Below are 57,671 nucleotides of genomic sequence, written 5' to 3'. Positions count from 1 at the left end.
TCATCAGACCGCGTACAGAATTGTACGTGTAGCTCAGCAGGGGTTGTGATGAATTTTTCCACTGATGCGGATATAAGGCAAAAATAGTGCCGGCTTGCGTGCCTTCCTTCGCTGTTGTTGTAACGGTAAAGGTGGTCGTTACCTCGGAAGAGGCTTCGTTATAGCTGTACTGCGCTTTGGAGTTTGTAACGAAAGAATAGGCGTATTGCTGAAATTTGTCCAATGTCGCCGCTGATTTGTCAGGCAAAGCCGCCACTGTAAAATAGTTTTTCCCGTTCAATTGATTGATCAGTGTATTCGTTCCCAAGCCGGACCAAGTGCTGCCGGAAGGACCAAACAGACCATAGTGTGAGCCATTGATCGTAATACCAAGCACAGGGGAGGTGGCTGACCCGGACCAGACCTCTGGCACCTCATTGAACGAAAGCTTAGGATTGCCGCCGCCAAACTCAAAATAAATATATGGGGAGCCGTGCCCATAGGTAGCGCTCATTTTATTGCTTTCGCTTTGAAATAATGATTTAACAAACCAGTCGCTGAAGCCGTCCACCTTGGCGTCTGGAAATGAAGCGCTTACAGAATGGCCGATGGTAAAATCGTTCTCATTATCCATCCAGCCTGCGATGTATCCCGGATTTGCAGTGATTTTCCCGCTCGGGTTAAAGATGCGCAGGCCGTTTTGCTGATTTTTCAAGGCAAGGGGATGCGGATATTGGGCCTCGGAGTAGGGTACCCAGGCCAGACTGCTCCACCAGTCATTAGTGGGCATAGGGCTGGTTACATTCGCTGTTTTGTAAATTTCGTTTTGCGGAGTAGCTGCTCCGGCAGGTAGTGTGGTTGAATATGAGCCAGCGCCTTGCGTGACCTCACCCGAAAAGGCTTTAGTAGAAGCCGGTGCAGCTAAAAATATCAGACTGGCACTTAACAAGCATAACAACATTTTTTTCACAACCTACATCCTCCTTTGAATTCTCTAATTCCTTTCACTGCAAGGCTTTTCCCTTCTCTTCCAAGTTGAATTCAACTTCATTGTGCTTGATCTCCATTTCCAGGTCAATCCTTTAATTTCTATATTCTAACTAAACAAGGCGAAAGTCTCTAAAAAATACATCAGAAACCAGGACGAAAAACCCAAGTATGCGTAATTATGTTATCTGAGCTTCACCCCATTAGACATTCACCCTATGAGTTATTCATCCCATTAACCATTCACCCTAATAAACGTTTAGTATATAAAAAAAGAATCCTTCCAGGCCCTTTTAGCCCTTCAGATTCTCTGTCTTTTGAGTATATAGATTTTTGAGTTTTTGAGTTTTTGAGTTTTTGAGTCTTTGAGTAATTTCGCCCTTCCCCCATGCTCCACACCATTTCGGAAAAATGAGTTGTTGGTGGCGGGTAGTAGCGGAGCGGAGGGGTTGAATCTGGAGAAGCGTTAGCGTTCGCCTTTGCAGTGGGATTCTCTACCTTTAAATGTCTTATACAATCCGAAGAATCCCACTGCAACAGCGATCGGAAGATCAACCCCTCCGCGAAGCGCCTTCTCCACCCACAATAGGCACTCATTTTTCCCGCTCAAAATACCCTTCTACTTTCCAGTCCACGCCAACCTGCGTTACGCTCAAATCCTGCAATGCTACCGCATCGCTCATCGCGGACACGCCCTCTCCCCCCAAAAAGCCTGGGGCTGCGCTCCCTCCAACCAGCTTCGGCGCAATATACAGCACAAGCTTGTCTGCCAGTCCTTGCTGCACGAACGAAGCGTTCACCTCGGCTCCGCCTTCCACGAACACCGATGACACCTCGGCTGCCCCCAGAATATCCAGCATTTGCGGCAAGTTGACCCGGTCACTGCTCTCATCCGCTGTCGGATAGACTTTCACACCAAGCTGTTCCAACTGGCTTCGCTTGCCTTCATCATAAGCGCGTCCTGTGAATATCCAGGTCGGCGCCTCCCCATCTGAAATGACACGAGCATCCAATGGAATACGAAGCTTGCTATCCAGAATGATACGAATCGGATTCCGTCCTTCCGGCAGACGAGTCGTAAGCTGAGGATTATCGTGAATCACGGTCTGTACACCGACCAGGATTCCCACATGCTCATTACGAAGACGATGCACATCCTCCCGTGCAGCCTCGGATGTGACCCACTTGCTTTCCGAGGTCCGGGTTGCAATTTTACCGTCCAGCGTTACAGCCGATTTAATCGTAATAAAAGGACGCTTGCTCACGATATATTGGTTAAACACTTCATTCATGCGGATGGATTCCTGCTCACATACTCCGACAATGACCTCAATGCCCGCATCCTTCAAAATCTGTACCCCTCTGCCGGAAACCAGCGGGTTCGGGTCCAGCGCTGCAATCACCACCCGACGAATGCCAGCCTTCACAATCGCTTCCGCGCAGGGGCCTGTCCGTCCGTGATGGGAACACGGCTCCAGTGTTACATAAATCGTCGCTCCCTGAGCATGTTCACCCGCCATACGCAACGCATGAATCTCGGCATGTGGCTCGCCGGGCTTCAAATGAGCGCCGATCCCCACGATGCGACCGTTGTTGACAATGACTGATCCGACGAGCGGATTCGGTTCTGTTTGCCCTTTCGCACTTCTGGCATTTTCCAGTGCCAGGCGCATATATTTTTCGTGAGTGGTCATAGAACCTCCCTGAGATCGGAATCCCGCAAATGTCCGGATCGTTCCACTTTTGTATTCAAATACCGTTCATTATATTGCGACACATCTCCCCAGATCGGCATACGACCCGCCACATTCATACCCGATTTCTTCAAGGCATCCAGCTTTTTAGGATTATTTGTAATCAAAGTTACCGGTTTTTGTCTCAGGTGACGGAGCACACTAATGGCATCCGCATAATTGCGTGTATCATCTTCAAAACCTAATTGGTGGTTGGCTTCAACGGTATCCATGCCTTCTTCCTGCAGAATATATGCCATTGCTTTACTAAACAAACCGATCCCACGACCTTCATGATTAGCCAGATAGAACAATGCACCCGTTCCATGCTCCACAATCATTTTCATGGACTGGTGGAGTTGAAATCCGCAATCACAACGCTTGCTACCAAAAATATCTCCAGTATGGCAAATACTATGCATGCGAACTAATGCATTTTCCGACTGTTGAAGATCGCCGTACACCAATACGCTTGATTGTTGTCCCTCCGCCAAATTCAGTGTGGACAATCGCTTCACAATCGTCTCAGCGGTGGCGTTCAGTAAGTCCTGACGATCTTCCTCATCCCGTACAGGCAACCAGCAGTACCATTGAAAAACAACCGTTTCCCCTTCCAAATTAACTGGCAGCTTGATCGGTCCTACCAAAATCGTCGAAGATTGCTCTCCACGAATGGTTTGAATTTTATCGTTAAGTAGCGTAGCTACATCTTTTGGGTTCATCTCTCTGCACCATCCTTTATATAAGCTCTATATAGGAAATTCCTATTATTTCAAAGGCTAATCGTTGTTGTACAGCGCAGCTATGCTGCTGATTTTATACCTGCTCGTGCTATTTGAACAGCACGAGGATTTTATATCAATAAATTATTTGTAAGAAATGTTCATGAAATGTGGATTCCATCGTCAGTTGCCGTTCCTGAAGCTCCGTTACAGCCAGCCGTCGTCCGTCTTCGAACGCCTTTAGGTCTCCTGCGGTATATCCCTTCTGGCGTAAACGCAGAAGCTCACTGGCCAGCACATCGGCATCCTTCAAAGCTGCGTTCAAGCCAAAAGCTCCGGTAGGTGTCATGGTATGCGCCGCATCTCCAATAAGGATCAGTCCGTTCTGCGCCCATGTGTCACTGCGGCTGCTGAAAATATCCAACGGTACAAAGTCCTTCCATGAACGAATGTGATCATGCACACTATGTTTCAAATCCGGAAAAGTCTCTGTAAACCGTTGTATAAATGGTTCAAAAGATTGCTTAAACAGGGTTGGAAAGCTGCCTTCCTCCACATTCCAGCCAATTTGAATATAGCCCTCAGCCTGCGAGAATAAAGCCAACTGCCCTCCGTTGACCAGTGCCAGACGAGTGACGGGTTCCCACCCGGCAGGTGCCGTGATTTTCGCCCATAGCAGATCATAGCCGTGTCGAATGTTCGTCACAGGCATCTGCGCCAGCTTGCGCACAGTTGAATAGCGACCGTCTGCCCCCACAATCAAAGAACTGTGAATCGTAATCTCATGGCCGTTCTTGTTGCGGGCAGTCAAGCCCGTGTACCCCTGCTCGCCGTCACCTTCCAACGCAGTCACTGTTGTACCCGCCAGGTAACGGAAGGACTCATAGGTTGACGCCTGCTTCAGCACAGCCTCCAAAAATCGAGGCTGTGGAATATGAACCCCCACATTACCATTTACTGAAGCTGGTTTGACCGTCTTCACCTGCTGCTGATGCTCCCAATATTCGATTCTTGTGGAGGCGAGAACATAGTCCTTATGAATTTGTTCGAGCAGCTTATGCTTTTGGATCACTTCCTGACCCTCATCATTTAAAATTTCACCACGGAAAGCTTTTCCGGCTACGCTCTGCCGCTCAACCAATATCGTTGAAACACCCTGCTTCGCCAGTAGACAGGACAACAAAGTCCCTGCGGGTCCCCCTCCAACTACGCACACTTCGCATTCCAACTTCATCTGACTTCCCCCTACGCCCGAACCATGGCCTCAACTGTTAGACCGTACCTGCCAAATTAATTTTTATCGCAGTCATACATATTCATTTTGTTAAACCTTCATATACAAATCTCCGTATCGAATCCAATGAGTTACTTTATGTAACAAAGTATATTTATATCATTCAATTTCGTCAAGTAATAAATTTATGTAAAGTAAAATCATTTACTTTTAACAGTGGATCGTTAATAATAGGAGCATGAGGTGATCACATGAACATTCCGCAGATGTGCCCACGGTTTGAAAAAGCTATGGAGCTACTTAGCAAGCGTTGGACGGTGTTGATCGTATTTCAACTAACTAATGGTCCGCAACGTTTCGTCGCTATTGAGAATTCAATTCCTAATTTAAGCGGGAAGGTCCTTTCAGACCGCTTGAAAGAGCTGGAGGAAGAAGGAATCATACGACGTATGGTTTATCCTGAGAAGCCGGTGCGGATTGAATACTCCCTTACGGATAAGGGACACGATTTAGCTCCATTGTTTGACCATATCGGCACTTGGGCTACACGCTGGATTGAAGTTCTGCCAGCAGTTGAACAGCAATGATCCGTATTGAAACAACACACGGCTACAGCTATTTTTCCTAAACTAACATGAAAAAAACACAAACTGCTAACATGCCAAAGAACGCCTTTGCCCTAAGTACAATTCGTACTCGTAGTGCAAGGCGTTCTATTTTCTTATAAAGGATCTCTAATAATTCACCCATATATCACTTCCATTATTTAAACGTCTTCCTCACCGCTGCGATGCATTTCCTCACGAATGGATTGCACTCGTTTTTTCCCCCAGTCATACATCATCTCCACAATGGGTAAAATCGTCATCCCCAGCTCGGTCATCGAATACTCCACCTTTGGGGGCACCTCGGGATACACTTCCCGATGTACAATACCGTCCTCCATCAATTCACGCAGCTGATTAGTCAGCACTTTATGCGATAGCTTCGGAAACAGCCTTTGCAGGTCACTGAAGCGGTGCGGTCCTTCTACACCCAGGTGCCATAAAATGACGATCTTCCACTTTCCGCTTAACACCGACAAGGTTAGTTCCTTTTCGCAGTTATAGTCTCCGTTGACGATCTTCTCCCGTATTTCTTCTCTTAGCGTATCAGACATATATCAATTAACTCCTTCTAAATCATCATGGTCTTGCACTCTAATAGTAACCTACAGGTAACCTCCGTACTTGAAAGTGCATTCTTCACAGCCTGACGAAGCCATCCTACAATAGTAGATATCGTTACACATTAGTAGATATCGTTACACATTAGTAGATATCGTTACACATTCAAGGAGGAATGAAGTATGAGTAAAAAAGCTCTTTTTATTATACCCCCCGAGCGTTTTAATGAGGATGAATTGTTTAAACCGAAGGAAGCGCTTGAGCAAGCAGGCGTTACTGTGACGCTAGCTAGTACAAAAACAGGTGAAATCATGGGTGACTACAACGGTAAAGCAACCGCTGATCTTATTTTTACAGACGCTGTGCTGGCTGATTATAATGTGGTATCTGTGATCGGTGGATCAGGAACAAATGACCATCTGTGGAATAACGCGGATCTCCAATCTCTGTTGAAACAAACTCATGAGCAAAAGACTCTCTTGGCCGGCATTTGCGCAGGCTCTGTAGCCGTGGCTCAAACCGGACTGCTCTCTGGTAGAACGGCTACATGCTATCCAGTGGATGTACAAAAAGATCAGCTCCAATCGCATCAAGCCGAATATGTGGCGCAGCATGTCGTTGCGCATAGCGACATTATTACGGCCGACGGTCCAGATGGCGCACAGGCATTTGGCGAAGCGCTCGTTCAAGCCCTGCGATAAGCACCCTTTAAAGTCCCGTGTGGGGACTAAAAACGAGCATCCCCAAAGAAGCCGCTTCACGTCCTTTTCATTTACATGGGACTTGATGCGGCTTCTTTGTGCCATTTTCATACTGAAGTGACTAATTTAATTGTACGGTTCTGGATTGACGTGCTAACTTGAAAGGATCGACGTTTTAGCATAGGAGGCTTATGCCGTGATTATGAAAGGCAAAATCCATTTACATCAGGTAACGTCCGAATCGTTACGACTGGGCGCCATACTATCATTAGTAGGGGGCTTTTTGGACACATATACCTTTGTTGGAAGAGACGGTGTTTTCGCCAACGCACAGACAGGCAATATCGTGCTGCTGGCTATCAAAATCATTCAGGGGAACTGGATTCAGGCGTTAGCCTATATCCCGCCCCTAATCGCCTTTTCGCTGGGCGTTTTTATTGCTGAAGGGATTAAACGAAAATCAACCCACCGTTTAACTCCGGACTGGGCCCGCGCTATTATTTTACTGGAAATTGCGATTTTTTTCATCGTGGGACTGATTCCGCAAGGAGTTCCCAATACGGTAGTGGTGGTGATCGTCTCGTTCGTCGCTTCCGTACAAATGACTTCCTTCCGCAAGCTCATTGATGTGCCGTACACCTCTACTGTCAGCACCGGCAACCTCCGATCAGCTATAGAGGCTGTGTATATCGCCATAACGACCAAGGACACGAACGCTGCCATTCGAGCGATGCGTTATGGTGTCATCTTGGCAGCCTTCTTGGTCGGGGCTTTGCTGGGGGGATTTCTGACTTTGACGATTGGAGATAAAGCCATTTGGGGCGCTGTTGTTGCACTTATTTTTTCTTTTATTTTATTTACAGAAAAGGAAAAGTGGAAGCTTCCCCTACGCCACTAATCCTCCATTACATCCTGAATGAACTGCCGCTGGGCCGTTTCAAAGAAATTCAAAAGGTCTTCGCGGGACGAGAATGCTGCCTGAGCAGATTGGTTGCTACCGCCCCCCTTACCGTGAAACGCGCCCAGATTCTCTTTCAAAAATGCTCCGCAGGCAACAGACTGGGTGCCGTTATGTGCCAGAATGATTTTGTTTTCTGCTGTTGTGGCAAATAAAACAAGCACATCTTGCTCAGCTGTCAGCTTGGTAGCCAATTGCTGCATGTCCTGAAGGGATTTTTGTTCGAATACATGAGCAAGAACATGCCCCTGCACAGCAGATAGCAACTCTTTCGCCTGGTACGAAGCATTTTCCTCTTGTAGGAGCTCCACTTGCGCCTTAAGCTGCTTATGCTCCTGCTCCCACTTTTCGAATCGGGTCAAAATATCTTTTCGCCCGGTATTGAACTTCGTAGATAACACGTCCAATATCTGAACACTATCGTTAAAATCCTGGAGTGCACGAACGCCACATTTGAAATGGATTCTCGCCATCCCCTTCTGCTTCTCCCATTTCAAACATTTGATCATTCCAATTTCCCCGGTCTGAGCCACATGTGTACCGCCGCAAGCATTATATTCAATGCCTTCGATCTCAACAATGCGAATATTTTCCGTCACTTTGGGCGTTTTCACAAGCGGGATATCCTTCAATTGTTCATTGGTTACAAAATAGCTTTTTATGCTGCGATTACTGTAGATTTGCCGATTTACTTCCTGCTCGATTGCCGATAGCTGCGTAGGTGTTACATCCGAACAGTTTACATCAATCGTGGCGTACTCTTGTCCAAGATGAAAGCTTTCTGTACGCGCACCCAACAACTCCAGACAAACCGCTGACAGCAAATGCTGTCCGCTATGCTGCTGCATATGATCAAATCTGCGCTCCCAATCCAATTGGCAGGTCACCTTCACATCTTCCGGCAAACGTTCTACCTGATGCCAAATATCCTCATCTTCCAGAACAACATCTAATACACGGATTCCCTGAATCGTTCCTGTATCACACGGCTGACCTCCTCCATGCGGATAAAAAGCCGTTTCCTCCAACATAACCAAATATTTTCCGTCTCTTTCCATGCTCTGTGTAATATGAGTGTCCCACTCCGTAAGATTTGGAGCAGTGTAGTATAATTTTGTCGTCATTCCAGGTTCCTCACTTTTGAGTATCATATCTACTGCGATATCCACTTTATTATCAAGCACTTCATTGTAAATATCAATGTAGGGAATAACTTGAACTTTTGCACGAAGAACCTCTATGTGGTGAAGAATCAGCATGACGATTAACAAAATTTAGCTTGAAATTTAAATTTGGATAGATTAAGATTAGTCGGCTAACTAATTTGTCGATTGGAACATACTGTAAGAAGAAAGGAGAACCCTATGGATTTTGATTTACGGGACTTGCCCACTCGTGAGGCGCTACAAGAATTTTCTAAGCGTATCCCTGAGATTGATGTAAGAGCGACGGAAGCTATGCTATTTTTTATGCGAGTATCATCCAGTGTTTTCAAAGTCAGCTTTGAGGGCTTTGAGAAATTCGGTATATCTCATGGTAAATTTTCGATATTAATTCACCTGTATCGCAACATCAATACAGGGTTTCTGGCTACAGAGCTTGCGGAGAAAGTAGGGGTTAGCAAGCCTACCGTTACCGGTCTGCTGGACCGCCTGGAACGCGATGGGCTAATTATTCGATCCATTCATCCTTCCGATCGCCGTATGAGCATTGTTAAACTGACCGATCAAGGAACAGAAATGATGGAAAGATTACTGCCTATACATTTCACATGCACTTCCACACTTATGAGCCACCTATCCACCGATGAAAAAGAGCTGCTACTAACATTACTGCAAAAAGTAGAAAGCGGCATCCCTCAAGCACAAGAGATATATAAAGCAGCAAAGCCAGAATAAGTTTTAATTTTATATTTTAGTTAGTCGGCTAACTTTTCAATTATTAAATAAAAGAATAAATAAAATGTACATATCAGGATATTTATTCGAGTCTATGTTTAACCCATTTTATGAATTTAAGGAGCGCATTTACCCATGAATCGCACACAAGTCACCAGCCTCATCATTCCTCTCATTTCTATTGCCTGTCTTATCGGCGGGGGTTTCCTGCTTCAGACCAACGGACAAGATCAAGTCAATGCTTCTCGATCCGTTAAAGGCACAACACTAAATTCGGATAGCATTCATGTATCTTTTGAACAAGTAAGCGGCAAGGTCCTGACCATCCCTGTTATAGAAGAAACTAAGGTAAAAAAAGGAACTGTCCTTATGACCCTGGATTCCAAAGATGTAGATTTGCAAATTGAGCAACTGCGAACACAAATCGCCCAGTTCAATACGCAGATCAGCCAACAACAACAATCAATCAACTTAGGGTATACACGGGCTGCAACTCAGGAAAAGCAGGCACAGCTGGATATCGCGCAAGCTCAAGTCACTCAGAGCAAAAGTCAGGCGGCATTGCAGCGGGCACAAGCGGCTGAGCGTCAAGCCACCGCTGCGGAACAACAGGTCAATAATGGTGCTCGGGATGAAGATGTTCAGCAGCAACGAATTGCCGTAGCTTCTGCTACCAAAAACTTTCAGACGGCTCAGACCAACTACAAGCGTAATAAAGCACTCTATGATGCAGGAAGTGTATCCAAAGCGGCGTTGGATGATGCCGAATCCTCATTGACTTTAGCAACCAATCAGTTGAGCCAGCAAAAAGAGTCTCTTCAAAAGCTACTCCATGGCGCCACCCCCGAAGAACGAATGCAGGCCAGCGAGCAGACGACACAAGCAGCCGTTTCGGTAAAACAAGCCGAGGAAGAAATTCGTGGTGCCCAATTATCCGTCGATCGTTCCAAAACCCAACTGGAAACCATTCAGCAGAGCCGTCAACAGTTAGCGGATCAGAAGCTGGCAATTGACCTTTTAAAGCAACAAAAAGATACACAGGAAGTTCAGCTTAAAACATTGCTACTCAAAAAAGAACGCCTGGTGTTAAAAGCACCGCAGGATGGCAAGGTTACTTCGATTAGTACAAAAGTCGGCGAAAATGTGGCGCAAGGAGCTCCTGTAGTCACCCTGGAAACCAACGATTTATATTACGATCTCTATGTGAACGAAGAACAAGCGGGGAAATTCAAGGCTAATCAAGAAATTAAAACTCATGTATCTACTCTCAATAAGGACTTGAAAGGTACTGTACGCTATGTTACTGCTGCGCCACAATTCGCTAATGTAAAGATGTCCCGTGAAAAAGGTGAGGCAGATACCGCTACATTCCAAGTACGTGTATATGTAACAAGAGAAGCATCTTTGCTACCAGGCATGACAGTTGAGGTGAATACTAATGAAATCTCTTCGTGATGAATGGACGTATCTGGTTCACTCCAAGTATCCGATTATAGCCATCATTTTCCCGTTGATTGCAGTACTGGGGTATTCACTGTTGCTCCCAAGCAGCCAAATTAACGATGCTAACGTGGTAGTGGTGGATCAAGATAACACAGCTTACAGCCGTGAGTTCATTCAGAAAATAGATGCTTCTCCGTATATGAACGTAGCTGAGATTGTTTCGTATACTGACAACCCTGAACAGTATTTTTATCACGAGCAATATTTGGCTGTTATTTCCTTGCCGCATGGTTTAGAGGACAATCACAATCGTTCCCTTTCCAGCCGCGTGGGCCTAATTCTCGATAATACCAATGTTCAATCTATTACTTCGATTCGTACAGCCATGCAGGAAATTAGCGTTTCCGAGAATATGGAGCTGTCTGTTCCAGCTATGTTGAAAACCGGGATGAACGCAGAACAGGCCCAGGGAGCCCTTAATGGTATCGCCTTGGAAGTGCGTTCCCTGTTTAATCCAACGAATGATTATCAGAATACTACGATACTTGCATTCACTTGTATGTTCTCTTTTATGATACTCAATATTAATAGCCTACCTCTGATCGCCAGACTCCGGGTTTCCAAGAGGCTGGCTGCCGAGCTGCAAAATCCGTTCAACATCCTGCTGCGTATGCTTCCTTATACGCTGTTTTCGACGGCTGGCTTAATCTTCTCTCTCGGGATGCTCAAAGTGTTTGGGGGAGGCCGTTTCGAGGCCAATCCGATTCTCTTTATGATTCCGGTTGTCCTGTATGTATTCGGTACCGTTTGTATCAATGTCCTGGTTGCATGGGGCGCTGCACATCCAGGAGTAGCCATCGGCAGAATGGTTATTATACTCATGCCTGCTTTTGTTCTCTCGGGAGCCGTTCTATCAAGGTCACTGTTTCCGCCTTTAGCGATCCAAATCGGTGATTTCTTCCCCTTTGTATGGATGTACAAATTCCTGCGTACCATGGGGCTGCGTGGGGCGCCTTTGCAGGAGATGCTTCCCGAACTCGGTTCTCTGTTACTATATGTCGGTGTACTCTCCATGCTGGTTATTGCCAGAGCGCTGTGGGAAAAACAGAAGCTGGCCAAGCTCACCACGGGTACTGCTCCTGAAATGGGGGCAACACATCCCGTTGTCCCAGCAAGCACACCTAGCGGCGGATTACCTGTGCAAGGGGCACCGTCAGTACGTATGCATGAGCCTATAAAAGGATAGAGTCTCGTCTATAAAATAAAAAAGGGTTAAGTGCCGTCTAACGAGCCTTAACCCTTTTTCAATAATCAGGATTTTGCAAAGTCCTCAATAATATTAAATCCTCATTGTTATCAGAATAAAATTCACTTATATGCCCGACCTAATTGATAAGCGTGCTCCAGTAAACCTTCAATGTATTCTTTCGATTCGGACAAAGTATCATAGAAGAACTCCACCTTGGACTCTCTTACTCTTGCGTAACCAGCAATGGCTTTATTCAAATATTGAGTAACCAAATCGTGATATTCATACTTGATCAGATGTTCTTTAGTCCCTCCCGCCAAGCATATCCACAAAACCTGCTTCGTCGTAAATTCCTGAAGTAAACCTTTGTTCCAGACTTTATCCAGGTACCCTTTTAGCATGGAAGGGACACTGTACCACCATAGTGGAAACACAAAGACCAGAGCATCCGCAGCTGCAATTCTATCCATCTCTTTCCGCGTTTCAGGAGCATATTGTTTATGGGTCGTATTCCAATCCAGCTCATCTGCAGCGCTGTACACCGGATTGTATCCATCCCGATCCAAGTCCAAAATATCTATCTCGTGCTTATTCTCTTTCAATCCCTCTACAAAACGATTCATGACCGCAAGGGTAAGTGAATCTTCTCTAGGATGCGTGACGACCAATAGAACTTTCATGTATCCGTAACCTTCTTTCTCCTCATAATTGGTGAACCCTGTCTACAGATGCTATTATGGATGTTATACATTAAAGTGTGAAGTACGCACTTCAATGTACTGTAGGTACTTTAAGGTTCCTTAGTGCCTTTTGTACTACAGATCGGAGAGGGGGAAAGTCTATGGAAGACAAAGCCAAAACCTATATGCTCGGGATCGAGGCAACTTTGGAGGTCATCAGTGGAAAGTGGAAAGGCATCATCCTACACCATTTAACCAGCGGCAGAAAACGTACATACGAACTTCGTCAACTCATTCCGAAAATCACCCAAAAAGTGCTCACCCAACAGCTTAGAGAGCTTGAAAAGGATGGAATCATCCACCGCATCATTTATAACCAAGTTCCCCCCAAAGTGGAATATGAGCTTAGTGAATATGGATGGGATTTTAAAGATCTGCTTGATCGTTTTTGCTTATGGGGAGAAGATCATTTGGATAGGGTCTATGGAGATAAAACAAAGGTGCTGGAAGAGTATTCCGTGAAGGAAAAAAACGCCAAACAAGCACCACCTCTTTAAGGAGGCGTGCTTGTTTGAAATGCTGTACTACATGCTCGTTGCTTGTACCTTTATAACGCTCCTGATTACCGTTAAATGCTTCTTTCAGTATAATTTTTATCCGTTCACCAATTGCATAATCCAATCTTTTATATCAACGATTCGCAGTGTTCTGGGCCGTGTATTCGTTCCGGAAATAATTAATGGGACAAGGGAATCTTTTTCATGCAGCGAACCATGAGCTCCCCCTCCGATGTGGGTAGGAGAACTTTCACCGACGAGTTCATATCCGGGTTGGACCGTGACGACAACGTATTTTCCTTCATGAGAATTCATTGCCCCGTATAACCTCGCCAAAACGTCAGGATATTTTCCGTACTTGATCCGGTTGTTATTTATCGTAATATCCACAAGGTCCTTTTCGCCCGATAATGTCCATGATTGTCCATATTCATCGGTGAATTTTCCACCGGGACGATAATAAAACAGGGTACCCTTTTTCCCTCCTGTAACACGAATATTATTTTTATCGTCTTTCATTGCGATGATATCGAGTTTTTCCTCTTTTTGTAAATTCTTCACTACATCGGATAACTCGACGTTATCATTAATCGCATAAACATAAGCCATTCGTTCATTCGTGGAAATGACAATTTGATCTTCTTTTTTTACTGATTGATTTAACTGTGCTATGCGGTAATGGTTCAACAGCGGCTTTAGCTCTACCGTTGCTGCCTGTCGATCATCATAAACAGCGCTTTGCGCACTGTCCCCCATGACAATCCATATAGCATTTTTTACAGCCTGTTCCCACGAACCGTATGCGTTAAGCACGCCTTGCAGCGCTTGATCCGCTTTTTCAATTCCCTCCAGCTGAGTCGGACCTTTTTTATGCACCGAACTATCATTCTCTGGAAAGTATGCGATGGTTACGCTTGGAAGTTTTTTTTGATTGATTAAAAAAGCGATATCTTTTGCGGAAAACTCGTCGTTCATCCCGAATTTTTTCCACGGAGGAGTATTCCAGCTATTCTTTGGATCCAGTTGTGCAAAAGTTGCATAGGAAAACCATTTAGGTCCTGTTATTCTCAATTGTTCTGGAACACGGTTGCTGTTCGCTATGAAGCGAGGTACTTTTAAGTCATGTTCCGTTCTTCCTCTAAAAACAATAGCGTTGATTGATGCCGATTCTTTTCCTTTGTCGGCCAGCTCTTCGTGAATTGTTTTCGTTTTTTTGTTCAAATGAACTTGATTTAACTGATAAATAGCATCCATAAATACTTGCATTTGATCTATCTTTAAGGCTTCTTTGGCACCATTTCCGTAGAAAATCATTCGTTTCCTCGGGTCGCTGTACCACACAAGTCCGGGTACATGATGTTGATCTGCATACGTCCCCGTTAAAAAAGTACTGTCGATCGTCACGGACATCGTGGGAAATGAACTCACCACCTGCGGGAAGTATTGCCCTTTTTTAATAAGATACTGCATTGCGGGTGCATGGCCTTGTTGAATCGCATCTTGCAATGGCTTATTCATTAAAGAATCAATCATGATGAATATGACAGGTTTGGCCTTATTATTCACTGGGATATGGGACTTGATGCTTTGTTGATTTAGCTGTTGACTGGAGTCCGCCCTGCAACCGACGATTAGTAAACTTAAACTTAGCAGTAGTAGAATCGTGATTTTATACTTTATTCCCATTTGTGTATCCCCTTCTTTGAAAAACACAATTCCCTTGATTTTTTTATTTTTGCTTACACTAAAAAAAATTATTCCGAAATGAATTTTTTTGATCTAATAGGCCAAATTATCTTTAGTGACTCGAATAATTAGAAAGATGGTGAATTCCCATTAACATTCCGTTCTCACCTAGACTTTATCATTGGTTTGTCCGTCCGAAATGGTTTACTAAAAAATATATCCATGATCATGTACATTCCCATTTTTCTTTTGATGGCCAAACTGTACTGGATTTTGGCTGCGGTACTGGGGCAAATTGCTCCATGTTTCACCCGTTGTATTATGTTGGGATTGATCCTGACGCCCAACGAATTGATTATGCAAAGCGATTATATAGCCACCATACATTTCAAGTATTAAATAGTAAGAAGTTCTCATTTGATAATGAGTCGTTCGACTACATACTTATTATCGCTGTATTACACCACATTTCTTCGGATGAAATATCAAGTTACATGAAGGAATTTCAAAGAATTCTAAAGCCTAACGGAACCATTGTCGTTATGGAACCCTGTTTATCCAAGAAAAAACCGCTATGTAACTGGTTTATGAAATGGTACGACAACGGGGAGTATATTCGTAATGAAAAAGAATATATTCGATTGTTTAGAGATCAGAATTATGATTGTAGGGTCATAAAACGATTCCGAAAATGTTTTTTATATCACGAGTTATTTTTTTCAGTAAAACCAAAATCTTCAATGGGAGAGGAATATAACAATGACTACTACAAACATAAACGGATACTCGATGCACTATATTGATTCCGGAAAAGGGTTCGCCATCCTCTTCATTCACCCTCCGGTACTCACAAGCTTAAATTTCACATACCAAATCCAAGGGCTATCGCCTCATTTTCGAACGATTGCTTTTGACATCAGAGGACACGGTAAGAGTCAGCCTTCCAAACAGACCGTTACTTACCCTCTAATCGCCCAGGATATCAAACAGTTGATGGACCGGATGAGCATAGATAAAGTTTTTTTGTGTGGATATTCTACCGGAGGCTCGATAGTGCTTGAATTTCTCTTGACCTATCCGGATCGGGCATGGGGAGGCATCGTGATCAGTGGAATGTCGGAAGTAAACGAATGGCGACTAAAAAACAAAATTTCTGTGGGCATTGCTCTCTCCAAAATCGGAGCAGTCGGCACGATTGCGATTTCTAATGCTTGGTCACAAACGAAACAGTTATCTTTGTTCCGTAAGTTATTCAATGATGCGAAACAGGGAAATCCCAGAAATGTCGAACAATATTACCGGTACAGCTTGAAGTACAACTGTACCTCACGGCTCGGGGAAATCCATCTTCCTGTCCTGCTCGTTTATGGTGAAGAGGATAAACACTTTCATCCTTATGCCAAAATATTAAATAAACAATTGCCGAAGAGTGAACTTGTTTTCATAAAAAAAGTTGATCACCGCCTTCCTACGAAGGCCGCCGGACCATTGAACGAACTGATCAAGCAGTTCGTAGACCGCTTCAGCCTTTAAGGCAAACCCTACAGGATAATTCCACTACACATCTACACCCCACTCCTGATACCGTATCTTTGCCTGTATATGACCTCGCATATGACCTGCTCATCAAAGGAAAAAATAATATATAATATTTTATACAATGTAAATATACAAATTATGCTAAAGTCATATATAGTTTAGATAGGATGGATATGTTTCTGCTTCTAAAACTGAAGGGGTGTAAAAATGAAATGCTAAAGCGTATTCAAAATCTTTTCGTTATCCCTAACTACCCATTATTTATGATCTGTATGTTATTGCAAGGCATGGCTATATCGATCAGCGCACCTTTTTTGGCTGTATATTTCACAACTACACTGGGCGTATCTGTTGGAACCTTTGGTGTTTTTACAGCTGTGACTTTGATTTGTGGTATATGGATAAGCTCTCTGATTGCCAAACGTTCTGATACTGGATTAGATCGCAAACAAATTTTGGTTATTTGTACGTTATTTAATGCGATAGCATTTGCAGGATATCTTGTAATCCAAAATTTTTATGTACTTTTTGTTTATATGACTATCTTTACGGCCATTGGTGCTCCTGGGATGCCGCAGTTATTTGCCAGTGCACGTGAAGCAGTAGATCGCAGTAAATCTGCGGATCACGCCTTTGCTAATTCAACGCTTCGGTCTATGTTTTCTCTTGGCTTTATTACCGGGCCGCTTTTTGGTTCCTTTTTGATTGCACATACCGGCTTTAAAGGTATCTTTATGGGAACGACCTGTATTTTTGTTCTCATTGCTGTTCTTCTATTCTTTTTTATCAAGCAGCCTCCCGCTCAGCATAAACATAAGAATCAACTTTCACTTCATAACATTACATTACATAAAAATATTGAGATTCTGATCCCCTTTTCAGTTCTTACTCTGCTCTATACGTCTCACTGGATGAATAATTTGAATATATCCTTGTTCATCATTCACAATTTAAAAGGGGACACGAGTGACGTTGCTCTAGTATCCAGCATTTGCGCAATATTAGAAATACCCTTGATGCTCATGTTGGGCGTACTTGCTGCTAAATACTCCAACCGTCTGCTTGTATTTTTAGGGGCATTAACAGGGGTGATCTATTATCTCCTCGTCCTTATGTCTACGGAGATGTGGCAGCTATTCGTGGGGCAGCTTCTTCTAGCCTTCTTTGTTGCAGTGATTTCGGCCATTGGCATCAGCTACATGCAGGATTTGTTGCCATCTCTTCCTGGGTACGCCTCGACGCTGTATTCCAATGCGACAACCATCGGAAGACTGGCGGGGAGCTTGATGGGCGGATTAACCGCTCAATGGATGGGGTATCGAAACTCCTATTGGGTATGCTTGGCCCTGATCCTCTGCTCCCTTGGTCTTCTGGCGATTTCAAAAAAATTAGAGTTTAAAAAATCGGCTGCTCTACAAGAAAGGAATCACAGTCTATAGTCTAGCAATTATTTTTCTATTGTGGAGAAATGGCTCATAATGGTATCCGCCGCATGTCTATACCCGCCAGCCTGCCGTAATGATTCGCCGATCACATGTGCCTGCTGTTTATAGGCTGGATGACTCAATACTTCTAATAAGGCAGCTCTCAAACTAGCGGGTGTAAGCTCATTTTTATCCACAACAACACCCGCTCCCAGTTCCTGCACCCGACTGGCTACGATCGGCTGATCCGATGTTAAAGGAATCATGACCTGCGGCACATTGTAATATAGGGCTTCACTTGTACTGTTCATCCCCGCATGTGTAACAAAAGCGTCCACATGCTGAAGCATTTCCAATTGCGGAATATAAGGCTTGATTATAAAATTGTCAGGGATACACGGGGCCAATGGCTCCATATCTGTATAATTGCCTGAAGACAGCACAAACTGCACAGGCAAATCGTGAAATGCTGCAAAACAAAGCTTATAAAATTCCAAGTCTTTATTCAAAATAGTACCCATTGAAATGTAAACCGCCTGTGGATGCAGAACACGAAGTTGTTCGAACGGGAAAGATGGAGCATCTTTACGTGGTACAATAGAAGGACCTGTAAAAATAAAACTGTGATCCAGATTTTCGGCTTGCGGTTGAAAGTAGCGGCTTGTGTAAACTATTTTTAAGCGCCCGCCATGAGGAGCAATCTCTTCTATAGCCGGAGCGTCAACCTGAAGCTCATTAGCTAGTTGATGCGTTATTTGCATCGTAGCCGTGTACAACTTTTTTACCTCCGGATCATTGTCATTCATGCCTTGCCCCGATCCCAATGGCTCTACGAAAGCAAAAGAAGCGATAGAGCACACAGCAGGGATTCCTAGCTTCTCAGCAATAATCGTGCCTCCCCAGCCCATCAAAGAATCATAGATTAAATAATCATAGGTTCTGTTTTCAATAACTCTCAAAACCTCTGGAATAATCGGAAGAATCATACCTTTTACCATCATGTACACAAATTGATAATGATGTTTGTATTCTGCTGGCTTTAAATCAGAGTCTTGGGAAAAAGCATCATCAACAAAAGGGTAGGTTATCATTTGGGCTCCTGTCTGTTGTATTCTCGTGCGATATTCTTCCGTACACACATAGTCAACTTTCTCCCCACTGTCTACCAACCTCTTAACTAATCCTAGTGTCGGATTAACATGACCTTCAGCAGGCGTGATCACTACTAACACACGTGCCATACTTTACACCTCCGAAATCAATAATAAATTTCAATTCGCAATAAATGTAAGATTGCTTCTTGTAAAAAATATCACCTACTATATGAAGAGAAAAGTAAATATGGATCATACACTTAACATAGCGAACATTTACCATATAAACAAGTATTTTTAAATATTGAGAATTAAGTATGTATCCTACTCAACACACAAATAAGCGAGGCTGAACGCTAGAAGCGTATGCCCCGCTTAACCATTGAACATCAAATTTAAAGGCGCCAATTCCAATGATCTGTCCCGCTCAGGACAGCTTCTACGGTGTACTGGCTTGCTTCTTCGGCAGTAAGCTGTTTGGCCCACGGTACACGCCCGGTACTTACTGCACCTGGTCCATAGTTGTCGAACTCTCCAAATCTTGCGGTCTGCTCATTGGACTCCTTACCCCAATTGTTCCAGCCGCCCGGCTTGATATGGTCATCCATATACGTCTTCAGAAAAGTAACATGAGCGTAAGGGCGCCATGGCCGCCCAAGATCCACCTTGCCTGTCAATCCATCTTCCGTTGTCAGACGACATTGAGTAAATACAAAACCCGGCTTGTTCTCTTCGGTTGAAGCTGCTGTCACATATCCGGCACGCAGGCTGTGTATAATCGAATTATCAAACACGGCAGGTGAATTGCCAAATATAAAATCAACGCTGCCACTGATGTAACTGTCCTTAAAATACTGTCTACCACGGTTCACAAGCAACGTATCCTGTAGACCGGTAATTTTGACATTGTGATACTTACCACGATCACCTTCGGCATATAACGCTACAGCCTGCACCTGCCCAGTCCCTTCTGTATTGGCAATCGTCACATTCTCTAACACAAAATCAGGACTTTGCACACGCATTGTATAACTGTTGCTTGTTCCTAATTCTTTTCCGTCCACCACCGTTTTGGCCGTATCATCAAAAGAAATGATCGTTTTTTCCCGATCTTCTCCGATAATGCTCAGATTTTTTTTGGAGGAATTCACCTTTATTTTTTCACGATACGTACCGTTTTTGAGATGGATAACTGTCCTTGTGTTGCTGTTGTCAGGGGTCGCGTCAATAGCTGTCTGGAGAGATGTAAAGTCAGCAGGTCCATAGGTCGATACAACCACGCTAGTGGAAGGAGTTCCTCCTGACTCTGTCAGCTTGCGGATCGTGACATTGCTGAATTCCGACGTATTGTAATTCCACACATCGTTTTGTGGTTTGGATGCATCGGTAGCTAATCCGAACAGTAATGGTTGATTATCCGGTAAGTCCATGACCGTTTCACCTACTTTCTCCCAGTTCGTCAGACCATCTGCGGATACCCATCCGGTGAGCTTTTGCCCTTGTCGCACAAGACGGACCGAATATGGTGTTGGAATAAATGTTTTCATAGATGCACGATTGGTTTTACCATCCGTTTGATCACGACTGATAAGAGTACCCTGTTTACCATATTTAACAAATGCTAAAGCCATAAAAGCCATTTTTGATCCAGGCTTCAGTGATTCACGAATCATTACACCCGCTTCGGCATTATCATCCACAGGGGTAATTTTCTCCACACGCGCTGTAATTTCAGCGTCTCCCTCCCATTTCTGATAAGCATAATGGAAAAAGTCGGCCTTATCGTCAACGTCTCCTGCTGATTTCAATCGTATGCTGCTGCCACTTCCGTCTTCTTTTAATACCTGAGTATGCCCTTTTATATATCCGTTGAGGCCCTCTGAGCCAATCTCTTCACTGAGCCAGCTTCCCGAAGGTGTGGTCGTGTTGACGTGAATGGTAACAGGATTGGAAAAGGTAGCCGTCCCTTTGCGGTCGGTCACCCGTGCAACAATATAATGGGTACCGTCCGTTACATGGTTCCAATCGAGATGATAAGGCGTAGTCTCTACTTTACCAGCAAGTTCACCGTCAATAATAAACTCAACGTGAGCAATACCATCTTTGTCCTTGGCCGTTGCTGTTATTCTGGCATTATGTCCTGCTTCCAAAATATCGTTATGCTTCAGTGAACGTCCGCTTGCATCAGACACCTGAACGGCGGCCTCCGGATTATCTACCTCTTTTCCATCCGACAGCTTCTCGATTAGATCATTTAAATAGACCTCCAGATTCGTATAGCCCTTGGTAAAATGAGCATACGCCCCTGTGCCAGCAAGCTCCTGACTGTTACGGTCGTCTGCATTATTGGGGTCCAGCCCATTGGCACGTTCCCATTCATCCGGCATTCCATCATGATCACTGTCAGAAAGCTCCGTCGTGGTTACGTTATAATCATCGTAAATCCCCCCTGCTTCACGCGGAGAGTTAATAAACGCACCCGTTCCATTCTTCACATCATTCATAATTCGGGCGTCCACCGCATCTCTTCTTGGCAGCGTGGCTCCCGAGCTGGAAAGCACCTCAGCGTATGCGGTCTGTGCATCTGTCGCTTGGTATGGACCATACGCATCCGGTGAAATTCCGTTGTCGTATTCCCCTCTGACTTCAATCGGCTCCGCCAGGCGGGTGGAAGGGTCAATAATCGACCCAATGGATGTTCCAAGCTGCCAGTTGTCTTTAGTAACCGATTCGTTGCCGTACATGTAATTACCACCAATAAACATGCGTGTTTTATATTTTTCACTACCTACGTCCACAAAGATTTGACTACGAACGTCCTGATATGTGTTGGGGCCATACTTATAATAGTTATTCAGCACATTGTACGATCCTTCACCCCCACCGTATGAAGAGAAAAATCCCCAGTTATAAATGACATTATTGGTCATTTCCACAGCGTCAATTTCTTTTTTATCAGTCGGAAAACGCGGGTTACGGCTTGCATTGTGAGCTAACAAGTTATGATGATAGGTAGAATTCCGCCCGCCCCATATACCGCCATAGCCATGGCGGCCTTTCTGGTGCGTGGTCATTAGCATACTTTCGGACGCTATGGACCATTGTACAGTCGTATTTACGTTGTCATACAGGCTCAGTATCTCATCCACCGACCAGCTAAAGGAGCAGTGATCAATCATAATGTTTTTATGGTATCTGGCTCCCAACGCGTCATCCTCACTGGGGTAACGATCGGTCAATCGGAAACGCAGGTAACGGAGAATGACATTATCTGCATCAATCCCTGTCGTGTAATCGCTTACAGTTATGCCGTCGCCAGGAGCTGTCTGACCAGCAACCGTCAGGTTGTTTCCCATGATTTTAAGTGGCTCCTTGAGATGAATAGTTCCACCCACCCGGAATACTACCGTCCGATTATCGGAACTGACCGCTGCACGAAGAGATCCCGGTATCATCTGCTCCCCTTTGCCGTAGTCTGCCAGCGTGGTAACTTCGTATACTTCACCTCCGCGTCCACCGGTAACATATTTACCGCCCCCCTCAGCCCCCGGAAACGCCGGAATATCCGTCGTCACTTTTGACACCTTAGCTATCTCTGTCCCAACCGCCGCCTGACTCCCGGCACCATCCTCCGCTTGGATCAGTGGCGGGCATAAGGTCAACAACAATGAACCCACTACTACATTACATAACACCTTTTTCCATGTACGCTGCTTGCTCATATCCTGTTTCCTCCCTAAGATTTTCTTTCACACCAGCGCATATTTAAAAAAGCATACTATCCGAGACGTACAGAAGTGTCTTCACCTCCTTTCATTGCGATTCAGAGGAGTCCACCGACTTTCTTGTTGCAACAAAATGTGTTCACAGTACTTTATTGTATCGATTTCATCAATCTTTTCTGCTTTTACCGTTGGCAGGTGTCATATATACTGTTGATATATGAATGCGCTTACTTATCTTAATTTGCAAAGGAAGAAGCACATGAATGAAACGAAAGACGACAAATATGTCATTGGAGAACAACAATTCTCCATTCATCACATCTACCGTACCGGTTTCACAGTTATGCCAAGACCTCATGTTCACGAGAGCTACGAGCTGTATTTTTTGCTGCGGGGCGAACGCATCTATTTTATGAACGGCAAGATATACATCGCTCGCAAGGGCGATCTGATATTCATCCTTCCTCATGACTTGCACTCTACCGCCAGTACGCAATTGGAGGAAACGGAGCGCATTTTGATTCATTTTTCTCCAACGTTTCTCCCACAACAGGATCATGACATTCTTGATCTGCCGCCGTATCAGCAATCCGCATTGCTTCGCCTATCGGCTAGAGAGCAAGTGGAAGTTGAACGTCTATTCCTGCAAATGAATACCGAATGCAGGAATAAGCAGTCTCTGCATGACCGTTGCGTACAGCATTTGCTGCTGGAAATGCTTATCCTGGTGCACAGATCGGAAGCGGTCGAGCGTAGTGAACCTGTTTCTTCTCATCCCATGCATCAGAAAATCACAGAAATTTCTTCTTTCATTCAGGACCATTACAATGAACCGTTAACCCTCGAACAAGTGGCCGCCTGCTTCTTCATTAGTCCAGCTTACCTAAGCCGCATCTTTCTCAAATTGACTGGCTTTCATTTCAGCGAATACATCCGCGTAGTGAGGGTCAGGGCGGCCCAAACAAGACTGCGAACCACCAATGACAAAATCCAGCATATTGCAGAGCATGTCGGGTTCGGTCATGCTTCCCACTTTAATAAAATCTTTAAAAAAATAACCGGGCTCTCCCCTCTTCAGTACCGCAAGCAGGTTCGGTAGATATTCAGTGTAAAGAATCAGACGCCGATTTTATACATCCGCTCTTGTCTTGTTTTTCCATTTTTATATCCACTTGCTCTTTCATGGAACTAAAGACAAGCCGCTTTGGATTAAGTAAAATACACAACAAAAAAACCATACTTCGCTGCAATGCAGGCAACGAAGTATGGCCTATTACATAGTCATTCTACATCTTTAAGATTGTATAAATCGTTTTTTCTTCCATTACCTTTATCGCAATGCTTTAATATCCTGAATCAGCATTTCAACATTTTCTTTCTTCGTAGCCCAACTGGTACAGAATCGAACAGCACTATGTGTATCATCAACCTTTTCCCAAAAGGAGTAAGTATATTTTTCTCTCAATGCCTTTAATATACGATCTGGTAAAATCGGAAACTGCTGATTGGTTGTAGAGTGGTATTGAAAAGAAAAGCCTTGCCCAGACAATCCGTTTTGAAGCAACATCGCCATCTCTATAGCGTGTTTGGAAATTTCAAAGTATAAACCATCTTCAAACAAAGTTTCAAACTGAATGCCCAACATTCGTCCCTTAGCCAGCAGCCCCCCTTTTTGCTTGATCATGTATCGGAAATCCTTTTTCAATGTATCATTTAGAATGACTACTGCTTCTCCCATCAAGGCTCCAATTTTGGTCCCACCAATATAAAATACATCGCAAAGCTTCGCTATATCTGCTAAAGATACATCGCTATCTTCGGCCACCAAGCCATAGCCTAATCGGGCTCCATCTATAAACAGTGGTAAACCACACTCTTGACAGACTCTACTTAATGCTTCCAGCTCTGATTTACTATAGATCGTTCCATTCTCAGTAGGTTGGGAAATATAAACCATACCAGGCTGTACACTATGCTCAGGAGCGGCATCATTCCAGTGAGCGTCATACAAATCTTGTACCTGCTCGGCCCGGATCTTCCCATCCCCGCTTGGCAAAGTAAGTATTTTATGTCCAGTAGCTTCAATCGCTCCGGTTTCATGAACCGCAACATGTCCAGAAACTGCAGCAACGACGCCTTGATGCGGACGCAAAATAGAAGAAATGACGGTTGTATTGGTCTGTGTACCTCCAACTAAAAAGTGTACATCCGCATTTTCGGAGTCACATGCTTTTTTAATATAATCTCTGGCCTTTTCACAATGCTCGTCCACACCATAACCTGGGGTTTGTTCATCATTAGTCTCCAATAGTCGCTTTAATATGAGCTCATGGGCACCTTCGGTATAGTCGCATTCAAATCGAATCATTCTGTATCCTCTCCAAATTATCCAATTTCTTCTGAATTAACAACATAGAAGCATGTAATTCTTTAATCTCTTCTTCTGAAAGTCCTTGAACTAATTTTAGGATTTGTTCATCAGACCTTTCATTCAGTTGGTTATAGAACGCTTTTCCTTTAGGTGTCAAATGAATCAGATTTGTTCTATTATCCAACTTAGAATTTTCCTTAACAAGAAAGCCCTCTTTGCAAAATTTAGCAATGATCCTACTCATATAGCTGCGATCAATTTTTAGAGATTCGACTAGAGTATTCGCAATACATGGCTCGATCATGCCGATCTCTATAATGACACGTGCCTCGGTAAAGGAATATCCGCTATCCAGCACATGTTTATCTAAAACACCAAGTATATTAGTATAGAACCGATTAAAACGCCTCATATCCGCTATGATGTTAGCATCTATATTGATCATAACTCCCCCTATTTAGTGGACTTTTGCAACAAATATAGTAATGATTTTAGTGGACTATGTCAATGAAATAATAATTTTTTGTCAATTACGTCGACTAACAAAAAAATCGTACAAAGGGGCAAGCACCTTATGTACGACTGGGCAATTAAATAACATATTTTCAGTTATTATCTTCTAAAGCTGTAAAATACCACGTTCCAACGAAATGGCAACTGCTTCGGATCTGGAATCAACACCAAGCTTGTTATAAATATTCGTTAAATGTGCCTTTACGGTACGCTCGGAAATCCCCATATCAAACGCAATTTCCTTGCTTCTAAAACCATGTGCAACAGACTTTAATATGTGTCTTTCCTTATCAGTCAGAACTAAGTTTTTTTCGTGTGACTCTATCTTGGCTTCTTTCTTATTAGTTGCAGCGAACACCCTTGCTGTTATTTCTGGCTGAAGCAGCGTTTCGCCCCTTAGCGCTGACTCAATAGTTTGAAATAAGTTTTCCCGACTGGTATCTTTTAACAAATATCCTTTTGCCCCCAAAGAGAGTCCTTTAATCATTAAATCATCCTCGTTATAGGTAGTAAGGATAATGACTGGCGTTTCATTTTGTTTCTCTCTGAGGGCTTTCATGGTTTCCAAACCACTCATTAGTGGCATATATAAATCCAACAATATGATATCTGGCTGAAGTTCTTCGATCAATTTAAGAGCCGTTGCACCTTCCCCGGCTTCACCAATAACTTCATAACTGTCATTGGTCTCCAGCACCAGCTTTAATCCTTCTCTAACTACCCAATGATCGTCTACAATTAAAATCTTGTATTTCATGATAGGTCTCCTTTAGTAAGAGGCGCCTCTATTTTTATAGTTGTACCTTCTTGAAATATACTGTTAATATTAATTTTTCCGCCCAGCATCCGTACACGTTCATGCATACCTATTATTCCGTAATGTCCTGTTTGCTTGGCAATAATATCTGTATTAAATCCTTTTCCATCATCGCGGATTTCGATTTCAATCGTACCTTCGTTATCTAAAATATTAATCCATACGTTATTAGCATGTGAGTGCTTAGCTACGTTGGTTAAACACTCGCTTATAATAAACAGCCCATGTTCAAACAACAGTCTGGGGACTGAAGCTTTAATTTTGATGTTTCGTATTACACGAATGCTCGTAGCCATTGTAAATCGCTGTATTTCTTCCTGCACTGCTTCTGCAAAATCAACTTCCGAGATGGTTTTCGAACGCAGATTGTCTATAGCTCGCCTTGAATCAGACAATGTCCTTCGCACTTGTGACATAGATTGTTGGACAATCTCCTGAGCTCTTTGCGTACTTCCTTTTGTCAGATGGGCATCAATTGCCTCAAGTTGCATGATTAGCCCAGCAAGCCCTTGAGCCAGCGTATCATGAAGATCACGGGCCATACGTTGTCGTTCATTAGCAAGTGTAAGTTCTTCGACCTTTTGATGTGCGATTTCAAGTTCTTTAAGAAAGTTTTGCGTTCGGATTCGTGCTTTGACTTGTTTGATAAAAAGAATGGCATAAGCCACTATAACAACTGCAATTAGAAAAAATAGCGGGATGAACAACACAAATTGATTGCCATCATTATGCCAAACAACAGCTACACAAAAAAGTACATAGGAGACCAAAAATACAAGAATGACCTTAAGCGGCTTATAATAAATACCTATACTCTGTCCCACCAAAATGGGCATTAATCCAACAAGTACAATGGAGAAGCTGTCAGGTAGAAGAAATGCACTTAAAAAGATCAATCCCCCTTGTAAAACAAAATAAGCCCATGAAAAATATTTTGCAACTCTATGAGCATGCAAGTATAAGAGGATGTGCAATATGATGATTAGAGTGAATAAGACACTTTGTAGCGGATAAAAGCCGGACAAATTTTGAAAAATTACAGACTCACTATAAATTATAAAAATCCATATTATAGTTAATATTTTTGAAATATCTATTTTCTCAATTTCATCTTCACCTTCACTTATTTCCGGATCTAAATTTTGAACCTGTACATTGGATTCATCGTTCATAATTCCCTCCTAAATTCTGAATTCAGCTTTTCAACTTTTTAGAGACAATGCCACTATGACGGTTTGGTCCATTTAGTTTGGACAGAAATCATTTATATATTATTTTACAAAAAAACAAAAAGGAAAAAAACGTACACATGGGCAACCTCATTTGTACGTTTGGGCAATTAATATTAGTTGCTCTTTAAAAATCGTCTTCATCGGTATAAAAGCTTAATGCTTACGCTCCTCTGCACGCTACCTGGTTCATTGTCTTCCTCAATCACCTGCCACTGCCTGCCAATGAGTCCGCGCAAGGTATCGATTTCGCTTGGATCAAGATGCAGATTCTTCAACGTGATTCCATCCTGCTCATAATCCCGATCTATGATTCGGTTAAAGCGGAAATGAAGCAGCCTTTTCAGTCCATTGATGTGTAAAAACTTAAATTCATAACCGCTGCGAATCGCTTCTTCCCATTCGTCCCCTATGTCTTCTGCCGTTTGACAACGTTCTTTGAAATCCATTGTTTTTTCTTTAACCTTGCCAAGCAAAGGAGAAAAATCCTGTTTTTTGATACACTCAATAATGACGTCCTTCGGCTCACCACTCGTACGTAAGTTCTCGATCAGAAAGGCCACTGGCATCGACAATTGTACTTTACTCATTGGAGTACACTCCTTTACTCAAATAGGAGTTAAACCAAGCCACTACTTGTTCAAAGTGATCTACACGAAGGGACGGTTTACCGCTCTTCAGCAAAGAATGATTGGACCCGGGATAACGAATGAGGCGAGCTGTTTTACCCAACCGTTTAAGGGCTGTAAACAACTCATCCCCTTGTCCAACAGGGCAGCGCAGGTCCTCCTCACCGTGTAAAATCAGTAGCGGGGTTTCGATGTTATTTACATGTGCCAGTGGGGACTTGGACCAGAGCAGATCAGAATCTTCCCACGGGTTAGCCCCAACGATTCCCTCCGTGTAGGAAATCCCAATATCGCTCAAACCATAGAAGGAGAGCCAGTTGGAGATGCAGCGCTGCGTAACAGCGGCGCGGAACCGGTTTGTGTGAGAAATGATCCAATTGGTCATCAGGCCTCCATAGCTGCCGCCAGCCACGCCGAGCCGGGTTTCATCTATAAAATCAAACTGGTTCAGCGCAAAGTCCAAGGCGTCCAGCAGATCACGATAATCTCCTCCTCCAAAGTCCCCCCGACAGGCTTGGGCAAAATCCTGACCATAACCGAAGCTGCCGCGCGGATTGGTCATCAGCACGGCATATCTTTGTGCGAGGAGCGTCTGCATCTCATGGCTATACGTTCCAGTGTACATCGCATGGGGTCCCCCGTGAATTTGTAAAATCAAAGGAACCTGATCCCCAGGAGCCAGCCCAGCCGGTTTGAAAATCCATCCTTGTACCTTGAATCCATCCGAAGCCTCAAACCAAAACGTCTCTGGTGAACTCACTTGTAAGGAAGCCATATGATCGTCGTTATGGTGCGTAAGCCGTTTCTCTTCCCCTGTCTCCAGATTCATTTGATACAGTTCGCCAGGCCGGTCCACATCAAGTGCAGCAAAAACCAAATAGCGGCCGTCAGCAGATAGCGTGTACTGATAGACATCTCTATCACTTCCGGCAGTTACTGCTTGAACACCGCCTTCCATTGTGAAGCGGTATATATGAACAGCACCCTGCAACGTCCCGAGCACATACATTTCTTGCTTCAACCTCGCAGGAGCATATACCGGAGATGGAGACGGACCAAATGACTTCATATCGCTTAAGGCGAAGTTGCCGATTTGCATGTCCAATTCAGGAAACAATAGTTCCGGGGCTCCCCCCGTAACAGGCACGGTATAAAGTCGATTCTGGCTACCACTGCCATAGATACGATCGCTGGCGATCAGAGTTAATGATTTGCCGTCCGGGGCATACGAAAATTGGCTAATCGCCAAGCTGGAATCCGTAACTTTCACCAAATTACTGCCGTCGCAATCGATCGTATACACATCCGAAAACGAAATCAGGTCTGCGTCCAGCTTGTCGTCTTCTACACGTTTGGACAAAAATGAAATCCGCTTGCTATCCATGGACCATACAGGGTAAGAAGCATTCCAAGGTCCCGAGGTTATTGGAGTTAGTCGGCCGTTTTCAAGCTGCAGGACAAATAAGTGACTAAATAGACCGTTCCACCAGCCCGAACCTTCAGCTTTGGGAGTGGTACGATCCACGATACGCCCCCGCTCACCAGATTGTTTGCTATATTCATCAAGTGCCATGGCTTCCCGTTCGGCGTTTATACTAACCATACTTGTGAATACAATATACTTCCCGTCTGGTGACCAGACGAATGCACCCACTCCCCGCTTCACCTCCGTCAGCCGCTGTCCCTCTCCACCTTCAGCCGGAACTGTCCATAGTTGTTTGCTTCCATCCGCTATACGTAAAAAAGCAAGCTGCAATCCATCGGGTGACCAAGCAGGAGCTGAATCCTTATTGCCATGGGTCAACGGCTTATCGTTGTTCCCAAGAAGCGATACGACACGGATGTGCGTATGGTAGTCATTCTTTGAACGATCTATGCTTTTGTTGACGTAGGCAATCGTTCCATCGGAGCTTATTGCCGGATCACTGATCCACTGATATCCGTATAAATCCTCCGGTACAATTGATCGTTTATTCATAAGTAGCCTCCTTTTTCGGTTAACTCCTACTTCCAAAGGTTTATCTATTCGTGAGCCATCTGCTTATGCAGGGGAAAGTGACAGGCCGCAATATGACCTGGAGTATGTTCTTCGAGCAATGGGCCCTGTTGGCGGCATATCTCTTGTGCGTATGGGCAACGCGTGTGAAAAGTACAGCCCGAAGGCGGATTTGCGGGATTGGGGATTTCACCCGTCAATGTTATCCGTTCTTTACGTAGCCTCGGATCTGGAACGGGCACTGCCTCAAGCAGCGCTTTTGTATATGGATGCTGCGGTCTTGCAAACAACTCATCACGATCTGCAAGCTCCACGATTTTTCCCAAGTACATCACCGCGATGCGATCACTAATATGCTTGACGGAGGGTAGCCCGTGAGCAATAAAAATGTAGGTAAGCTGGAACTGCTGCTGAAGCTCTTTTAACAAATTCAAAATCTGAGCCTGAATCGATACATCCAACGCGGATACAGGTTCATCGCAAACTATGAGCTTCGGCTTCATGGCAAGTGCTCTCGCTATGCCAATCCGCTGCCGCTGCCCGCCACTGAATTCATGAGGATGTCGATCTGCTAAATGAGCACCTAACCCTACTGTCTGCAACAGTCGAAAAACTTCAGCTTTAAGCTCTTTCCCTTTAGCAATCCCGTGTACCTGCAGCGGTTCGGCGACGATATCAAAGACCTTCATTCTCGGATTCAAAGAAGAGTACGGATCTTGAAATACAAATTGTAAATCTCGTCTGACTTTGCGGACTTCTTCGTCCGTTAAATCAGACAGGCTTTGCCCCTGAAAACGAATTTCGCCTGCCGTGGGTTCCAGCAGTTGTGTAATCATTTGTCCTGTTGTTGATTTGCCGCACCCCGATTCACCTACAATACCTAAGGTTTCACCAGGCATCACTTTAAAGCTCAAATCATCTACCGCCCGCACATAACCACTATTTTTGGAAAACCAGCCCTTTTTCATTGGATAATACTTTTTAAGCCCATTCACTTCGAGAAGTGGTGTTTCCTGTGTTGTCCCACTCATACCGACACCTCCTCCATCCGCAAACATCTGACATAGTGTCCTTGATCCTTGGCTTGTATTTCAGGATGCACCTTTGTGCACTGTTCTTGGGCATAAGGACAGCGGGGATGAAATGGACAACCGCTCGGCATCTGCATCATATTAGGAACGGTACCGGGAATGGAATCCAGCCATTCTCTCTGTTCCGTAAGCTTAGGGAGTGATCCTAGCAGCCCGATCGTATAAGGATGGCCCGGCTTTTCGAACAAATCAAATACGTCCGCTTCCTCGACCACTTCCCCGGCATACATCACGACCACCCGGTCAGCCATTTCCGCTACAACACCTAAATCGTGGGTAATCAGAATAATGCCTGTGTTCTCTTCCTTGCTTAGCTTGTGGATTAAATTCAAAATTTGAGCCTGTATCGTTACATCCAGTGCCGTCGTCGGCTCATCGGCGATGAGCAGTTTCGGCTGGCAGGCCAAGGCCATGGCGATCATCACCCGCTGACGCATTCCTCCGGACAACTGATGCGGAAAATAACTCACCACTTTCGACGCACCGGGTATGCCTACCCTCTCCAGCATCTCTATACTTTTCTGTCGTGCTTCCGGTTTGCTCAGCTTCTGGTGCTGCCGGATGACCTCACTGATTTGGTTACCAATTGTAAATACCGGATTCAGCGAACTCATCGGCTCCTGAAAAATCATGGATATCTCGTTCCCCCGATATTTGCGCATTTCCCCCTTGGACAGTTTGAGCAAGTCTTGTCCTTCAAGCAGAATCTCCCCACCCACGACTTTACCCGGTGCAGCCACTAAACCCATAATAGACAAAGAGGTTACACTTTTACCGGAACCGGACTCTCCAACAATAGCTACGGTTTCGCCTGGATTCACAGTGAAGCTGACACCGTTGACCGAAGGAACGATGCCATCCTCCGTTTTAAAGTAGGTTTTCAAATGATTCACTTCAAGCAATTTCGTGGTCATCTTTTCCGATCCCCCGCTTTCTGTTATTCTTTCGCCTTCATGTGGGGATCTAACACGTCGCGAAGCCAGTCACCGAGGAAAATGACGCCCAGGACCGTGATGGTAATCGCCAGACCGGGAAACGTTGCCACCCACCAGCTCGTGGCTACATACTGTCTCCCATCGCTCAGCATGCCACCCCAGGACACTGCCGGCGGTGTGATCCCTAATCCGAGAAAACTAAGAGAAGCTTCCATAATAATCGTCGTTGCTACATTCATACCGGAAATGACGATAAACGAAGACAAGACATTCGGTAATATGTGTTTCAACAAAATTCTACTATTTTTAGAGCCTATCGCCTTGGCTGCTTTGACGAAGTCTCGTTCCTTGATACTCAATACCTCGCCTCGGACAACTCTCGTATAAGAAACCCAATTCGTAACGCCAATGACGAAAATAAGCGTAGTCATTCCAGGACCCACCACCGCCAATACGACTAGCATCAGCAGAATGGCCGGAATGGCCAAAAAGGCGTCGGCAACTCTCATAATGAGGGCATCTACCCATTTACCATAAAACCCTGCGAGGAGTCCGAGAATTGCGCCAATGGTGCCTGAGACCAGAACTGCACCGACACCGACGATAAGCGAAACTCTCGCTCCGTATACGATACGACTCCACATATCGCGTCCCAGGTTATCTGTACCAAGCCAATATTCCGGCAACCCACCACCCAGCCACATGGGCGGCTTCAGACGGTTAATCGGGTCAATTTCCGCAGGACTGTGACTGGCCAGCAGAGGGGCAAATAATGCCGTTAAACAAACGAGCAGTAAGATGACTGCACCGACCGTTCCGGTTTTACTTCGTAATAGTTGCTTCCATACGCGTCCGATACTGGACGGTTGTGTCTGCTTTTTGCCATCCATGTCTAGGTCTGGATCAAGGGCTTGTACATCATGAATGCCTGCCACACTTCCTCCTCCCCTCTCTAGTTGTATTTAATTCTTGGATCAAGCAGTCGGTAAATGACATCGGTTAAAATATTGCTGATGACCACAATAAAGGCAATCACAAATACAGCGGCCTGGACGATAGCCATGTCGTGCGTATTCACAGCGACGACAAGTAACTGCCCCAAACCCGGCCATGCAAATACCGTCTCCGTAATCAGTGTGCCGCCGATCAAGCTCGTAAATTGCAAGCTCATAATCGTGACGACCGGAATCAATCCATTGCGGAAAGCATGTTTTCCGATAACCACGATTTCAAGAATCCCTTTACTTCGGGCTGTTCGAATATAGTCCTGATTCAAAATGTCCAGCATACTGGAGCGAATGAGTCGGGTCATCTGTGCAGAAAGGCCGACACCCAGTGTAAAGGCCGGAAGTATTAAATGATCCATCCCGCCCCGGCCGGACACCGGAAGCATCCCCAACATAACGGAGAATAATAAAATGAGCATAATCCCCATCCAAAAGTTAGGCATGGCCTTTCCGACTACGGATAAACTGGAAATGATTAAATCGGTAAAGGTATTACGCTTGACTGCAGAGATGACGCCCAACGGCACAGCAATGATGACCGCAAAAATCATGGCGGCTACTGCCAATTCAAAACTGGCAGGCAGCCGTTCCAACACTAATGGCAAAGCCGATTCACCATAGCGAAACGAAGTACCAAAATCTCCTTGTAAGGCACTGCCAATAAATTTAATGTATTGCGTATATAAGGGCTGATCTAGCCCAAGCGCCTGCGTTAATACTGCACGATCCTCAGCTGTAGCAGTCTCCGGCAGCATAAGGGCTACAGGGTCCCCGGTTACCCTCACCAGGATGAATACAATAAGAGAGACAATCAGCAGTACAGGAATCACCTGCAGCAGCGATTTGGCGATATAAGTTTTCAATCTGTCACCTCCATAACCAGCAGGCTTTTTTTAAAAGGACGGGCAGGAACCTTCATTGAGGTCCCCGCCCGTTCACTTCTCTTCTTTATTTTGCCGGTGTAATATCCTCTGCGTAGAACATCTCATCGCTTCTCGGTTGGAAATTCACACCGTTACCGGTGCCATAAATCCCTTCCATTTGGAAAATATATACAGCCGGACGATCTTCAGCCAATATCTGTTGCACTTGCTGATACTCTTTTTCACGCGAGGCTGTATCCAGATTCGTCAGTGCATGCTGCAACAGCTTCTCTACCTTCGGATTGTTATAATCCGTTTCGCCTTTAGCCTCTTCTAACAGGTAGCGGTTATAGTTGTTGGAAGCGTCAAACAGAGAATTGCCAATCCCGATCATAAACATTTCTTTGAAGGATTTGGAACTGTAACGCTCACTGAAAGCACTTGGCTCCAGCACGTCTAATTTAATGTTGAATCCTTCTTTATTTAACATGGCGGCTACGACCTCGGCATACTCTTTGTATATTGAGGATACTGAAAGGGTCAATGTCGGGCCTGCGCCAGCATAACCGGCCTGCTTCAGCAATTCCTTGGCTTTAGCCGGATCATATAATGTTTTCTCATATAAGGAAGAATCGGCACCAAAGTTACCTGGTGTAACGGAAGTACGGGTTACAATCCCAGCACCGCCTGCGATGCTGTCCACGATTCCTTTTTTATCAATCGCGAGATCTATCGCTTCTCTCACTTTGGAGTCAGCCGTAACACTGCCCTGACTTTGACGCAAAATCAATTGCAGCACGCGTTGAATCGGTGCCTTGACGATTTTTTTACCGGCTTCGCCTTGAATACGTTCTACATCGGTGGATGGGATTCCAGAAGCAATGTCAATCGAGCCTGCAAGCAGCTCAGATACACGCGTAGAGGCTTCTGGGATAGAGCGAAAAACAACTTGATCCCATTTCGGCTGACCTTCATAATACTTATCGTTTTTAACCAGTACTACACGATCATCCTTAATCCATTGACTAAATTTATAAGGGCCTGTACCTATCGGATTTTTAAGGAATGCCTCTATCCCATTTTTCTCAATATACTTGGAAGGTAAGATTCCAGCTCCCATTTTGGACAAACGATTCAGCAGCAGCGGATCTGGTCCGTCTGTTATAATGTCTGCTGTATGTTCATCTATCACCTTCACTTGTGTAATATTTTTAAAGTAGGAATTTTGTTTGAGTGTGTTATCCTTCGCCACTCTTTCTATTGTGTACTTCACATCTTCCGCCGTGAATGGGTCACCGTTATGGAAGGTTACCCCTTCGCGCAGATGAAAACGCCAAGTTGTATCATCTACCTTTTCCCAGGAAGTAGCGAGTCCAGGTACTTTCTTCTGCTGACTATCATTTTTCAATAAGTAGTCAAATACGTTAACCAGAACAGCTTCACTCGCCGTATTGTTATTGTTATGTGGATCAAAACTCTCAATATCCGTAGCATTAGCAATTGTCAGTACTTTACTGTCGGTCGATGTTGCGCTGTCTTTACTACCGCCTGTGGATTGGGTACCGCAGCCTGCCAGGATCATCGCAGCAATCAGTAACGTAATGCCGCCTCTAAACCACTTGTGCCTATTCATCTTGTCCACTCCACTCCATTAAGGTTGTATATTGCCACACAGCTGCATCTGAGCGTCTTAATCCCGATTTTTATTTCGTCTTCAAAAAATTCAGCGCGATGGCCGCCATCATGGCTACCCCATAAGGCAGTACCGATTCATCCAAATCAAACTTGGGATGATGCAATGGATAGCTTGTATCTTCATCTTCTCTCCCAGATCCCAGCCGGAAAAACACGCCGGGTACCTGCTCACAATAAAAAGCGAAATCTTCCCCGCCTGTTGACGGTTTGATATAGTTCCACTCCTTGGAGCCAAACAGTTGCTCACTCGTTTCCGTCATCAAATCGACCATATCCGGGGCGTTCTGCACAACCGGGTAGCCATGCTGATAATTCAGTTCATATCCGGCCCCGAACGACTCGCACACCCCACGGACCACTTGTTCGATCAGCTCAGGCATCCGGTTGCGCAGCTCCGCAGATAGGGTGCGTACGGTACCGATCATCTCTACTTCCGGTGCAATGGCCGCTGCCATATAACCGCCACTAATTTTTCCAATCGTAATGACAATGGTTTCAAGTGGATCAACCAGACGGCTTGGAATGTTTTGCAGTGCAGAAATAACCTGCGCGGACACGGCAATCGCGTCTATTCCCTCATGCGGCCGAGCGGCATGGCCTCCTTTGCCTATAATTTTAATCGTTAAGCTGTCTGCGGATGCAAAAGCAACCCCTTTGCTGACCCCAAGTGTTCCTGTCTTTAAACCAGGGAACATATGTAGTCCTGCCATCGCATCCACTTTTGGATTCTCCAATACACCGTCATCGATCATAGCCTTGGCCCCGGCCAAACCTTCTTCAGCCGGTTGAAAGACAAACTTGATATTTCCTCTTTCAGGTCGCTCGAAATTAGCAAGTAACTGTGCAGTTCCCATCAGTATGGCTGTATGAGCATCATGACCACATAAATGTGCCTTTCCTGGAATCTGCGAACGATAGGGAACCGTTTTTTGATCCTGAATCGGTAATGCATCCATATCTGCCCTTAGACCAATGGTAGACCCTGGGCTTTTCCCCCGTAACAGACCCACAACCCCGGTTTTCCCTACCTGGGTTGTTACCTCCAACCCGAGGCTACGTAAGTGCTCAGCTACAATGCCCGATGTACGAATCTCTTCATAACCTGTTTCCGGATGGCGATGAAAATCCCTTCGCCATGTGATCAACTGCTCTTGAAGCGGTCTAGATAAAGCCAAAAGCTCATGTATATTCATGCTTTCACCGTCCCCGCTCGAATCGTATTCTTTTTCTGTATGGTACCGTTAGCCTTTTGCAACCACTCTTGCATAAATGGCGTCTGCGGAATGTCCGATATGGTGCTTCATCACTTCCCGCGACTTCTCAGCATCTCGTGCCCGAAGTGCACTCAGAATTTCTGTATGGACGTCGTAATTCACCGTCCGAATCTGATCATCATAGGGCATGAGATCAAGTGCCGGGTTAATCTTGGTACGAATCCGCCTAACAGCATCTTCACAGAATGGATTGCCGGATGCTTTGGCAATGGCCAAATGGAACTTGACATCCAAGGCCCGAAACCATTCTCGGGTACAGTCCGCTTCAATGCTCTGGTCCAGGTAATGCTGAAGTAGGTCTAGTTCATCCGTGGTGATCCGCTTAGCCGCCAAAAAAGCACCCTCCGGCTCCACAATCATCCGATATTCAAAGACCTTCAGCATATGCTCCCAATCTTTCGCAATTTCTTCCCGGGTACGTTTATGAGAGTTTGCTGTCACGGGAAGAACAAAGGTCCCTCCCTTGGCACCTACTCTCTTCTCAATGAGTCCCTTGGACTCCAATTGAGATAACGCCTCACGGACTGTAATTCGGCTGGCATTAAATATTTCTGCGAGTTCTCGCTCTGTCGGTAATTGCTCCTCGCTAAGCAATTCCTTTAAAATAATTGCCTCTTCCAACTGCTCTCTAATAAAATCACTCACTTTTTTAGCTGATACTTTTTCAAAGCGCAGAGGAGTCTGGATTAACATATCAACACTCCGATCCATAAATCTTTAAGGTCTAAACCTTATACCTTTATAAAAAACAAAAATATATAAATCTGTTGTTATCATAATACCTAGTAAACCTATATGCAATACTTTTTTTTAATATTAATGATGCTTTCGAAACAATAAAAAGAAGCAGCCCTTACAGAGCTGCTTAATCTTTGGTTATCCTTTATGCTTCATAAAAAAGCACGCAGCAGGATATCCTGTGCGCGCTTAGTCATTCTCTATTTTTCCTCTAACTCATCCGGTACATCGTATTTATTGATATGTGAGGTCATAGCGGCAACTGCTTCGCTGGCATCCGTCGTGGCAGGCACTTCCCTTACCACATCATCAGTACGATCATGAAAATTCAAACGGTCGGCCTCGGCCACTTTCTGTTTATTTTCTTTCATTCTCAATATCCCTCCTGTCTTATTCCAGTGCCTGATCCCGTTCTGTTAACGCGTACAAAGGTACTTCCCGTTCCTCTTCCGGCTTGTTCAGCGCATAAATGCGTGCCGTCTCACTCTGCTCATTCACATGCTGAATATAAATTGGCAACCCATCACACAACACATTCGCCATGATGGGAGAGGACGCTATTTCTTGTGCTCTTTGGACATTCATTTAGAAAGACCTCCCTTGCTGAGTAGAGTCGTCTTTACTATGCACGAAGGATATATCTGTTATACAAATTTCTTACCAACATGTCCTCTGTACAAAACTCTCTCAGATTAACTTAGAAACTTGAGATAGGTTACAGAAAGGATATCATTTGAAAAAATAAATATATTTGTTATTATGGATTAAGAGATTCAGTGAACACTGCGATCTTCGATGAAGGGAAAAGGAGTGATGATGGATGTTACGAGTTTTAATGGTTAATTTTCCAGCAGAAGGACATGTGAACCCTACGATCGGGATTACACAAGCCCTTGCAGCACGAGGAGACCAAGTACATTACATTACAACTGAGAAATACAAGGACAGACTCGAAGCAGTTGGAGCAACGGTTCACTTGCATCCCGATCTGGTCAGGAATGCTTCTATCAACGCATCTTCTCCGGCCGGATTGAACACATTTTTGAACATTCAAATTCAAACTTCGCTAGACATATTGGAAGTTACCCAGAAGTTATCAGAAAGCATTAATTTTGATTTTGTGTTCTATGATAGATTCGGAGCTGGTGAATTAGTTAGAGATTATTTGAATATCCCCGGTATTTCTTCGTCTCCATCCTTTCTTATTTCAAACAATCAGATGGCTATCAATCCCTTTCGCTCTGACGCAAAAGCGCCGTTTCAGCTTGATGAACATGCCACAACCTCACTGCAGCATATGAAAGAAAGATTCGGTGTTGCTCCCAAGCATGTATTTCAATTTATGAATAATTCAGGAGCTCTGAACGTTGTATATACCAGCAGATATTTCCAACCGGACGGTGAACTGTATCGTGATGAGCATCTTTTTATTGGTCCCAGCTTCCCAGAGCGCAAAGGGGAAATTTCATTTTCCCTGGATGCATTACAAGATAAAAAAGTTTTGTATATTTCAATGGGAACCGTTTTGGATCATGTTGAAGACTTTTTTAACACCTGTATTGAAGCTTTTTCCGATTTTGAAGGCATCGTCGTGATTGCAGCCGGCGAGAAAGCTGACTTTACGAAAATCAATCCGGCCCCCGAGCACTTTATCATCTCGCCCTATGTTCCTCAATTAGAGGTATTACGTCATTCAGATGTGTTTATTACTCATGGTGGAATGAACAGTGTGAATGAGGGGATTCACTTCAATGTACCCTTGGTCGTACTGCCTCAGGACAAGGATCAGCCGATGGTCGCGCAGCGGTTAACGGAACTTCAAGCTGGCTATCGAATAACCAAAGACCAAATCAATGTGCAATCATTAAGAGAGGCCGTACATGAAGTGGTGTCGAACGCAGCGTATAAAGAGGGCGTACAAAAAATAAAAGATAGCTTCCAGCAATCCGGCGGTACAGAAGAAGCCCTCACAAAAATTGATGCTTATCTTCAAAAAGAGCTCGCGTAAATCGCGAGCTTTTTATTTTTTCTTTGCTCTGACTTTAAATTACCTCACTAAAAATGCAACACATAAACTATTGTAATTAACAACAATAAACTAAAAAAAGACTATCTCCATATAGGAAATAGCCTTTGCATCTAGTAACACTCCCGGCTGGACGTTCTATTATTCGCCGGTTTCCGCAAATTGTTTAATGCGTTCTCCCACCTGATTACGAACCCGCTGGAAGACGGCCCACTTTTCTTCTTCCGTTCCCTCTGCTTTGGCCGGATCATCAAATCCCCAATGCTCACGGCGAACTTGTGGAGGTGTGATGGGACATTTATCGGCAGCATCCCCGCACAGGGTCACAACCAAATCGGCGCTGTTCAGCAAGACAGGATCAATGATATCCGAAGTTTGACCTGAAATATCGATGCCTACTTCATTCATCGCTTGCACCGCTTTAGGATTAAGGCCATGCGCTTCAATGCCTGCACTGTACACATTCCAACGGTCTCCCAAATATTTCTTGGCCCAGCCTTCTGCCATTTGACTGCGGCAAGAATTGCCCGTGCACAAAAAATAAATTGTCTTTTTTTCCATGATAAACGTCTCCTTTAATGTTTAATTATGAAATAACTAGCCACAGATATAGCCCCAGTAGGGTAATAAAAAGTGTAGGAATGGTTAAGACGATGCCCGTTTTAAAATAAGTTCCCCAGGAAATTTTCACGCCTTTCGAGCTGAGCACGTGCAGCCACAACAATGTGGCCAATGAACCGATCGGGGTTATTTTCGGTCCCAAATCCGATCCAATCACATTAGCGTAAATCAGCGCCTCTTTAATCATGCCGGTTGTATGGGTGGCATCAATGGCAAGCGCATCAATCATAACCGTAGGCATGTTATTCATCACCGATGAGATGACTGCCGCGATAAAACCCATGCCCATGGTGGCTACAAACATACCTTGATCGGCAGCCGTTTGAATCACATGCGCGAGCAGGTCCGTCAAACCTGCATTACGCAGGCCATACACGACAACATACATCCCGATGGAAAAAAATACGATGGCCCATGGAGCGCCCTTTATGACTTCTTTCATCGGTACCGCAGGGCTTTTTCTCGCCATCAGCAAGAAGAAGACGGCAATGATACCGGCTACCACCGAAACGGGAATGTTAAAAAATTCGCATGCAAAGTAGCCAACCAACAGAACTGCGAGAACGATCCAGGACATACGGAACATTTTTGGGTCTTTAATCGCTTCTGCAGGTGTTATTAACTGTGCAGCATCAAACGTTTTGGGAATCCTTTTGCGAAAAAAGAGATACAGTACCAGGATACTAGCCGCTAAGGAAAATAAATTAGGGACGATCATTCGACTCGCATATTCCATAAACGTGATGCCAAAGAAATCGGCCGACACAATATTAACCAGGTTGCTGACCACAAGCGGAAGCGACGTCGTGTCCGCAATAAATCCGCTCGCTATGATGAAAGGGAAAACCATTTTCTCATCAAATTTCAGTGCCCGAACCATCGCTAGTACAATCGGTGTCAGAATTAAGGCCGCACCGTCATTCGCAAAAAAAGCAGCGACAATGGCGCCAAGAATGGTCACATAAACAAACATCCGGGTTCCGCTTCCCCGCGCAGCTCGTGCCATGTGAAGCGCCGCCCATTCGAAGAAGCCGATTTTATCAAGCACCAACGAAATCAGAATGATAGCCACAAAAGCCAGTGTCGCATTCCAGACAATCTGAGTGACTTCCCAAACATCATGCAAATCAACGACACCCACCAGCAGGGCGAGTATGGCTCCCCCGCAGGCCGACCAGCCGATGGACAGATTTTTAGGCTGCCAGATCACCAACACTAAAGTTACTAAAAATATAATGCATGCCAACAAAACCAATGTTCAAAACCTCCATTACCCATGATATCCCTAGTCCTCCATCTTCTCGTTTGGCTGATCCCTCCCCTTTTAATCCACCACTTATAACATCACCTTATAAATATATACTTATATCGAAAATAACATTTATCCCCGCAAGGAGATAAACTGAACAACCTTTAGGAAGAGCAGGCTGGGGAATCCGGTCCACAAGATGCTATGAGTTCCTCTTTATTCAGCCATTTTAAAATATGCTTGGAGTCCGGCAAACACTCAAGAACGGCTTGAATATGCGGCTTGTCGTCTACATTTAAGGAATAGTATACCCATTGTCCTCTTCGTTCTTCCTTTACAATCCCTTGCGACTTTAATTTTCTTAGATGCTGACTAATGCCAGGCTGCGAAATATCGAAGATATCAACAAATTCGCAAACACACCATTCTCGTTCTCTTAGCAGGGAAAGCATGACCAGCCGATTTTTATCCCCCAGTAGCTTTAATTGTTCCGCTACATAAGCTAGTTGTTCCAATGTGTAACCTCCTTTCGATCATATAACTGTATGCTTATATACTAATTCAGCCCCATTTTAAAATCAAGCGAGAATATTACTTGCATTTTGCAAATTTAAAGTGTATAACTAAGGCATGAGGTGAAACATACATGGAAAATACACGAGAGTTATTTCAAAACATGACGCGTCGTTTAGGTTTATTGAACAAAAACTGTTGTACCGTGGGTGGGCACGACATTTCTCCGGTTCAAAGTCATATTCTTTATGAAATTGACCGTCAGCATAAACCCTCCATGCAGCAAATTGCTGAAACCCTTGGTACAGATATCACCACGTTTAGCAGACAGGTTCAGAGCTTAACCAAGATGAATCTGGTTGAGAAAACACCGGACCCTAGCGATCGTAGAGTCTACACCCTTTCGCTCACCGTGGAAGGTAAATATGTAGCCACCACCATTGATGCACAAATGAACGAATACTTAAACGAAGTCTTTTCGTATTTGACTGATTTTGAAAAAGAAACCGTGATTCGATCTGTCAAACTCTTTAACGATGCCATGGCCCAATCCAGCAAATGTTGTTTTCCGGTAACAGGATAATACTCTCTCCTTAAATACTTGCAATTTACAAATTTAAATCCAATCAAATGGAGGTTTTTGAAAATGTACGAAAACATTTATGTTGCGGAATACCTGATGAAATCTTGCGAATTGGAAAAGCAGCACCGATCTCAATCCGTATGGAAATGGTCAAATTCAAATCCTAAAAAAGGTCGGTTGTCTTTTGACTTTTTTCTTCCAAAACCAGTACAAACCTCTATCTGTTGCGCGCCTTGCTGCTAACTTAAACATAAGAGCTGTTCAAATTCTGTTCCACCTATCCAATCCAAATTAAAGGAGTGTTTTGATATGAATAAACCTACGAATGATGAAATCCGCCAAAATGTACGGAACCATTACCAACAGATTGCTGTTAAGGAAGTCAATCCCCCCGCAGCAGGCAGCTGCTGTGGATCTCCGTCAGATGCGGATATCCTCTCATCGCAAATGGGTTATTCCACTGAGGAGTTAACAGCTGTCCCTCAAGGAGCAAATCTCGGACTTGGCTGTGGTAACCCACAAGCTATTGCAGAATTGAAAGCAGGAGAAGTTGTTCTGGATCTGGGCAGCGGCGGCGGATTCGACTGCTTTTTGGCCTCTCGCCAAGTAGGGGACAACGGCAAGGTCATCGGAGTCGATATGACACCAGATATGGTCAGTCGCGCCCGCAGAAATGCGGTTAAAGGGAATTTCACAAACACCGACTTTCGTCTAGGTGAAATCGAGCATCTACCGGTAGCGGATGGTACAGTAAATGTTATTATTTCCAACTGCGTAATTAACCTTTCACCGGATAAACAGCAGGTCTTCAACGAAGCCTATCGTGTTTTACAATCTGGCGGCAGATTAGCCATATCCGATATCATTACGACCGCAGAACTTCCTCCTGAAATAAAAAACGACCTGGATGAGTTGTATTCCGGCTGTATTTCCGGCGCCTCTTCATTGGAAGAAGTAAAATCCATGCTGCAGCAAAGTGGGTTTACGAGCATTAGCATCGAACCTAAAGATGAATCCAAATCATTCATCAAGGATTGGGTGCCTGGCGCAAACGTGGATGATTATATTGTTTCCGCAATCATAAAAGCCAAGAAAGCCTAATAAGCTTGTGGGCGGGGGGATCAGCATGCCAATATTAAAAGTTCGAACAGCAACCTCAGAAGATTTGAACCGTATTCTGGACATTTACAATCAGGGGATTGAAGATCGGATAGCTACACTGGAGATGCAAACCAAGGACTTCAACTATATGGTTGACTGGTTTAGAGAACATCAAAACCGTTATACCATTTTGGTCGCAGAATCGGACGGAATCGTGGTTGGCTGGGCTTCTTTGAATCGTTATTCTCATCGTTGTGCTTATGATGGCGTTGCGGACCTTTCGATTTACGTAGACCGAACCTTCCGCAGTAAGGGCGTTGGCAGTGCACTTCATTCGGAATTAGAGAGAGAGGCCCGGAAAAACAATTTTTATAAAATAGTCCTGTTCACCTTGCCCATTAATGAAAAAGGTCAGAGGCTTTATCGAAAGATCGGTTACCGTGAAGTCGGCGTTTTTGAAAAACAAGGGGTTATGGACGGCCAATATATAGACGTTATGATTATGGAAAAATTGATCTAGGAGGCCAGCCAGCATTTTAACGGAAACATACACTAACAAATGTTTACACAAATAAAACCTGATTTTTCCTATTTTAAGTAAGAAAAATCAGGTTTGACATAAGAGTGGTGGATTCTATAGGAAAAACAGCTAACCATATACCTCCGTCTGGATTATACGAGTTGTGGGATAAACGAATCTTCCCTTCAAGCTTACCTGTCCATCCGAATTGATTAACTGGATATCTTTCAAGGAACATCCACTAACATACATGAATGCAACTATGATGATCAAGATTATGAAACAAGAAATCCACAGGGTCATCCTCTGCTTTCTTCTCCCGTCGAACCCTTAATTTTCTTTTTCAAACTTTTCACCGTAGCAAGGGTCGTACCTTGTGGAATTGAAATGAAATGACTTTTGGATATCCCGATTTGTTGCGACGTGTAGATACCGGTATGTCCTGAAAACAAATAGCTTACGATACAAGCAATAAAGAGATAAATGGCTGCGTCTGCTCCAAACAACTCAATGCCCATCAAAAAGCAAGCAATCGGTGTATTGGTTGCACCACAGAAAACGGCGATAAAACCCAAGGCCGCCAAAAAAGGAGCATATAGATGCAAAAATCCGGACAGTGCATTTCCTAACGTGGCGCCAATTGCAAATAACGGAGTCACTTCCCCACCTTGAAATCCGGCTCCCAAGGTCAGGGACGTGAACACAAGCTTCCCTAAAAATGCAAAGGGAGAGACATCGCCCGTAAACGACTCTTGAATCAATGGTATTCCCAAGCCCAAATAATCCCTTGTTCCCAATACATAAACCAAAGCGATAATCATCAATCCACCAACTGCGCTTTTTACCATAGGATTTTTAAAAAAACGGGTGTAGCCTTTTTTTAGTGTATGGGTTAGCTCGCTAAATAGAGTGCTTGTTAATCCAAATAAAATCGAGGCCAAAACAACCTTGAGTACCACCATCAGTGATAACGCAGGAATTTCTCCGATAGGGTAATGCAGGTGTGTGACACCCCAAAAAGAAGTGGCCACAATATTTCCAACAAAACTGGCGATAAAAGCAGGAATAAGCGCCTCATGACTGATCAGGCCGATGGCTAGTACTTCCAGTCCGAACACGGTGCCAGCTAAAGGCGTTCCGAAGATCGAACCAAATCCGCCGCTAATCCCACAGATCAACAGAATTTTTCGATCAACTGGTCCAACCCTCAATAACTTTCCAAACCCCTCCGCTAAGCTGCCTCCCATTTGTACGGCTGTCCCTTCTCGGCCTGCAGAACCTCCAAACAAATGAGTGATAATCGTTCCAAATAAAACAAGCGGTGCCATCCGCAGCGGAATGGTTTCCTTACCATCATGAATTTGCTCCAGAATTAAATTGTTTCCTTTGGCACTGTTCTTCCCATATCTCAAATACAGAAAGCTGACTAATGCGCCTCCTAAAGGAAGCAAAAATAATAACCACGGATTGTTCATTCTAAGATCAGTCACATAGTCTAGGCTCTTCAGGAAAAATGCTGACGCTGTTCCTGCTAAGATACCGACTCCGCTCCCGAGTACAATCCATTTGAGTAAAGTTCCCCATAAGGCCGCAAACCACCATCCCCCACAAATCACAGACCATCTTTGCTTCAACCGATTCATTACTTTCGTTCCCTTCAAATGTAATAGTACCGAAAAACAAATAGACTCCTACCAGGAAAAGTGAAAATTCGCTGGTAGGAGTCATTAGCCTCGCGGCGGTTATGGCGAACTCCATCGCCTTATGAACTTATGATCATCATAGCCGTAATTCACTTCTTGGTCAATACCTTTATTATATGGGGTTTAACCCATTTAAAACGAGCGGCATCTCCTGGCCTGTATTGCTTTACTGCTGCGGCGGCATCGTACGGTAGGACAAGTCAAAACCACATTTATAGATCATTATTTATCCATTAATGGAAATATTATTCCCCTACCTATCGCGGCAGCGAAGGTGGTGAAGGAAGGGACGAATTCGGGGGAAGTGATGTCGAGGATGTAATCAGTGCCTATCAATTTATGAAAGTGGTTCCTTTTGCAGTGTTTCGGACCTGGCCAGAACCTATGAGGAGCGGATTGATCTCCGCCGGATGATGAAGCGGGTGATCAGCGGCTCAACCGGCAAGCTTCCGCAAGCCTATAAGCTGAGGTCACCGATAGCCCACGTACAGGAAATCCATTGTCCGGTACTGATCATGCACGTGACAGAAGATGTGTGACTACAGCCATGGGGAAAACATGTTTAAGCGTCTGCAGGAAGCGGGAAAAGATGTGACTTTTCAAACCTTTGCAGGATATGGTCACCATCTCCCTCCTTCCATACATGCTTTGGCAATACAGAACATGTTTGCATGGCTGCTGAAACCTTAAGTTTCAAAGTAGAACCTATAAATCCTTGCGAACAAAGCGGCGCAGCCCGAGCCCAAAGAGCACAGCCGTGTAAAATGCCGCGTACACCAAAAAGGCTGTTGATGGAATCTCGCCGATACCAAACGGTCCACTCGCACTTACCGGGATAAGTTTATTGATATCCTCGAAGCTGAACAGCACTGCCTGCATTTTACGCTGTAGCCCATCCGCAGGCATGATCAGGGACAGGACACCCGTTATATTGTTCAGGGTCTGCATGGGACCTGGCTCCAAACCCAGAGAGCCGACGATTTTGCCAACCATGCCACCGAGCCAACCAGCCCCATAAAGCATTGTCATGACGACACCGTTCGCAACCGAGGACAAATAGCCGGACCCGAACATGGACACGGTCACAAGCAATGGAACGACTGAAGCAAAGAGCAAAAAAGCCTGCACCAGCACTACCGGATCACGCGGGATCGAAGCATGCACATCGGTGATCCACAAAATCAGGCTGTACAATATCAAGGCATAGATTACACCAAGCGAAACATAGCCGAGCCAGCGGCCCGTATACCATTTCCACCTTGGAATCGGCCGCGGCAGCATCGCCTGCATGACCCCCTGCTCCGCCTCGCCCGCAATCGCGGAAAATGAGCTGAAAATCGCTAAAAAGGCGAGTACAAAACTTGCGAAGAAAAAACCGAGAATCAAAATGAACATCCCGAGCGTAAATTCCTGGATCATAGTTTCATTATTCGTACCGCCTGTGATCACCCTGGAGGCAGAATCTCCTGCGATGGCGCCGGCAATAAACCAAAATCCCAGCAGGAATACAACAGTTAATAAAAGTGTCAGCAGGAGGACCCGTTTGCGCAGCAGCTCCTTCCAGGTCATGGTCCAAATAATCCTCATTCCTGTTCCCCCCTATGATTCAGCCCTGCAACAGCCTTCATGAACCACTCTTCAAGCCGTTCCCGAACTTTGGTGACTTCATATAACGTCATCCCCTGTCCGATCAGCAACGTATTGATCCAGCCTGCCTGTTCTTCGCTCTCCAGTTCCGCTTCAAGCCAGACGGTATCATCTATGCCCGTCTCTCCTGTAAATCCGCCTTCAGCTTTTCCATCTGTTATTACCCGAAAGCTGAAGCCTGTCGTATCCATAAGCCAGGACAGCAAAAAAGGCGAAAATCCGCCGACTTTAAAACGCCAGCAGACTCGCTTCTGTAGCACTTCGACTACCCGCCCATGACGGAGAACCTGTCCGTTATTCAAGAGTGCCATTCTGTCGCATAATACTTCCACATCCTCAAGCAGATGGGAGTTTAAGAAAATCGTTTTCCCCCGCTGCTTCAGTTCCTCAAGTATACTCCGCACATGCATTCGTCCAACCGGATCCATGGCGGAAGAAGGCTCGTCAAGAAAAATTACGGCCGGATCATTCACCAGCGCGCAAGCCAGTCCAAGCCGCTGCTGCATGCCTTTGGAATAATGCTTAACACGGTCCTTCCCCCGCTGACCCACACCTACCATGTGCAATAGCTCAGGAACTCTCTTGTCGATCACCTGCTTGTCCAAACCGCATAATCGCCCATGCAACCGGACGACCTCATCACCGGTAAGCCATTCCTGATACCGGTACAGCTCGGGGAGATACCCGATTTGCCGTTTCGCTTCGAGCGTACCGATGGGTGCACCCATCAGGGTCGCTTCTCCGACCGTCGGATGGATGAGTCCGACCAGCATTTTCACAAACGTGCTTTTCCCGGCTCCATTGGGGCCGAGGAAGCCAAAGGCTTCCCCTTTCCCTACGGCGATGGTCACGTTGCGGCAGCCGCGCCCGTTGCTGTATTCCTTGGTTAATCCTTTAGCGTCGATTGCCGGCTTACTCATACCTCAACCAGCTCCTTAAGCTTGTTCATGAAATCAGCCTCCGACTCATAGGCGCTCCCGCCTTCAAAGTAGAAGAGCTGTCCGCCTTTGATCCAGATGGCGGTACGGTTCGTCATTGAGCTGTACTTCTCCTTTTTAACCAGAACCTTGGTTCCTCCAACGGTAATCTCAGAAGTTTCAGCACCTTCATAAACCACATACGGCATAGGAATGGAGCCTGCCAGAATGCTGCTGCGCTTTACCTGCTCCTTCAGATTGGAAGGCAGAATCGGGAGCTGAAGAACGGCATCCACCGCTTCCTCCATATCAACGGACGGATCCACCGTAATTTCAGGAGTCTGCATCTGTGTCAGAGTTGCCCAATGGTCCTGATCGGTACCCAAATCATAATTTACACTTTCATGAGTACTAAACGATATTTCTTTACCGTCCATCGACTCCGGCAGCAGCTTCGTTGCCCCCACACGCTGCATAGCTTTATTGATCTCATCCACATTCATCTTCATTGTAATTTTTTGCGAAGGAGTAACGTACACACTTTCCTTCGTTCCGGCCACATTTACCGGAAGAAGCTGATATCCGAGCCTGGAGACGGCCTGTTCACGCGTAAATTCTCCCTGTACGTTTCCGCTTTCCGATGTAAACTGGCCAAAGGTGTTTTCCATGTCAGCCGATTCTCCCGGAACCAGCTGATTAAACATATCTTCGAGCGTGCTTTCGTCAACTGTAGCGATATCCTGCACCCGAAATTGATTTAAAATTGCCGCCAGCGCGTTATTTCCCATAGGAGTTGCAAGTACTGCGCCGAAGATAACGGCTGCCGCTGCCGCTGCGGCCCACTTCCGGCCTTTGCCTGCCCGCCGGCGGAAAGAAGCAACCGGAGCCGGAGCTTCAACTTTCAAACTGGATGCCGAATCCTGAATTGCGGCTGAGTCCGCTGACGGCGTAAGGGTATCGACAAGCTTCAGACCGTCCTCTTTGTTGTTTATGCCCCAAGTCTCCCATTTGGCGTTTACCGGCTCCGTAGCCATTTTCTGTTGCAGCCTCTCCCAGGCTTCGTGTGTACTTTTGTCCGCTTCTGAATGCTGCGGTTTGGTAGTCATATCGTTTCAACCCTTTCCGAATATTAGGTTAGTCCTGCTGTGCCATAGCCTTGCTGGTTGTGGCCTTCAGCTTGCGTGTCGCTCTTTGCAGCAGACTGCCGATTAGCGGCGGCCTGACATTAATCTCTTCCGCGATCTCCGCATAGCTGTAGCCGGAGTAGCGGAGAATCAGCGCCTGGCGGTCTCGTTCGGGCAGCCTGTCCAGCCAAGCCTGAACCTCTTCCTGATCCAATCGACGCATCAGCGCCTCTTCGCCGGATTCAGGAGCGGCCTCCCCCTCATACATCATCTCCTGCTTGTTCTGCAGCTTTCTCTCCCTTGCCTTCTTCTCTAAATAATCGTATCCGATTCTTGTCAGTACCCGGTGCAGCCATGCTCCCAGGGTTGCCGGGTTGTCCGGCGGATTCCTGTACAGCCTCAGAAATACTTCCTGCGCCAGATCGTCGGCTGCGGCTTCATCACGCACCAGCGCGGCCAGTTTTCTGCGTACGGTTGGATAATGCTCATAAAATATGTTGCGGAATGCTGAGGATTCCGGAATACTCATTTTGTAATTGCCTCCTTTTAAGCTGCAGCTATTAGGAAGACGAACCTTCTTCCTTTTTTGTATCATACTCGGGAGATTTTCTTCGAATTTTTTTATTATAAGACAGATTGTAATATGAAGTGCGACAGCTAAAAAAGCAAAAAAACATGTATGGGTTTGTGTAATATGGAAGTTACCACACAACCCTTTACACAGGAGGAACCCAACATGAGCTACTCCCATCTTAGAATAATAGAACGCAGACAAAGACTTTACATCGATTGAGCTTTACAACCCGAGAAAAAGCTCGAGAATTAGGACGGCACCACTCCACCATTGCTCGTGAAATCCAGCGAATTCATGAGCTTGAGTGAGGAAACTAAATCATATCGAAGGAGCTTAATACCGGCTAATTCAGCAACTAAAAAAAACGATCATCCTAAATTAGGACAACCGGTTTTTAAACTCAGGAACTAACTATAATGTTAAGGTACCAACTTTAATGTAACTGAATAATTAGTTGTCAGGTGATAAAAAACTGTGGAACTAATTTCGTTGATTTTACTGGGTTTGCTGGGTTTGCTGCGGCACGTGATTAAGGGAAAAATAAAAAGTCTGGAACTACTGCAAATTCCATTGAAAGAAAGTTGGAAACTCATCTGCTCGGTAATCAGGTCTGCCTCCTCCAGATCAAACAATTTGGCAAAGGTTATCTCTCCCATTTTGCTGGAGTCTGCAAGCACGTACGATTTGCCTGACAGCTGGTGCACTCGCCTTTTAATCAAGGCTTCCTCCGGGGTCGGGCGTTGTATACCCCATCTCGGCGTCCACTCCGTTGGTTCCAAGAAAACATTTGTCGAACCGGAAATTATCCATGTTCTGCAGCACAATGCTGCCAATGACGGCTTTCGTATGAATTTTCATCATGCCGCCAAGCAAATAACTTCGTATCCGCTTGCTCACCAGCGCTTCCACATGAGACAGCCCGTTGGTAACGACGGTTACGTCTCTGGCTTCAATGAACGGAATCATCGCTAATGTAGTCGTTCCCGCATCCAGATAAATACATTCGCCATTCGCGATCTCCTGGGCGGCCAAACGGGCAATCGTCATTTTTTGTTAAATGTTTTTGGACGTTTTCTCTTCCATGCCCGGTTCCAGTGTTTTCTCATTCATAAGTGAGACACCGCCGTGTATGCGCTTTTAGCAGCTACCGGCTCTCCAAATCAATCAAATCGCGTCTTATCGTTGATTCCGAAGCTCCAAGCACCTTCACGAGCTCTTGCAATTTGACCATTCCGCGCTTTTGTAATCGCTCTATAATTGCGGCATGTCCGCTCTCAAAAACTTGCGTCATTCGACTTTTGTGCATGCACATAGGCTTAATTCACATCCCAATAAATCCAATTTAGTCCATATTAATCCATACCACCAGGCGAACCTATTGGACAGGGACAGCACCCCGCCATTCAGGCCTATGGTTCAATCAAACCAGAAGATTCTGGCTAACCCAATAATACGAAAAAGCCGCTTCTAGGCGACTTCTCTGTGTGCATTTTTCGGCTAAAGACGGAATATGGTTCCAAGCGTCAGACAAATCCGGTGCAGACTCCTCTAAGGCGATGCCTCCAGTGCTGGCTGCTTCACCTACCGGATGTCCATCTGAACCTCTTTTTCCAGGTGTACCTCGTCCAGATCCCTTTTCACCCGAATGTCGTAGTGATCCTGTTCAGGCGCCATGATCGACAAGTCGTATTCGTTGACTCCTGCGGACGGTACAAGCATATCTTTTCGATCTGCCAATTTCTCGCCGTAATATTCTTCCGTAAGTTCCGGCGATTCGGCAAGCTGTTTCATAAAGGAGGTAATATCGAACCTTAATCTCATTTTGTGATCATTTGGCTGTACCACATGAAGTTTCAGAAAACCATCTTCATAACGGGCTTCCGTTATCTGCATGACGTGATCTTTAAACGTAAACGTTTTGGGCAATTCTTCACCCATGGACAGGGAAACCGAATTGCTTTCTGTCCAGTCAGACACCTCTACTCCAGGAAGATGGAATGTTAACCGCTCCACGGTTGGATCAAAGTAAGGAGAAGAGACAAAGGTCAGCTCGATAAGTCCCGGTTTAAAAGCATGATGCGTAGGCTGATATTTCAATCGATACGTATCAAGCGGGTATACCTTCCCGTTATTATCCGTGAGCCTTAACCCCTGATCCTCCAAATTTCGGGCCAAATTCAGGTCAAGCCCAAAAGCATCACTGTTGTCCAGACGCAGCTCCAGGTACGTATTCAGCGGAGTAATTCTAAGGTTCTCGACAACAAGGGACCGAATGTCAGGGTCATCCTTGATTTCGACGGTTTGCGAGACGGGTATAACCTTATCCTCCATCCATTGCGAAGAATGGAATGGCACCTGCAGGGCATATTCTTTTTCTGTTCCGGATTCAGCATCATCATGAACGAAAAGCTTGAAGCGAAGACTCTCCGGCTTTTCGTTCAAAAACGATTGAACCTCTTCTGAAGTCAACTGCACGGCATAGGAGACGGCCAGGACAGGCTGCCGCGTTTTTTCATCATAGATCACTTCCTGGCTGCTGCTTCCCTCGATCCCTTGAAAGTCGATACTCTGGACGTTGTATTGCCCTGCCGTTTGGTCCAATCCCTGGCTTCCATCCGGGTTCTGAATCATGTGATTCTCAATATTATCATCCGAGATAAGGACTTTATAAATAAGCATTTCGCTAGTCAGGTAAACGTCTGACAGGGTAACCTGCATCTGATCCAGCTTCCAGGTAACCGGGGTAAAGGGAGTATATTCGTGCTCCGCTGCATTCTTTACTCCATCCACCGTACGCGTGGAAGACAACCAATCCGTTACCAACGAGATGCCCGATATATTTCTGAGCATCTGGGCAAACGTAGGGGATACCTGTGAAGTGAAAACGAGAATTCCCACCGCTGCCGCAACCCCGGCGAGCCAAGCGCCTGTTTTTTTTTTTTTGGCTGAAATTTCGCCTGATCGGATCCTGCATTCATTTCGATGTTCTTTGCGAAAGTCCTTAACGACTCGGGCAGGGCTATTTGGTCGAGCTCTTTTGAAAGTTCACTACGCCATTGGCGTTCATTCTCCATATCAAACATCGCATATCACCTTCCCATTATTTTGCCTTATTTTTAGAAGCTTGGCCCTCGCATGATGAAGCCTTGACTTCACCGTACCCTTTTTAACCCCGAGAATCCGGGAAATTTCCTCCACCGACATTTCCTGATAGTAATAAAGCACGATGACCGTTCGGTATCGCATATCCAAAGACATGACTTGGCGGAGAAGACAGGAATCCTGCTCCTTTTTCAGCAGCGCGTCGACAGGCTGTGCTTTCTCGTCAACCGGGTCGATCTCGTTCAAGTCTCCCGAGAACCGCCTCATTCTCGATTGTTTTCTGGCGAGGTCCAGGAATCTCATGGCTGTCAGCTGTTTGAACCAACTGGCAAAATTGCGAATCTCTTTTCCGTTTATAATCGCTTGATAAGCTTCAATCATCGCATTTTGAACCGCATCCTCAGCCAAATCGGTTGATCCCAGAATGGCCGCCGAAGTGCTGTAGGCACGGTGAAGCATAGGCTCCATAAGCCTGTAGAAAGCCTCCCTGTCTCCATTTCTGCAGCGTTCCATCCACTGTTGTTGTTCCGGCATTCAATCACTTCCTAATCTTGGTCTACAACATATAGGCGAATCCCGGCCGTCCCCGGTTCAAAAAAGTTCGCTTAAGACAAAAATCCTGCAGCAGGCACATTCGGCACCACTGCAGAATTCGTATGCTCTATTCGATTCCGAAAATGATCAGGCCATCTCCGGTTTGGGTTTGGGTTTGGGTTTGGGTTTGGGTTTGGGTTTGGGTTTGGGTTTGGGTTTGGGTTTGGGTTTGGGTTTGGGTTTGGGCTTGAGCCAGTTTCCCTCTTCATTGATAAAGGCCCCCTTGAAACATCCCATCTCCAGCTATTCGATCAGCTTTTCCTCGTCCATTCCCAAAATACCCGCCAGCTGCTCCGACGTGTAATAATCCTCGAGATCATAATCGATCAGCAGTGGGACCGCCGTATCATATAGCTCCCGGATGAGGCTCTCAAAGGATTGCCGTCCAAGATTGTCCATTTCCCTGAAAACCTGCAGCCGCTGGGACACCAAATGGTGAAATGATTTATTCCCCAGGTTCATCCACACCGTATTGCAGGCCTGTACGCTCATGTGATTTTATTCCACGTCAAAAAATTGAACCTCTTCCAGCTTCATGTACTTTTCCTGAAAGGCAACAATTTTAATGATGGGTACCTCCCGCTGGCGTGAAGCCTTTTTCAAATGGGCCCTGAACTGCTCGTAGCTCATCTCCTTCATGCGTTGTTACACCTGCATTTAACATGTTACATTCGACATTTTACAACAAAATCGGCATAAGTTTAAGTTCCGATTGCAAAAAAGAACCCCACAGCTTCAATATGCTGTGCGGTTCGTATGAGGGGGCAAGGCAGCCCTTTTATTCCAAAACTCCGCTTTTCACCCAGGTCGCCGTAAATTCCTGCTCTTCATAATCGAAAAGTTGCCTCAGTATATGTCCCCGATCGTCCAAAAACAGCTGGTCGGCCACAGCGCCACAACCTTTATGAACGGCACTCCTGGTGCCGGATATGGCTGATGCCGACAAACCGCAGCTGGCGAGCGCCGAATAGTTGAACACAAACAATCTATACGGCAGTATCTCGCCCTCCTCATCCCTGCTCGTCATCGCAATGCCCGGACTGAGGTATGGATGCGAATCAATCAGCTCGTTACGGATTTCCTCAGGAGCCTCATAGCGATCCGAAGTGACATTGAATTATTGCATCCCTTCTCTAATCTCAAATTATAGTCATTTTTATTTTTTATACATAAATTAAAATGAACTTCAAGGCGTTTTTTACTTTGGCATCGATTTTAGTGTGCTTACTTAAGTTTGGAAACACGCCTAGATATTCCATCGTAGTTATAGTAATACTGATGTGACTGCCCTTTCCTTTTTGAAATTCCAGAGCTTGCACTTCGGATTACTGGAAAATTCCGGCGGCAAATCTCCTGGATTATGATAATGTCAGCAAATTGCTTGTGTTTTAAATAAACGAATTTGCACATTCCTGTACCTGTATAACGATAATATACATCCAGAGATCACTGAATTCAGCGGCACTTGACGTCAGATTCCTGTGGTGGATTTTTCCCTTTCATTTGGAAAAAAACACCCGGCAGGATGCGTACCGAGAGAAATACGGCATACACCCAAGCCGGGTAAGGGATTAGAAAATAATATCAATGGCCTCTAGCACATCTTGCTCCTGTTCGGATTGCCCGTTCAGGGAAATATCCTTCAACAGCACCGAAGGCTGTTCGCAAATTTGGGTGATGATCACGAGCAGGTCCTGAGCGAAATTGTCGATCAGATTGCGCGTAAACAACTTGGTGGCATATTCAAACTGCCCGTTCATTCCCTCATCCAGCAACGAAATGACCAAGGTAAGATCAAATTGGGAAACCGTATGAGTTTCCGGATAAGATTCGATCTTGATATCCCCGAAGCTTTGAACGTTATCTTCCTTGGTTTCCAGAACAAACATGACATCGAATACAGGATTGCGGCTTTGATCTCGCGGCGCCTGCAGCTTTTTCACAAGCTCCTCGAACGGATAATCCTGGTGGTCGTAGGCCCCCAGCATCGTTTCTTTGACTTCGTTCAAGTAAGCGAGGAACGTCTTCTCCCCGGACGGATAATGGCGAATCGCCAAAGTGTTGACAAACATTCCGATGAGCGGCTCCAGGTCGGCATGTGTGCGGCCCGAAACCGGCGTGCCTACAATGAAGTCTTCTTGTCCCGAGTACTTGCTGAGCAGGATTGAATAGGCCGCCAATAACACCATATAAAGGGTGGCACCGTTCTCATCGGCGATGCGCTGCAAGCTGTCGGTCATCTGCTTGTCGATGCTGAAAGGCAGCACATCTCCCTCAAAGCTGCGAGCGGCAGGTCTGACAAAGTCCGTAGGCAGTTCAAGCGTCGGCAGTTCGCCTTCCAGCACGTCCAGCCAGTAGGCTTCCTGACGGTTCAGCCGCTCTTTTACAGGTTCGGACTGCTGCCAAGCGGCGAATTCCTTGTATTGAATCCGAAGCGGTTCCAGAGTCTCGCCGTTATACAGGCGCAGCAGCTCTTCGACGAAGATGCCCATCGACATGCCATCCGTGACGATATGATGAATGTCCAGCATGAGCAGATGCCGTTCCGCTTCCCATTCGACTAAGCCCACACGCAGCAGCGGCGGCCGCTCCAAATCAAAGACGCGCACAAAGCCGTCTACGATGCTCTTCGTTTCACTTTCCGTCGCTTTCGTATACTCGACGGCAAACTTCAAGTCCGGATAAATCCGTTGTACCGGTTCGCCGTCGACCATTTCGAAGCCGGTTCGCAAAATTTCGTGACGAGCTACCAATCCTTTGAGCGCCGCCTCGAGTTGATTCCGTTCCAAGCGCCCGACGAGAACCGTCATGCCGGACATGTTGTAGCTAAGCTCGGCGCCTTCCATTTGCTGCTGGATGTACAGCCGTTTTTGCACGGAGGAAAGCGGATAGTAATCCCTCTTATCCAGAACCGGAATGGAGAGGTGTTCCTGCCGCTCCAATTGGCTGATCGCTTCGGCCATCGCTTCGATGGTCGAGTGCCGGAACACATCGCGCAGCGGCAGGTCCACGCTCAGCTCCTTGTGCACCTTGCTGACCAGCGTCGTCGCCCGCAGGGAGTGCCCGCCGAGGTCGAAGAAGTTGTCCGTCACGCCAATCGTGACCGGCCCGAGCACGTCCTGCCAGATGGCGACCAGTTTCGCCTCCAGTTCGGTGCGCGGCGCCACGTATTCGCGGCCTGCGCTTGCTCCCCCTTCCGGCGCCGGCAGCGCCTTCCGGTCGATTTTCCCGTTCGGCGTCAGAGGCAGACGCTCCAGCTCGACGAAGTACGACGGGATCATGTAACCCGGCAGCTCGCTGGAGATCGCCCGTTTCAGGTCTGCCGCCGTCAGTTCGCCATCCGTTGTGTAGTACGCGCACAGCGCTTTCTGCCCGTTCGCGTCACTTCGAACCAGCACCACCGCTTCGCGCACGCCTTCCACCCGCAGCAGCTGCGACTCGATCTCGCCCGTCTCGATCCGGTA

54 protein-coding genes, 2 pseudogenes and 1 riboswitch (1 of these 57 running past the window's edge) are annotated in these 57,671 nt (G+C 45.4%); of the genes and pseudogenes, 17 read left to right on the top strand and 39 right to left on the bottom strand.

Features of this window, described 5'->3' with window-relative positions; all coding sequences use genetic code 11:
* The 4 genes from AC6EJC_RS15150 to AC6EJC_RS15135 form a co-directional block, all read right to left on the bottom strand.
* Nucleotides 1-949, bottom strand: partial view of a glycosyl hydrolase gene (locus AC6EJC_RS15150; RefSeq protein WP_444954689.1) — the start only. The gene continues 1,964 nt to the left of window position 1, outside the view; 949 of the gene's 2,913 nt are visible here — the first part of the coding sequence; it begins with the start codon at nt 947-949; its stop codon lies off the left edge, out of view.
* Between the two features lie 610 nt (nt 950-1,559).
* Nucleotides 1,560-2,660 carry a bifunctional diaminohydroxyphosphoribosylaminopyrimidine deaminase/5-amino-6-(5-phosphoribosylamino)uracil reductase RibD gene (gene ribD / locus AC6EJC_RS15145; protein ID WP_444954688.1) on the bottom strand — a complete coding sequence of 367 codons (1,101 nt, stop codon included), beginning with the start codon at nt 2,658-2,660 and terminating at the stop codon, nt 1,560-1,562.
* Nucleotides 2,657-3,421, bottom strand: a complete 765-nt coding sequence (locus tag AC6EJC_RS15140; RefSeq protein WP_444954687.1) for a GTP cyclohydrolase II — start codon at nt 3,419-3,421, stop codon at nt 2,657-2,659. Before AC6EJC_RS15140 ends, ribD begins: the two co-directional genes overlap by 4 nt.
* Before the next feature lie 136 nt (nt 3,422-3,557).
* The gene (locus tag AC6EJC_RS15135) at nt 3,558-4,655 is read right to left on the bottom strand and encodes an FAD-dependent monooxygenase (RefSeq protein ID WP_444954686.1); all 1,098 of its coding nucleotides are present in this window, start codon (nt 4,653-4,655) and stop codon (nt 3,558-3,560) included.
* Nucleotides 4,656-4,906: 251 nt separating this feature from the next.
* Between AC6EJC_RS15135 and AC6EJC_RS15130 the strand changes: the two genes are divergently transcribed.
* Entirely contained in the window at nt 4,907-5,242 is a 336-nt protein-coding gene (locus AC6EJC_RS15130; protein ID WP_444954685.1) for a winged helix-turn-helix transcriptional regulator, read from the top strand.
* A 179-nt stretch (nt 5,243-5,421) separates the two neighbouring features.
* Here the strand turns inward: AC6EJC_RS15130 and AC6EJC_RS15125 are convergent, their stop codons facing one another.
* The gene (locus tag AC6EJC_RS15125) at nt 5,422-5,814 is read right to left on the bottom strand and encodes a winged helix-turn-helix transcriptional regulator (RefSeq protein WP_444954684.1); all 393 of its coding nucleotides are present in this window, start codon (nt 5,812-5,814) and stop codon (nt 5,422-5,424) included.
* A 189-nt stretch (nt 5,815-6,003) separates the two neighbouring features.
* On the opposite strand from AC6EJC_RS15125, the gene AC6EJC_RS15120 reads away from it, so the two are divergent.
* Nucleotides 6,004-6,522 (top strand): DJ-1/PfpI family protein, encoded by a 519-nt coding sequence (locus tag AC6EJC_RS15120; protein WP_444954683.1) that lies wholly within the window; start codon nt 6,004-6,006, stop codon nt 6,520-6,522.
* A gap of 196 nt (nt 6,523-6,718) precedes the next feature.
* Nucleotides 6,719-7,420 carry a YoaK family protein gene (locus AC6EJC_RS15115; protein WP_444954682.1) on the top strand — a complete coding sequence of 234 codons (702 nt, stop codon included), beginning with the start codon at nt 6,719-6,721 and terminating at the stop codon, nt 7,418-7,420.
* Here AC6EJC_RS15115 and AC6EJC_RS15110 read toward each other — a convergent pair.
* Complete coding sequence (locus tag AC6EJC_RS15110) at nt 7,417-8,604, bottom strand: alanyl-tRNA editing protein (RefSeq protein ID WP_444954681.1); 1,188 nt, start codon at nt 8,602-8,604, stop codon at nt 7,417-7,419. The two genes, AC6EJC_RS15115 and AC6EJC_RS15110, sit on opposite strands and share 4 nt — an antisense overlap.
* A 240-nt stretch (nt 8,605-8,844) precedes the next feature.
* Here AC6EJC_RS15110 and AC6EJC_RS15105 point away from each other — a divergent pair, with 240 nt between their 5' ends.
* From AC6EJC_RS15105 to AC6EJC_RS15095, 3 genes are all read left to right on the top strand, one after another.
* Nucleotides 8,845-9,378, top strand: coding sequence for a MarR family winged helix-turn-helix transcriptional regulator (locus AC6EJC_RS15105; RefSeq protein WP_444954680.1), 534 nt, complete (start codon nt 8,845-8,847; stop codon nt 9,376-9,378).
* A 135-nt stretch (nt 9,379-9,513) separates the two neighbouring features.
* A complete protein-coding gene (locus AC6EJC_RS15100; protein ID WP_444954679.1) occupies nt 9,514-10,833 on the top strand; it encodes an HlyD family secretion protein in 1,320 nt (439 codons plus the stop codon).
* Nucleotides 10,817-12,067: an ABC transporter permease gene (locus AC6EJC_RS15095; RefSeq protein WP_444954678.1), complete on the top strand. Its 1,251-nt coding sequence runs from the start codon at nt 10,817-10,819 to the stop codon at nt 12,065-12,067. The genes AC6EJC_RS15100 and AC6EJC_RS15095 overlap by 17 nt, the downstream gene beginning before the upstream one ends.
* A gap of 122 nt (nt 12,068-12,189) precedes the next feature.
* Here AC6EJC_RS15095 and AC6EJC_RS15090 read toward each other — a convergent pair whose 3' ends face one another.
* Nucleotides 12,190-12,750, bottom strand: coding sequence for an NAD(P)H oxidoreductase (locus tag AC6EJC_RS15090; RefSeq protein WP_444954677.1), 561 nt, complete (start codon nt 12,748-12,750; stop codon nt 12,190-12,192).
* 161 nt (nt 12,751-12,911) lie between these two features.
* Here AC6EJC_RS15090 and AC6EJC_RS15085 point away from each other — a divergent pair, with 161 nt between their 5' ends.
* Nucleotides 12,912-13,307 carry a winged helix-turn-helix transcriptional regulator gene (locus AC6EJC_RS15085; RefSeq protein ID WP_444954676.1) on the top strand — a complete coding sequence of 132 codons (396 nt, stop codon included), beginning with the start codon at nt 12,912-12,914 and terminating at the stop codon, nt 13,305-13,307.
* Between the two features lie 96 nt (nt 13,308-13,403).
* Here AC6EJC_RS15085 and AC6EJC_RS15080 read toward each other — a convergent pair whose 3' ends face one another.
* A complete protein-coding gene (locus AC6EJC_RS15080; protein ID WP_444954675.1) occupies nt 13,404-14,993 on the bottom strand; it encodes an alkaline phosphatase family protein in 1,590 nt (529 codons plus the stop codon).
* A 143-nt stretch (nt 14,994-15,136) separates the two neighbouring features.
* Here AC6EJC_RS15080 and AC6EJC_RS15075 point away from each other — a divergent pair, with 143 nt between their 5' ends.
* From AC6EJC_RS15075 to AC6EJC_RS15065, 3 genes are all read left to right on the top strand, one after another.
* Nucleotides 15,137-15,796, top strand: coding sequence for a class I SAM-dependent methyltransferase (locus tag AC6EJC_RS15075; RefSeq protein ID WP_444954811.1), 660 nt, complete (start codon nt 15,137-15,139; stop codon nt 15,794-15,796).
* A complete protein-coding gene (locus AC6EJC_RS15070; RefSeq protein WP_444954674.1) occupies nt 15,753-16,526 on the top strand; it encodes an alpha/beta fold hydrolase in 774 nt (257 codons plus the stop codon). The genes AC6EJC_RS15075 and AC6EJC_RS15070 overlap by 44 nt, the downstream gene beginning before the upstream one ends.
* Nucleotides 16,527-16,744: 218 nt before the next feature.
* Entirely contained in the window at nt 16,745-17,971 is a 1,227-nt protein-coding gene (locus tag AC6EJC_RS15065) for a sugar efflux transporter (RefSeq protein WP_444954673.1), read from the top strand.
* A gap of 8 nt (nt 17,972-17,979) precedes the next feature.
* On the opposite strand, the gene AC6EJC_RS15060 is transcribed toward AC6EJC_RS15065, so the two are convergent.
* Both AC6EJC_RS15060 and AC6EJC_RS15055 read right to left on the bottom strand, forming a co-directional pair.
* Entirely contained in the window at nt 17,980-19,197 is a 1,218-nt protein-coding gene (locus AC6EJC_RS15060) for a macrolide family glycosyltransferase (RefSeq protein ID WP_444954672.1), read from the bottom strand.
* Between the two features lie 248 nt (nt 19,198-19,445).
* Nucleotides 19,446-22,772, bottom strand: coding sequence for a pectinesterase family protein (locus tag AC6EJC_RS15055; protein WP_444954671.1), 3,327 nt, complete (start codon nt 22,770-22,772; stop codon nt 19,446-19,448).
* A 262-nt stretch (nt 22,773-23,034) separates the two neighbouring features.
* Here AC6EJC_RS15055 and AC6EJC_RS15050 point away from each other — a divergent pair, with 262 nt between their 5' ends.
* Entirely contained in the window at nt 23,035-23,874 is an 840-nt protein-coding gene (locus AC6EJC_RS15050) for a helix-turn-helix transcriptional regulator (RefSeq protein ID WP_444954670.1), read from the top strand.
* Between the two features lie 231 nt (nt 23,875-24,105).
* Here the strand turns inward: AC6EJC_RS15050 and AC6EJC_RS15045 are convergent, their stop codons facing one another.
* The 15 genes from AC6EJC_RS15045 to AC6EJC_RS14975 all read right to left on the bottom strand — a co-directional run bounded on the left by AC6EJC_RS15045 (nt 24,106) and on the right by AC6EJC_RS14975 (nt 38,518).
* Nucleotides 24,106-25,143 carry a threonine aldolase family protein gene (locus AC6EJC_RS15045; protein WP_444954669.1) on the bottom strand — a complete coding sequence of 346 codons (1,038 nt, stop codon included), beginning with the start codon at nt 25,141-25,143 and terminating at the stop codon, nt 24,106-24,108.
* Nucleotides 25,130-25,591 (bottom strand): MarR family winged helix-turn-helix transcriptional regulator, encoded by a 462-nt coding sequence (locus AC6EJC_RS15040; RefSeq protein WP_444954668.1) that lies wholly within the window; start codon nt 25,589-25,591, stop codon nt 25,130-25,132. Before AC6EJC_RS15040 ends, AC6EJC_RS15045 begins: the two co-directional genes overlap by 14 nt.
* Before the next feature lie 174 nt (nt 25,592-25,765).
* Nucleotides 25,766-26,416, bottom strand: coding sequence for a response regulator (locus tag AC6EJC_RS15035; RefSeq protein ID WP_444954667.1), 651 nt, complete (start codon nt 26,414-26,416; stop codon nt 25,766-25,768).
* Complete coding sequence (locus tag AC6EJC_RS15030) at nt 26,413-27,648, bottom strand: sensor histidine kinase (protein WP_444954666.1); 1,236 nt, start codon at nt 27,646-27,648, stop codon at nt 26,413-26,415. The genes AC6EJC_RS15035 and AC6EJC_RS15030 overlap by 4 nt, the downstream gene beginning before the upstream one ends.
* Nucleotides 27,649-27,845: 197 nt before the next feature.
* A complete protein-coding gene (locus AC6EJC_RS15025; RefSeq protein WP_444954665.1) occupies nt 27,846-28,295 on the bottom strand; it encodes a hypothetical protein in 450 nt (149 codons plus the stop codon).
* Entirely contained in the window at nt 28,288-30,312 is a 2,025-nt protein-coding gene (locus tag AC6EJC_RS15020; protein WP_444954664.1) for a S9 family peptidase, read from the bottom strand. Before AC6EJC_RS15020 ends, AC6EJC_RS15025 begins: the two co-directional genes overlap by 8 nt.
* Before the next feature lie 44 nt (nt 30,313-30,356).
* Nucleotides 30,357-31,361 (bottom strand): ABC transporter ATP-binding protein, encoded by a 1,005-nt coding sequence (locus tag AC6EJC_RS15015; protein ID WP_444954663.1) that lies wholly within the window; start codon nt 31,359-31,361, stop codon nt 30,357-30,359.
* Nucleotides 31,358-32,335, bottom strand: coding sequence for an ABC transporter ATP-binding protein (locus AC6EJC_RS15010; RefSeq protein WP_444954662.1), 978 nt, complete (start codon nt 32,333-32,335; stop codon nt 31,358-31,360). Before AC6EJC_RS15010 ends, AC6EJC_RS15015 begins: the two co-directional genes overlap by 4 nt.
* A 23-nt stretch (nt 32,336-32,358) precedes the next feature.
* The gene (locus tag AC6EJC_RS15005; RefSeq protein WP_444954661.1) at nt 32,359-33,291 is read right to left on the bottom strand and encodes an ABC transporter permease; all 933 of its coding nucleotides are present in this window, start codon (nt 33,289-33,291) and stop codon (nt 32,359-32,361) included.
* A gap of 17 nt (nt 33,292-33,308) precedes the next feature.
* Nucleotides 33,309-34,226, bottom strand: a complete 918-nt coding sequence (locus AC6EJC_RS15000) for an ABC transporter permease (protein WP_444954660.1) — start codon at nt 34,224-34,226, stop codon at nt 33,309-33,311.
* Nucleotides 34,227-34,311: 85 nt separating this feature from the next.
* Nucleotides 34,312-35,859: an ABC transporter substrate-binding protein gene (locus tag AC6EJC_RS14995; RefSeq protein ID WP_444954659.1), complete on the bottom strand. Its 1,548-nt coding sequence runs from the start codon at nt 35,857-35,859 to the stop codon at nt 34,312-34,314.
* 70 nt (nt 35,860-35,929) lie between these two features.
* Nucleotides 35,930-37,114, bottom strand: a complete 1,185-nt coding sequence (locus AC6EJC_RS14990; protein ID WP_444954658.1) for a M20 metallopeptidase family protein — start codon at nt 37,112-37,114, stop codon at nt 35,930-35,932.
* Nucleotides 37,115-37,162: 48 nt separating this feature from the next.
* The gene (locus tag AC6EJC_RS14985) at nt 37,163-37,888 is read right to left on the bottom strand and encodes a FadR/GntR family transcriptional regulator (protein WP_444954657.1); all 726 of its coding nucleotides are present in this window, start codon (nt 37,886-37,888) and stop codon (nt 37,163-37,165) included.
* A gap of 245 nt (nt 37,889-38,133) precedes the next feature.
* Nucleotides 38,134-38,304 (bottom strand): hypothetical protein, encoded by a 171-nt coding sequence (locus AC6EJC_RS14980; RefSeq protein ID WP_431086690.1) that lies wholly within the window; start codon nt 38,302-38,304, stop codon nt 38,134-38,136.
* Nucleotides 38,305-38,323: 19 nt separating this feature from the next.
* Nucleotides 38,324-38,518, bottom strand: coding sequence for an H-type small acid-soluble spore protein (locus tag AC6EJC_RS14975; RefSeq protein ID WP_025686175.1), 195 nt, complete (start codon nt 38,516-38,518; stop codon nt 38,324-38,326).
* Between the two features lie 235 nt (nt 38,519-38,753).
* Here AC6EJC_RS14975 and AC6EJC_RS14970 point away from each other — a divergent pair, with 235 nt between their 5' ends.
* Entirely contained in the window at nt 38,754-39,941 is a 1,188-nt protein-coding gene (locus tag AC6EJC_RS14970; RefSeq protein WP_444954656.1) for a macrolide family glycosyltransferase, read from the top strand.
* A gap of 159 nt (nt 39,942-40,100) precedes the next feature.
* Here AC6EJC_RS14970 and arsC read toward each other — a convergent pair whose 3' ends face one another.
* From arsC to AC6EJC_RS14955, 3 genes are all read right to left on the bottom strand, one after another.
* On the bottom strand, nt 40,101-40,520 hold the full coding sequence (gene arsC, locus AC6EJC_RS14965; protein WP_444954655.1) for an arsenate reductase (thioredoxin): 420 nt from the start codon (nt 40,518-40,520) through the stop codon (nt 40,101-40,103).
* A gap of 25 nt (nt 40,521-40,545) precedes the next feature.
* A complete protein-coding gene (locus AC6EJC_RS14960; RefSeq protein ID WP_444954654.1) occupies nt 40,546-41,835 on the bottom strand; it encodes an arsenic transporter in 1,290 nt (429 codons plus the stop codon).
* 158 nt (nt 41,836-41,993) lie between these two features.
* A complete protein-coding gene (locus AC6EJC_RS14955) occupies nt 41,994-42,344 on the bottom strand; it encodes an ArsR/SmtB family transcription factor (protein WP_444954653.1) in 351 nt (116 codons plus the stop codon).
* Nucleotides 42,345-42,475: 131 nt separating this feature from the next.
* Between AC6EJC_RS14955 and AC6EJC_RS14950 the strand changes: the two genes are divergently transcribed.
* The 3 genes from AC6EJC_RS14950 to AC6EJC_RS14940 all read left to right on the top strand — a co-directional run bounded on the left by AC6EJC_RS14950 (nt 42,476) and on the right by AC6EJC_RS14940 (nt 44,546).
* Nucleotides 42,476-42,925, top strand: a complete 450-nt coding sequence (locus AC6EJC_RS14950; RefSeq protein WP_137063176.1) for a MarR family winged helix-turn-helix transcriptional regulator — start codon at nt 42,476-42,478, stop codon at nt 42,923-42,925.
* A 309-nt stretch (nt 42,926-43,234) separates the two neighbouring features.
* The gene (locus AC6EJC_RS14945; protein WP_444954652.1) at nt 43,235-44,026 is read left to right on the top strand and encodes an arsenite methyltransferase; all 792 of its coding nucleotides are present in this window, start codon (nt 43,235-43,237) and stop codon (nt 44,024-44,026) included.
* A 25-nt stretch (nt 44,027-44,051) separates the two neighbouring features.
* On the top strand, nt 44,052-44,546 hold the full coding sequence (locus AC6EJC_RS14940) for an arsinothricin resistance N-acetyltransferase ArsN1 family A (protein WP_444954651.1): 495 nt from the start codon (nt 44,052-44,054) through the stop codon (nt 44,544-44,546).
* A gap of 299 nt (nt 44,547-44,845) precedes the next feature.
* Here the strand turns inward: AC6EJC_RS14940 and AC6EJC_RS14935 are convergent, their stop codons facing one another.
* On the bottom strand, nt 44,846-46,189 hold the full coding sequence (locus tag AC6EJC_RS14935) for a voltage-gated chloride channel family protein (RefSeq protein WP_444954650.1): 1,344 nt from the start codon (nt 46,187-46,189) through the stop codon (nt 44,846-44,848).
* Between the two features lie 68 nt (nt 46,190-46,257).
* Nucleotides 46,258-46,317, bottom strand: a riboswitch (Fluoride riboswitch).
* Between the two features lie 342 nt (nt 46,318-46,659).
* On the opposite strand from AC6EJC_RS14935, the gene AC6EJC_RS14930 reads away from it, so the two are divergent.
* Nucleotides 46,660-46,788 carry a hypothetical protein gene (locus AC6EJC_RS14930; protein ID WP_444954649.1) on the top strand — a complete coding sequence of 43 codons (129 nt, stop codon included), beginning with the start codon at nt 46,660-46,662 and terminating at the stop codon, nt 46,786-46,788.
* A 166-nt stretch (nt 46,789-46,954) separates the two neighbouring features.
* Here AC6EJC_RS14930 and AC6EJC_RS14925 read toward each other — a convergent pair whose 3' ends face one another.
* Genes AC6EJC_RS14925 through AC6EJC_RS14910 form a run of 4 tightly spaced genes read right to left on the bottom strand, consistent with a single transcriptional unit; the run spans nt 46,955 to nt 50,466 of the window.
* On the bottom strand, nt 46,955-47,836 hold the full coding sequence (locus AC6EJC_RS14925) for an ABC transporter permease subunit (protein ID WP_444954648.1): 882 nt from the start codon (nt 47,834-47,836) through the stop codon (nt 46,955-46,957).
* On the bottom strand, nt 47,833-48,816 hold the full coding sequence (locus tag AC6EJC_RS14920; RefSeq protein WP_444954647.1) for an ABC transporter ATP-binding protein: 984 nt from the start codon (nt 48,814-48,816) through the stop codon (nt 47,833-47,835). Before AC6EJC_RS14920 ends, AC6EJC_RS14925 begins: the two co-directional genes overlap by 4 nt.
* The gene (locus AC6EJC_RS14915; protein WP_444954646.1) at nt 48,813-49,919 is read right to left on the bottom strand and encodes a hypothetical protein; all 1,107 of its coding nucleotides are present in this window, start codon (nt 49,917-49,919) and stop codon (nt 48,813-48,815) included. Before AC6EJC_RS14915 ends, AC6EJC_RS14920 begins: the two co-directional genes overlap by 4 nt.
* 28 nt (nt 49,920-49,947) lie before the next feature.
* Nucleotides 49,948-50,466 carry a sigma-70 family RNA polymerase sigma factor gene (locus AC6EJC_RS14910; RefSeq protein WP_444954810.1) on the bottom strand — a complete coding sequence of 173 codons (519 nt, stop codon included), beginning with the start codon at nt 50,464-50,466 and terminating at the stop codon, nt 49,948-49,950.
* A 207-nt stretch (nt 50,467-50,673) separates the two neighbouring features.
* Between AC6EJC_RS14910 and AC6EJC_RS14905 the strand changes: the two are divergent.
* Nucleotides 50,674-50,801: pseudogene (locus AC6EJC_RS14905) on the top strand (IS30 family transposase); the annotation flags it as partial.
* A gap of 288 nt (nt 50,802-51,089) precedes the next feature.
* Here AC6EJC_RS14905 and AC6EJC_RS14900 read toward each other — a convergent pair.
* The 6 genes and pseudogenes from AC6EJC_RS14900 to AC6EJC_RS14875 form a co-directional block, all read right to left on the bottom strand.
* Nucleotides 51,090-51,802: pseudogene (locus AC6EJC_RS14900) on the bottom strand (DeoR/GlpR family DNA-binding transcription regulator); the annotation flags it as partial.
* Between the two features lie 290 nt (nt 51,803-52,092).
* Nucleotides 52,093-53,409, bottom strand: coding sequence for a hypothetical protein (locus AC6EJC_RS14895; RefSeq protein WP_444954645.1), 1,317 nt, complete (start codon nt 53,407-53,409; stop codon nt 52,093-52,095).
* 177 nt (nt 53,410-53,586) lie between these two features.
* Entirely contained in the window at nt 53,587-54,147 is a 561-nt protein-coding gene (locus AC6EJC_RS14890; protein WP_444954644.1) for an RNA polymerase sigma factor, read from the bottom strand.
* A 303-nt stretch (nt 54,148-54,450) separates the two neighbouring features.
* Nucleotides 54,451-54,699 (bottom strand): hypothetical protein, encoded by a 249-nt coding sequence (locus tag AC6EJC_RS14885; protein ID WP_444954643.1) that lies wholly within the window; start codon nt 54,697-54,699, stop codon nt 54,451-54,453.
* A gap of 6 nt (nt 54,700-54,705) precedes the next feature.
* Entirely contained in the window at nt 54,706-54,846 is a 141-nt protein-coding gene (locus AC6EJC_RS14880) for a hypothetical protein (protein WP_444954642.1), read from the bottom strand.
* A 932-nt stretch (nt 54,847-55,778) separates the two neighbouring features.
* Nucleotides 55,779-57,671, bottom strand: a 1,893-nt coding sequence (locus AC6EJC_RS14875; RefSeq protein WP_444954641.1) for a condensation domain-containing protein, incomplete at its 5' end; no start/stop codon positions are given.

The organism is Paenibacillus sp. TY11 (assembly GCF_059772165.1).
Note: the sequence above shows the minus strand (reverse complement) of the source record. Positions and strands in the feature narration are given on the sequence as shown.

Excerpts from the sequence above, each read along its gene's own strand:
- AC6EJC_RS15130 (WP_444954685.1), top strand. The coding sequence starts at position 4,907 with ATGAACATTCCGCAGATGTGCCCACGGTTTGAAAAAGCTATGGAGCTA.
- AC6EJC_RS15050 (WP_444954670.1), top strand. The coding sequence starts at position 23,035 with ATGAATGAAACGAAAGACGACAAATATGTCATTGGAGAACAACAATTC.
- AC6EJC_RS15030 (WP_444954666.1), bottom strand. The coding sequence starts at position 27,648 with ATGAACGATGAATCCAATGTACAGGTTCAAAATTTAGATCCGGAAATA.
- AC6EJC_RS14930 (WP_444954649.1), top strand. The coding sequence starts at position 46,660 with ATGATGAAGCGGGTGATCAGCGGCTCAACCGGCAAGCTTCCGCAAGCC.
- arsC (WP_444954655.1), bottom strand. The coding sequence starts at position 40,520 with ATGGAAAAAAAGACAATTTATTTTTTGTGCACGGGCAATTCTTGCCGC.
- AC6EJC_RS15035 (WP_444954667.1), bottom strand. The coding sequence starts at position 26,416 with ATGAAATACAAGATTTTAATTGTAGACGATCATTGGGTAGTTAGAGAA.
- AC6EJC_RS15135 (WP_444954686.1), bottom strand. The coding sequence starts at position 4,655 with ATGAAGTTGGAATGCGAAGTGTGCGTAGTTGGAGGGGGACCCGCAGGG.
- AC6EJC_RS14910 (WP_444954810.1), bottom strand. The coding sequence starts at position 50,466 with ATGAGTATTCCGGAATCCTCAGCATTCCGCAACATATTTTATGAGCAT.
- AC6EJC_RS15065 (WP_444954673.1), top strand. The coding sequence starts at position 16,745 with ATGCTAAAGCGTATTCAAAATCTTTTCGTTATCCCTAACTACCCATTA.
- AC6EJC_RS14935 (WP_444954650.1), bottom strand. The coding sequence starts at position 46,189 with ATGAATCGGTTGAAGCAAAGATGGTCTGTGATTTGTGGGGGATGGTGG.
- AC6EJC_RS14990 (WP_444954658.1), bottom strand. The coding sequence starts at position 37,114 with ATGAATATACATGAGCTTTTGGCTTTATCTAGACCGCTTCAAGAGCAG.
- AC6EJC_RS14920 (WP_444954647.1), bottom strand. The coding sequence starts at position 48,816 with ATGAGTAAGCCGGCAATCGACGCTAAAGGATTAACCAAGGAATACAGC.
- AC6EJC_RS15120 (WP_444954683.1), top strand. The coding sequence starts at position 6,004 with ATGAGTAAAAAAGCTCTTTTTATTATACCCCCCGAGCGTTTTAATGAG.
- AC6EJC_RS15010 (WP_444954662.1), bottom strand. The coding sequence starts at position 32,335 with ATGACCACGAAATTGCTTGAAGTGAATCATTTGAAAACCTACTTTAAA.
- AC6EJC_RS14985 (WP_444954657.1), bottom strand. The coding sequence starts at position 37,888 with ATGTTAATCCAGACTCCTCTGCGCTTTGAAAAAGTATCAGCTAAAAAA.
- AC6EJC_RS15085 (WP_444954676.1), top strand. The coding sequence starts at position 12,912 with ATGGAAGACAAAGCCAAAACCTATATGCTCGGGATCGAGGCAACTTTG.
- AC6EJC_RS15090 (WP_444954677.1), bottom strand. The coding sequence starts at position 12,750 with ATGAAAGTTCTATTGGTCGTCACGCATCCTAGAGAAGATTCACTTACC.
- AC6EJC_RS14945 (WP_444954652.1), top strand. The coding sequence starts at position 43,235 with ATGAATAAACCTACGAATGATGAAATCCGCCAAAATGTACGGAACCAT.
- AC6EJC_RS14980 (WP_431086690.1), bottom strand. The coding sequence starts at position 38,304 with ATGAAAGAAAATAAACAGAAAGTGGCCGAGGCCGACCGTTTGAATTTT.
- AC6EJC_RS15110 (WP_444954681.1), bottom strand. The coding sequence starts at position 8,604 with ATGACGACAAAATTATACTACACTGCTCCAAATCTTACGGAGTGGGAC.
- AC6EJC_RS15140 (WP_444954687.1), bottom strand. The coding sequence starts at position 3,421 with ATGAACCCAAAAGATGTAGCTACGCTACTTAACGATAAAATTCAAACC.
- AC6EJC_RS14940 (WP_444954651.1), top strand. The coding sequence starts at position 44,052 with ATGCCAATATTAAAAGTTCGAACAGCAACCTCAGAAGATTTGAACCGT.
- AC6EJC_RS14880 (WP_444954642.1), bottom strand. The coding sequence starts at position 54,846 with ATGAAGGAGATGAGCTACGAGCAGTTCAGGGCCCATTTGAAAAAGGCT.
- AC6EJC_RS14975 (WP_025686175.1), bottom strand. The coding sequence starts at position 38,518 with ATGAATGTCCAAAGAGCACAAGAAATAGCGTCCTCTCCCATCATGGCG.
- AC6EJC_RS15040 (WP_444954668.1), bottom strand. The coding sequence starts at position 25,591 with ATGATCAATATAGATGCTAACATCATAGCGGATATGAGGCGTTTTAAT.
- AC6EJC_RS14925 (WP_444954648.1), bottom strand. The coding sequence starts at position 47,836 with ATGAGGATTATTTGGACCATGACCTGGAAGGAGCTGCTGCGCAAACGG.
- AC6EJC_RS14995 (WP_444954659.1), bottom strand. The coding sequence starts at position 35,859 with ATGAATAGGCACAAGTGGTTTAGAGGCGGCATTACGTTACTGATTGCT.
- AC6EJC_RS14915 (WP_444954646.1), bottom strand. The coding sequence starts at position 49,919 with ATGACTACCAAACCGCAGCATTCAGAAGCGGACAAAAGTACACACGAA.
- AC6EJC_RS15060 (WP_444954672.1), bottom strand. The coding sequence starts at position 19,197 with ATGGCACGTGTGTTAGTAGTGATCACGCCTGCTGAAGGTCATGTTAAT.
- ribD (WP_444954688.1), bottom strand. The coding sequence starts at position 2,660 with ATGACCACTCACGAAAAATATATGCGCCTGGCACTGGAAAATGCCAGA.
- AC6EJC_RS15100 (WP_444954679.1), top strand. The coding sequence starts at position 9,514 with ATGAATCGCACACAAGTCACCAGCCTCATCATTCCTCTCATTTCTATT.
- AC6EJC_RS15025 (WP_444954665.1), bottom strand. The coding sequence starts at position 28,295 with ATGAGTAAAGTACAATTGTCGATGCCAGTGGCCTTTCTGATCGAGAAC.
- AC6EJC_RS15095 (WP_444954678.1), top strand. The coding sequence starts at position 10,817 with ATGAAATCTCTTCGTGATGAATGGACGTATCTGGTTCACTCCAAGTAT.
- AC6EJC_RS15070 (WP_444954674.1), top strand. The coding sequence starts at position 15,753 with ATGACTACTACAAACATAAACGGATACTCGATGCACTATATTGATTCC.
- AC6EJC_RS15080 (WP_444954675.1), bottom strand. The coding sequence starts at position 14,993 with ATGGGAATAAAGTATAAAATCACGATTCTACTACTGCTAAGTTTAAGT.
- AC6EJC_RS15055 (WP_444954671.1), bottom strand. The coding sequence starts at position 22,772 with ATGAGCAAGCAGCGTACATGGAAAAAGGTGTTATGTAATGTAGTAGTG.
- AC6EJC_RS15015 (WP_444954663.1), bottom strand. The coding sequence starts at position 31,361 with ATGAGTGGGACAACACAGGAAACACCACTTCTCGAAGTGAATGGGCTT.
- AC6EJC_RS15020 (WP_444954664.1), bottom strand. The coding sequence starts at position 30,312 with ATGAATAAACGATCAATTGTACCGGAGGATTTATACGGATATCAGTGG.
- AC6EJC_RS15125 (WP_444954684.1), bottom strand. The coding sequence starts at position 5,814 with ATGTCTGATACGCTAAGAGAAGAAATACGGGAGAAGATCGTCAACGGA.
- AC6EJC_RS14950 (WP_137063176.1), top strand. The coding sequence starts at position 42,476 with ATGGAAAATACACGAGAGTTATTTCAAAACATGACGCGTCGTTTAGGT.
- AC6EJC_RS15105 (WP_444954680.1), top strand. The coding sequence starts at position 8,845 with ATGGATTTTGATTTACGGGACTTGCCCACTCGTGAGGCGCTACAAGAA.
- AC6EJC_RS15045 (WP_444954669.1), bottom strand. The coding sequence starts at position 25,143 with ATGATTCGATTTGAATGCGACTATACCGAAGGTGCCCATGAGCTCATA.
- AC6EJC_RS14885 (WP_444954643.1), bottom strand. The coding sequence starts at position 54,699 with ATGAGCGTACAGGCCTGCAATACGGTGTGGATGAACCTGGGGAATAAA.
- AC6EJC_RS14890 (WP_444954644.1), bottom strand. The coding sequence starts at position 54,147 with ATGCCGGAACAACAACAGTGGATGGAACGCTGCAGAAATGGAGACAGG.
- AC6EJC_RS14970 (WP_444954656.1), top strand. The coding sequence starts at position 38,754 with ATGTTACGAGTTTTAATGGTTAATTTTCCAGCAGAAGGACATGTGAAC.